Raw genomic sequence first — 54134 nt, 5'->3', positions numbered from 1 at the left:
GGCTGGTGCTGGGCCGGGGACCGCTGGCCGACGCGCTGCGGGCACTCGACATCGGAGAGCGCGCGCTGTGGAGCCAGGTCGTGCCGCAAGCGCAGGCGCTGCTGTACGGGCCGCGGCGGCTGGGGGGCTGAGCCGGGAGGCGCCGCCGGGCGCCCCGCTTGCCGCCGCGGCGCCATTCCCGCCCGTCGCGAAAGCCCAGCCATGAGCAGCACCCACGCCGGCCTGTTCCCCACCTTCTTCCTTTCCGGCTTCGAATGCTCGACCTTCCTGTGGAAGGACCAGGGCCGGCGCAACCTCGTGGCCGAGACGCAGCACGACCGCTTCGCGATGCAGGACTACGCCTTCCTGCGCAGCGTGGGCATCGCCGTGGCGCGCGAGGGCATCCCCTGGCCGCTGGTGGACCGCGGCGCCGAGGGCTTCGACTTCTCCGGCCTGGCGCCGGTGATCGAGGCCATGAACGCCGCGCAGATCCTGCCGGTGTGGGACCTGTGCCACTACGGCTATCCGGACGGGCTGGACCCGTTCATGCCGCAGTTCGTGCCGCGCTTCGCCGCCTACTGCCGCGCCGCGGCCGAGCACGTGGCGGCGCGCGTGCGCGGCCCGCACTTCTTCACGCCCATCAACGAGATCACGTTCTGGGGCTTCGCCGGCGGCGAGTGGGGCTGGATGGGTCCCTTCGGGCGTAGCCGCGAGGGCCGGTACGCGCTGCGCGACGCGCTGTGCGCGGCGGCCGTCGCCGGCGTCAGGGCGATCCGCGAGGTGCTGCCCGAAGCGCGCATGCTGCACGTCGAGCCGCTGATCCACGTGGTGCCGCCGCGGGACCGGCCCGACCTGGCCGAGGCGGCGCGGCGCGAGTGCGAGGACGACGCCTGCCACGCCTGGGACGTGCTCGCCGGGCGCCTGCGCCCGGAGCTCGGCGGCGCCCCGGAAGTGCTCGACGTGGTGGGCTGCAACTGCTACGCCTTCGGGCAGATGGAGTACCGCGAGCAGGGCCCGCACCAGGCGCTGGCGCCCGACGACGACCGCATCCGGCCGCTGTGCGAGCTGCTGCACGGCATCTGGCGCCGCTACGGCCGGCCCATGGTCATCTCGGAAACCAGCGGCCTGGGCCACGGGCGCGAGGACTGGCTGCGCGACGTGATGCAGGAGTCGCTGGCGGCCGTGGACCGGGGCATCGACCTGCACGGCGTGTGCCTCTTCCCCGGCGTGGACATGCCCGACTGGCACACCGGCGAGTGGCTGCACAACGGGCTGTGCGACCTGCAGCCGCAGGCCGACGGCAGCCTGCACCGCGTGCCCGATGCCGCCTGCGTCGAGGAGCTGCACCGCTGGCAGCGGCTGCTCAACCGCGTCACGGTGCTCGACGCGGACCCCTTCAGCGACCCGGTGGACCTCGACGACGTGGTGCGCGCGGCGCGGGCCATGAAGCCCAGGCCGGACCGGGACTGGGCCTGACGCGCCGTCCCGGGGCCGGGCGTCAGTGCGCGCCCGCGCCCGGCTGCGCCGGCGCCGCCGGCCGCGGCAGCTCCAGCAGCCGGAAGGCCGGCTGCTGCGGATAGTGGTGGCGCAGCAGCGGCATGGCCACGTTGAACACCGGCGTGCCGTTGACGGTCTTGCCCTCCGGCGAGCCGCGGTGCGCGTGGCCGTGGAAGACGGCGCTCACGGGATAGCGGATCAGCGGCTCCTCCAGCCGGCTCGTGCCCAGGAACGGGAAGATCTCCACCGGCTCGCCCTGCACCGTGCCCACGATGGGCGCGTAGTGCAGCAGCGCGATCCTGTCGGGCGTGCGCAGCTTGGCCAGCGCCGACTCCAGCTTCAGCGTCTCGTGCAGCGCCTCCTGCACGAAGCTCTTGATCGCCTGCTCGCCCCAGGGCCCGAGCGCGCCGCGGCCGTAGCCGCCGCAGAAGCCCTTGGTGCCGGCGATGCCCACGCCCATGATCTCCACGGCCTCGCCGTCGAGCACGCGCACGCCGGCGCCCTTGAGGATGCGCGCCACCTCCTCGGGCTGGCCGGACTCGTAGTCGTGGTTGCCCAGCACCGCCACCACCGGCACCGACACGTGCGCCAGCTCCTCGGCCAGCACCTTCGCCTCCTCGCTGGTGCCGTAGTCGGTGAGGTCGCCGCACAGCAGCAGCACGTCGGCGGCCTCGCAGGCCTGGGCGAAGAACGGGCGCAACTGGCCGGCGGAGTCCTTGGTGACGTGCAGGTCGCCCACGGCGGCGAAGCGCAGCACGCCGGCGTGGCCGTTGCCGCCGGTGGCCGCGGCACCCTGCGGCGCGGGTTGATGGGACGGACCCGCGGGCTGCGCGGACGCCTGGGATGGCTGCTGCTGCTGGTGTTGTGGTGGCTGGGATGCCGCGGAATGGCCGGGCTCGGATGGCAGGGACATGCCGGTGTCCTCCTTCGATGACGGAATGCATGCGGGGGCTGCGGCCGCGCGCGGCCGCAGCCCGGTGCCGGCCCGGAGCAAGGCACGGGCCTTGCCCGGTGCGCCCATGACATCGACCGCCCATTCGCCGCTGCCGCCGGCGGCCAGCGCCACCGCGCTCGACCCGCGGGCCGAGCCCTTCTACGTGCAGGTGCTGCAGGCCCTGGACGACGCCGGCATCCCGTTCCTGGTGGGCGGCGCCTTCGCGCTGGCCGGGCTCACGGGCGTGGAGCGGCCCACGAAGGACCTGGACCTGTTCCTGCGCCGCGCCGACTTCGACCGGCTCGGCCAGGTGCTCGCCGGCAGCGGGCTGCACACCGAGCTGACCTTCCCGCACTGGCTGGGCAAGGTCTACAGCGGGCCCTTCTTCATCGACCTCATCTTCGCCTCGGCCAACGGGCTCAACGCGGTGGACGACGGCTGGTTCGAGCGCGCGGGCAGCGACACCATCCTGGGCCGCACGGTGCGCACCATGTCGGCCGAGGACATGGTCTGGTCCAAGGCCTACATCATGGAGCGCGAGCGCTACGACGGCGCCGACGTGGCGCACGTGCTGCGCGCCTGCGCGCCCACGCTGGACTGGCCGCACCTGATGCAGCGCGCCGAGGCGCACTGGCGCGTGCTGCTGGCGCACCTGGTGCTCTTCGGCTTCATCTATCCCGACGAGCGCGACCGCGTCCCGGCGTGGGTGATGCACGAGCTGCTGCAGCGGCTGCAGGCCGAGCTGCTGACGCCGCCGCCGGCCTCGGGCCGTTGCCAGGGCACCCTGCTGTCGCGCGAGCAGTACCTGCCCGACCTGCAGCACGGCGCCGGCGACGCGCGGCTCCAGCCCGCCGGTACGATGAGCGAGGCGGAGATCGCGGCCTGGACGGCCGCCATCGACAGCCCGCCCGACAAGGACGCCCCGGATCAAGAACCGTCGAGGAAGGAACAAGCCCCATGAGCACGCGCATTCCCGCCACCCTGATCGCCGGCGACGGCATCGGCCCCGAGATCGTCGAGTCCGCCGTGGCGGTGCTCGATGCGCTGGGCTCGCCCTTCGAGTGGGACCGCCAGGTGGCCGGGGCCGCCGGCGTGCAGGCCGCGGGCGACCCGCTGCCGCAGGCCACGCTCGACAGCATCCGGCGCACGCGGCTGGCGCTGAAAGGGCCGCTGGAGACGCCCTCGGGTGGCGGCTGGCGCTCTTCCAACGTGCGGCTGCGCGAGGAGTTCCGGCTCTTCGCCAACGTGCGCCCGGCGCGCACCATCATCCCCGGCGGCCGTTACGACAACATCGACATCCTGCTCGTGCGCGAGAACCTCGAGGGCCTCTACATCGGCCACGAGCACTACGTGCAGATCGACGACGACCCGCACGCCGTGGCCATGGCCACCGGCATCAACACCCGCCAGGGCTGCCGCCACATCCTCGAATACGCCTTCGAGCACGCCATCGCGCTGGGCCGCAAGAAGGTCACCGTGGTGCACAAGGCCAACATCATGAAGGCGCTCACGGGCATCTTCCTGGAGACGGCGCAGCAGATGCACGCCGAGCGCTACGCCGGGCGCGTCGAGATGGACACCATGATCGTGGACGCCTGCGCCATGAAGCTGGTGCTCAACCCCTGGCAGTTCGACGTGCTCGTCACCACCAACCTGTTCGGCGACATCCTCTCCGACCTCACCGCCGGGCTGGTGGGCGGGCTGGGCATGGCGCCGGGCGCCAACATCGGTGCGGACGCAGCCATCTTCGAGGCCGTGCACGGCAGCGCGCCCGACATCGCGGGCAAGGGCCTGGCCAACCCGACGGCGCTGCTGCTGGCCGCGGCGCAGATGCTCGACCACGTCAAGCTGGGCGACAAGGCCACGCGGCTGCGCGAGGCCATCGACGACACGCTTAACCTCGACCAGGTGCGCACCGGCGACCTCGGCGGCCAGGCCGGCACCCAGGAGTACACGCGGGCGCTGGTGGCGCGGCTGAGCCGCAACGGCTGACGGCCGCACGGCCTTCGCTGCCCGGGCAGCGAAGGCCCGGCTCGTGGCGTGTCCGGCGCCAGCGCCGGCGCCGGCACGCGTGCGCGCCTGCCGCCGCGTCCCGGCGTGGATCCTCTCCTTTACAATCTGAAACATAACGTCTCGCCGATGGACCGGGCGACGACGCCATTCGGAGAAGGGGGAGGTCATGCAGAAACGGCTCAGGAGCGGCTTGGCCGCCGGCTTGCTCGCGGCATTGCTGGCGGCGTGCGGTGGCGGCGATGGCAGCGAAGGTACCCACGCGAACCAGGCGCCCGAAGTCGCCGCGATGGTCAGCGGCGACGTGACCGCGACCAGCTCGGCCCTGGTGGCTTCCCTCAACGGCACGGTGCGCTTGGACGGCTCGGCCAGCAGGGATCCGGACGGCAACGCGCTGACGTACCGCTGGACGTTGCGCAAGCAGCCCGCGGGCGGCAAGGCCCCGGCCTCTTCCACGCAGGCGCAGTTGGAGTGGACGCCGGACGTGGCCGGCACCTACGAATACGCGCTGCAGGTCAGCGACGGCCGCGCCAGCGCGACCCAGACGGTGGCGGTGCAGGTCACCAACCGCGCGCCCGTGCCCAGCGTGTCCGTGTCCGCCGCCTTCACCGCCTCGGCGGTCACGGCCGTCGCCACCAGCGCCACGGTGGGCGCCGCCGTCGTGCTGGATGCCGGCGGCAGCAAGGACCCGGACGGCCAGGCCGTCACGGTCAGCTTCACCCTGCTGAGCAAGCCCGCCGCCAGCACCGCCGCCCTGACCGTCACGGGCAAGACCGCCCGCTTCACGGCCGATGCCGTGGGGACCTACCAGGTCAAGGTCCGCGGCGTGGACCCCGTCGGCGCGGCCTTCGAGACGGTCTATCCCTTCAACGTCGCCAACCGCGCGCCCACCGCCGTGGTGGTCAGCTCCGTGGGCAACGTGACGGCCGAGGCCGGCAAGGCAACCGTGGCGGCCTCGGTGGGCTATGACGTGATGCTCAATGCCACCGCGTCCGACGCCGACGGCGACGCCCTCACCAAGACCTGGACGCTGACCAGCCGCCCGGGCGGCAGTACCGCCACGCTGGGCAGCTCCGCGGGCAACTCCACGCTGCTGCGCCCCGACCGCCTGGGTGATTACGTCGTCACCTTCACCGCCGCCGACGCCAAGGGCGCGCGCAGCGTCCACACCACGACGGTGCGCGTGAACAACCGCCGCCCCACGGTCAGCGTCGGCACCAACGCCACGCCGCAGTCCGTGCCGGGCGCGCCGGACAGGCTGCTGCCCGTGGGCACCACCGTCACGCTGCGCGGCGACGCCAGCTCGGATGCGGACGGCGACGCGCTCACCCATGCCTGGAGCATCGTGTCGCGCCCGGCCGGCAGCAAGGCGGCGCTGTCCTCCACCAGCGCCGTGTCGCCCACCTTCACGCCCGACGTGGAGGGCCGCTACCAGTTCCGGCTGCGCGTGACCGACCGCCTGGGCGCCTTCGCCGAGCAGACCGTGGCGCTGGACTTCGGCACGCATGCGCCCGTGGCCGTGGTCGAGCGCTCCAATCTCACGGTGCTCGCGGGCACGGCGGTGGCCCTGTCGGCCGCCTCCAGCTTCGATGACGACGACGATGCGCTCACCTACGCCTGGACGCTGGATGCCCAGCCCGCCGGCAGCACCGCCACCGTGGCCAGCGCGGCGGCGGCGGACGCGTCCTTCCAGCCCGACCTGGCCGGCACCTACGTGCTGTCCGTGCGGGTCAGCGACGGCCGCTCATCGAGCCGGGCCAGGGTCACCGTGCGCGCGCTGGCGCAGTTCCGCAATGCGGTGGCGCTGAACTTCGTGCCGGGGCTGGCGCGCTACAGCGTCGGCCTGGACCGGCTGGTGATGGCGCCCGCGTGGGGTGCGAACGTGCTGCGCATCGTCGATCCCTTCGCGGGCTCCGTTCGCTCGGTCGCGCTGCCCGCCGCCGTCAAGGCGCTGAGCCTGAGCCCGGACGGGTTGCTCGCCGGCGTGCTCTACGAGGGCCGCTTCAGCCTCGTGGACGTGGGCACCGCCGCCGTGATCAAGACCTTCGCCACCGGCGGCGCGCAGACCGATGCCTTCGTCACCAACGCCGGCATCGTGCACCTGATCGGTCAGACCGGCGGCCAGTGGGTCGAGGACCCGGTCGCAACCTTCAATGCCCGCACCGGCGCGCGCATCGTGCAAAAGGTGCCCTACGGCGGCGCAGGCTTCTACGGCACCCAGTACGGCGTGCTGGCCGATCGGCTCGACAAGGTGTTCTTCATGCCGCAGGGGTCGTCGCCCAGCGACATCAACTACTTCAGCTTCGTCCCGGCCACCCACCTCGTCACCACCACCGGCGACTCGCCCTACCACGGCGACTACGACATGCAGACGCCGCTGTACCTCGCCGGCGACCAGAGCCTGGTGTTCACCTCTGCCGGCACCTACTTCGACGCCGCGACGCTGCGCTACGCGGGCCGGCTGACCGGCGTGACGTCGATGCTGGGCTTCAGCCATTCGTCGGCCGCGGAGGAGGCGTTGGTGCTGCAGTTCACGCCCGGCTCGGACGTCTATCCCTACACGCCCAGCTATCCCGCCGCCTACATGCGCTTCACGGGCCCGCTGCTGTTCCAGGACGCCGACCTGGCGCTGCCGCTGATCAACGAGCAGCAGAGCTACGGCCTGCGGATCTTCCACAGCGCCGGCGGCGCCCACGTCATGGTGGTGCAGACGGGTTCGAACGTGCCGCTGAGCAGCCTGGCCCGGTACTACGTGGCGGTGCGCTGAGGCGGCCGGCGGCAGCTGGCGCCGGCGGCGCCCCTGCCGCGCCGCCGCGCCGCCATGCTCACCGCGCCCAGACCCGCCGCCAGCATCGCCCAGCCGCCCGGCTCGGGCACCGGCGCGGCCAGCTGCAGGTCGTCCAGGCCCCAGGAGTCGTCGGGGTGGGCGGCGCGCAGCACGAAGGCGTCGAAGCCCCAGTCGGCGCGCAGCCCGGCGAAGGAGTCGGGCAGCGTGCGCGGCGCCAGCCGCACGCTGGCCACGCGCTCGCCGTTCTTGTAGGCGTCGATCTCGAAGCCGCCCAGCGGCGCGTCGTCGGCGATGAAGGCGCCCACCGCGCGCACGCGCCGCTCCAGCGTGAACACCAGCGCGCCGGTGGCGAAGCGCCCGGACTCGTCCAGCGGGTTGCTCAGGAACTGCGTGCCCGAAGGCAGCGCGGCGCGGAACAGGGGGAAGGGCAGGCTCTGCGAGGACCCCACCGTGGCCTGCGTCGCGTCGCCGATGCCGGTGAGGGCCTCGATGCGCGTGATGCCCAGCGCGGGCAACCCGCCCGGCGTGGCGCCGGTGGCGAAGCCCTCGAAGGTCTCGACGCGCAGCGGCCCGGCGTCGGCGGCGAAGGCGGCCCGGCTGGTGTAGGCCGTGGCGGCGGCATGGGCGCCGGCGCAGGCCAGCGGCAGCAGCGCGGCCGTGGCGGCGGCGCGCAGGGCGGTACGGTTCATGGTGGGCTCCTGGCTGCGGGCCGGCGGCGCGCTGCGTCCAGGCAAAGCGGTCGCCCCGGCCCTGCCGCGCATCAGGCCTGCACGGCGCGTTCCAATCGAGCCCCCTGCCTGTAATTCCGGTGAACAAACCATGAGCCACGACGCCCCGCCATCCGCCGCCACTCCGCTGCCCGCCTGGCCGCCTTCGCCCGTCGAGCGGCTGCTGGCCGAGCAGGCCTGCCGCGACCTGGTGGCGCGCGCCGCGCAGGCCACCGACAGCCAGCGCCACGAGGACTTCGCCGCGCTGTTCACGCCGGACGGCGTGCTCACGCGCCCCGGCGGCGAGCCGCTGCGCGGGCGCGAGGCGATCGTGGCCTCCTACCGCATGCGCCCGGCCGCGCGCATCACGCGCCACCTGGTGACGGGCGGCGTCATCGAGCTGGAGTCGCCCACGCGGGCGCGCGGCCTGAGCGTGGTGCTGCTGTGGAGCGGCGACGCGGCCGACGCCGAGGGGCCCTTCGGCCGCCCGGCGCAGCGCCAGGCGCTGGGCGAGTTCGAGGACGAGTTCGCGCTCACGGCCGAGGGCTGGCGCATCGCGCGGCGCGAGGCGCGCTTCGTGCTGGTTGCGCCCTGAACGCCGGGCCCGGACCCACCCGCCCCGGGCGGGGGCGGATGCCCTTGTTGGTGGCTTGCGGCGCGGCAGCGCTCACCATCACCCTGTGCCGGCGAGCCCCGTCGCGGCCCGCTGCCGAGGTGACATGAGCGACCGTTCCGACTCCTTCCCGACGCCCGACGTGCCCGCGGGGCTGCGCGCGGTGTATGCCCTCTACGCCGCGCGGCTGTGCGCGCCGGGCGTGCGGCTGCGGCACTACGCCGGGCGCTGGCTGGCGCTGCACCGCGCGCGGGCGCTGGACGCGCGGGTGCTGCCGGTGATGGACGAGGAGCCCTCGGACAACCGGCTCACGGGCTTCAAGCGCTTCCAGCGCGAGGCGCTGGCGCTGGTGCCGCCGGGCACGGAGCTCGTCTTCGTGTCGCTGGAGCACGGCACCTGGCGCCCGCGCGGGCCCGACGCGCCGCTGCTGCAGATGCTGGCGATCCGGCTGGAGGTCTCGGGCTGCGCCGTGGGCCTGGCCGGGCACGTGGACCTCGACGACCACGGCCGCCCGCTGCGCATCGCGCCGGCCTTCGCGCTGATCGTGGACCTGCGGCTGCTGGAGTAGCGCCCGCGCCGCCCCGATCGGCGGCCCGGCTGCCCGGCTCCCCGGCACGAGGCATGCCGGGCAGGCGCCGGGCGGCACGCCGGCCACGACATGGCGGCATTACTGCACACGCGGCGCGGCGCGGCGCGGCGCCGAGCGCCGGCCCGGGCGGCGGATAGCATCGGGACGAGGCGCCTTGTGCCTCTTGCCCGTCACTTTCCTCCCGCTACCGTGTCGCAGCCGCCCGACGACGAATCCCACCCTCGCACCGAGCGTGCCTGCGCCCTGCTGGTCGGGCAGCCGTGCGCGGCCATGTCCACCGACCCCTCACGCGACCTGGAGGCCGTGGACATGGTGCAGGCGCTGGAGGACTTCGACGGCAACCATGCCAGCGTTTCCGGTCTCCTGCGCGATTTCCTGGGGGATCGGCGTGCCTGTTCGGGCCGCCTCCTCGGCCTTGAAGAAGCCGCCACGCGGCGGGTCGTGGCGGCGCTGCACGACGTGGCCAACACGCTCGATGCCGGCTGGTGCCGCCAGGCGGCCCTGGCCGTACGCAGCCGGGAGGAGGGGCTGCGCCGCGCCGATGCGGCCGTGCCCCTGGGACTGCTGGCCGAGGTCCAGGCCATCGTCGAGCAGGCTTTCGATGGTGTCGAGGCCGTGGTGCAGCAGCACTGCCCGCGCTGCCTGCTGGCCTGAGGCCCGGGCCACCTGCCCGGGTCAGGCGTCGGGCACGGGGCGCACCGGGGCGCCGGACAGGAGGTCGGCCTCGGCCTCGGCCAGCGCCAGCACCTGCGCATCGATGAAGCCGGCCAGCCGCTGCATCGGCAGGGGCTTGCGGTAGCACAGCGTGCGCGGGTCGAGTCCGCCGCGGGCCTGGATCTCATCCTCGGCCATGGCGGTGGTCACCAGGATGCGCAGCCGCGGCGTGTCGAAGCTGCGCCGCACGGCCTTGATCAGCTCGAAGCCGTCGAGCGGCTGCATCGCCAGGTCCGTGATCAGCAGATCCGGCAGGTGCCGTGCCATGGCCACCAGCGCATCCATGGCGTTGTCCACCACGGTCAGCTCCAGCGCCGTGCCCCAGTCACCCAGGAACTTCTCCATCGCCCGAGCGGTGCTGGCGTTGGGCTCGACCAGCAGCACCGACAGCGGCCGGCGTGCCGGCGCGGCCCGGCCCGAGCGCCCGCGCGTGAGCCGCAGGATCGACTCCACCGGGATGCGCCGGTGGCCGCCCTCCGTGCGCCAGGCCTGCAGCTCGCCGCGCTCGACCATCTTCTGCACCGTGGCCACGGACACCCGCAGCATCTCGGCGGCCTCCTTGGTGCCCACCACGTCGGCACCGCGCCGCGGCGCGGCAACGTCGCCTTCCTCGCCGTGAGGCGCATGAGAAGAAGCGGGGGCTTGCTCAACAGTCAAATTGATTCTCCGGTACAGCCCGAACGGCGCGGTGGGCGCGCGCGGCGCGCGGGGTGTGTCGGCGCAGGGGCAGGCGCCGGCGCAGGCGGTCAGGGGTCGGGGCGCGGCGCGCGCGCCCGGGTGTCAGGGCGTCAGGGCCTCATCAGCGTCCGGCCAGCGCGGCCTTCAGCTCGGCGGTGAGCCCTTGCCAGGCCGGGCCGGCGGGCGGGGCGGCGTCCGCGGCGTCCGTGGCGGCCATCCCGGGCGCGGCGGCCTGCAGCGCCAGCCGCAGCGCCTCCTGCGCGCCGGCCTCGACGCTGTCGATCAGCGCCACCGGCACCTCGGCCTGGATGCGCGCGGCCATGCCGGCGAGCCCGGCGCCGCCCAGGATCACGCAGTCCGCGCCGCTGTCGCGCGCGGCCTCGCGGCAGGCCCGCGCCAGCAGCGGCAGCGCCGCGGCCGGATCGGCGGCGAGCTGCGCGCCGCTGGGCGCCACGGTGGTCACGCCGGCCAGCGCCTCGCCGAAGCCCAGGCCCTGCGCCAGGCGGCGCAGCATCGGGCCCCAGGCCGTGCCGCCGGTGACGACGGCGAAGCGCCCGCGGGCCGAGGCCCGCGCGGCCTGCACGAAGGCGGCCTCGGCCAGCCCGGTCACGGGGCAGTCGCACAGCTCGCGCAGCGCGAACAGGCCGGGGTCGCCGAAGCAGCCCAGCAGCAGCGCGTCCGGCCGGGCGTGGCCGGCGGCGCGCCACGCCGCCCAGGCGTCCAGCGCCGCGTGGCCGGCCACGGCGCAGGCCGCCTCCGTCGCGATGTAGGCCGCGCCCAGGCGCGCGGTGGCGCCTTCGACCCGGGCCCGTTCGCCGAGCGTGGCGCGCGCGTGCGACACGACCAGGTCCGTGACCGGGGCCGAGGTGTTGGGATTGAGGACGAGCAGGCGGGGCGGGGCGGAAAGCGTCATGGACAAGCGAAGTCGGTGGCTCGAAGGGGCCGGCAATCAGCCTGCCGGGCTCGCGGCCGCGGCGCCGAAGATGCGCGTGAAATCCGGCGCCTGCGTGGCCGGGGGCTCGATGCGCAGCTGCTGCTCGACCTCCTCCAGGTGCCGCGTCATCAGCGCCGCGGCCGCCCCTTCGTCGCGCAGCCGGATCGCGGCCAGCAGCGCGCGGTGGTCGGCGCAGCCGCAGCCGGTGGTGGGGCCGTCGCCGGCGCCGTAGGTCATCAGCACCAGCGAGGTCCGCGACACCAGCTCGCGCAGCACGCGGCCCAGGGTGCGGTGCGCGGCGCCGTCGGCGATGCGCAGGTGGAACTCGCCCGAGAGCCGGATGGCGCGGCGGCGCTCGCCGGCGGCGCGCGCGGCCTCCTCCTGCGCCAGGCAGCTCGCCAGCGCCCCGAGGTGCCCGGCCGAGGCATGGCGCATGAAGCGCTGCACCAGCAGCGGCTCGACCATGCGGCGCACCTCGAACACCTCGCGCGCTTCGGCCGGGTCGGGCGTCGCCACCGAGGCGCCGCGGTGCGGCGCGAGCGTGACGATCTGCTCGTGCGCCAGCCGGATCAGCACCTGGCGGATGCGCGTGCGCGACACGCCGAAGGCCTGGCCCAGCTTGTCCTCGGCCAGCCGCGTGCCGGGCAGCAGCTGGTGGTCGAGGATGGCATCGACGATGCGGTCGTGGATCTGCGCGTCGCTCAGCGGCGCGTGCGTGGCGGCGCCGGCCATGCCCGGGTCAGCCATGGCGGCGTCCCGCGGCGGCGCGCTGGCGGCGCAGCAGCGCCAGGGCGCCCAGCGCCAGCGCGATCACGGCCAGCGACAGCAGCGTGGTGAGCGTGCCCAGCGCGTAGATGGCCGGGGTGGTGACGGTGGTGGTCAGCCCCTGCAGTTCCAGCGGCAGGGTGTTGACGTCGCCGATGGCCTGCGAGGTGCGCGCGATCTCGTCCCAGCTCAAGGTGAAGCCGAACAGCCCGACCCCCACCACGGAAGGCCCGATCAAGGGCAGCAGCACGTGTTTGAAACTTTGCCAGGGCGTGGCGCCCAGGTCGCGCGCGGCCTCCTCGTAGGCCGGGTTGAAGCGGTTGAACACCGCGAACATGATCAGCAGGCCGAAGGGCAGGGTCCAGGTCAGGTGCGCGCCCAGCGCCGAGGTGTAGAGGCCCATCAGCGTGGTGTAGCCCTCCAGCGCCGCTTCCAGCCCCCAGGCCGCGAGCAGCGCGCGCACGCCGTCGTCGAGCAGCCGGAACTGCAGCCCGATGCCCAGCGACACCACGATGGACGGCATGATCAGGCTGGCCACCGTCACGAAGAACAGGGCCGAGCCGCCGCGCAGCCGCTTGCGGAAGGCCAGGCCGGCGAGCACCGACAGCACCACGGTCAGCGCCATCACCACCGCGCCCAGCGCCAGCGAGCGGCGCAGCGCGGCCCACACGTCCACCGTGCCCAGGCCTTCGGCCAGCTGCGCGAACCAGTGCAGCGACCAGCCGCGCATCGGGAAGGTCAGGCCGCCCTGCGGGCCCTGGAAGCTCAGCACGAAGATGGTCAGCGTGGGCCCGTAGAGGAAGGCCACGAACAGCGTGAACAGGATCGCCAGCGGCCAGAAGCCGGGCGGGCGCCTCTCGTCGCGGCGGGCGGGGCGGGCGGATCGGAGTTTCAGGCTCGCCATGCTCACAGCTCCTTGCGGATGTCGACGACGCGGGTGAGGCCCCACACGATCATCAGCACCGTGGCCAGCAGGATCACGGCATTGGCCGCGGCCAGCGGGAACTGCAGGTAGGAGGTCTGCACCTGGATCACCTTGCCGACCGAGGCGATCTGCTGTCCGCCCATCACGCCCACGGTCACGAAGTCGCCCATGACGATGGTGACGACGAAGATCGAGCCGATGACGATGCCGCTGCGGCACAGCGGCACGATCACGCTCCACAGCGTCTGCCAGGCCGAGGCGCCGCAGTCGCGCGCGGCCTCCAGCAGCGAGCGGTCGATGCGCATCATGGAGTTGAAGATCGGCACCAGCATGAACATCGTGTAGAGGTGCACGAAGGCCAGCACGACCGAGAAGTCGGAGAACAGCAGCCACTCCAGCGGCTGCGAGATCAGGCCCGCGCCCATGAGCGTGTCGTTGACCAGCCCGTGGCGGCCCAGCAGCGGCACCCACGAGATCATGCGGATGACGTTGGAGGTCCAGAACGGGATGGTGCACAGCAGGAACAGCACCGTCTGCATGCCGGTGCTGCGCACGTGGAAGGCCAGGAAGTACGCGATGGCAAAGCCCAGCAGCAGCGTGATGCCCCAGGTCAGCAGGCAGAACTTCAGCGTGGACAGGTACGTGGCGAAGGTCACGCACAGGTTGCCGTCCGGGTTGACGGGGCAACCTTCGAAGATCTTGAGGTAGTTGTCGAAGGTGAAGCCGGGCAGCAGCTCGTACTCGTTGAAGTTCCAGAAGCTCACCATCGCCACCAGCGCCAGCGGCACGATGAAGAAGAGCAGGAACACGAGAGAGAACGGCGCGGCCTGCAGCCACGCCGGCGGGCCGGCGCGCAGGGCGCGCACCTTGGTTCTCCCAAGCGCACGTTGCTTCTGCCCGTGCTGCGCTGGCGCGGCCCCGGGCGAGCGCCTGCCCTTCGATACCTCAGGGCGAACGGGGAGGAGGGTGTCCGGGACGTTCATGGATTCGTTTCGGTGCCGCGCAGGTCGGCAAAGGATCCGTTCGCCCTGAGGTATCGAAGGGCGAAGCCGGAAGGCTGGCATGGAGGCCAGAAACTGCAGGCTCCATGAACCGTTCGGACTGATGCTTCGATACCTCAGCACAGGGTGCGCTACGCGCATCGAAGGCCGAACCCGGCAGGCTCGGATGCCCGCACCACGGTGCGGGCCGTCCACCCTTCGATACCTCAGGGCGAACGGAATACCTCATGGATGAACGAGCGAAGGTGTCAGCTCAGGCCGCCACGAACTCGTTCCACTTCTGGACCATGTAGGTGTTCTCGTCCATCACGGCGTTCCAGCAGGCGATGCCGCCCATGCGCTGCTCATAGCTGCCGCCGTCGCGCACGCTGCCGGCCTTGGCCAGCACCTCGCCGTTGGGGGCCTTGATGTCCTGCGCGGCGGGCTTGCCTTCCATCCAGTAGGTCCACTCGTAGGGCTGCATCTGGGCCTTGGCGGTCTCCAGCACGGCGCTGTAGTAGCCCTGGCGGTTGAGGTAGGCGCCGGCCCAGCCGTCGAGGAACCAGTTGATGAACTCGTAGGCCGCGTCGAGCTTGCGGCCCGACAGCGTGGCTGGCAGCCCGAAGCCCGCGGCCCAGGCGCGATACCCTTCCTTGAGCGGCTGGAAGGTGCACTCGATGCCCTTGGTGCGCACGGCGGTGACGGCGGGGCTCCACATCGACTGGATCACGACCTCGCCCGAGGCCATCAGGTTCACGCTCTCGTTGAAGTCCTTCCACAGCGAGCGGAACTGGCCGGCGCGCTTGGCCTCGATCAGCGTCTTGATGGTCAGGTCGATCTCGGCCTTGGTCATGTTGCCCTTGTCGGGGTACTTGTAGAGGCCCATGGCCTCCACCACCATCGCCGCGTCCATGATGCCGATGGAGGGGATGTTCAGGATCGCGGCCTTGCCCTTGAACTCCGGATTGAGCAGCTCGGCCCAGGAGTTGATCGGGCGCTTGATCAGGTCGGGGCGGATGCCCAGCGTGTCGGCGTTGTAGACCGTGGGGATCAGCGTCATGAACTGCGTGGGCGCGGTGGCGAAGGTCTTGGCCTTCTCGCCCGGCAGGTACATCACCTTCTTGGGCGCGGTGCCCTGGTCGCCCACCTTCTTGCCGGCGACCTCGCCCCTGGTGAACAGCGGCGTGATCTTGTCGGCGTTCTTGATGCGCCTGGCATCGATGCCCTTGAGGTTGCCCGTGGGGATGATTTTCTTGAGCGAGAAGTACTCGGTGTCGATCAGGTCGAAGGAGTTCGGGGCGGTGACGGCGCGCTTGGTCACGTCGTCGGTGGTCACGGCCACGTACTGGATGTCGATGCCCGTGTCGGCCTTGAACTTCTCGGCGATCTTCCTGTCCTGGTTCACCGCGGTGCCCAGGTAGCGCAGCACGACCTTCTCCTGCGCGAACACGGCCGGCGCCATGCCGGTGGCCAGGATGCCGGCCATGCCCTGCAGCAGGTTGCGGCGGCCCAGCGTGGCTTCAGGGACGAGGATGTGCTTGGACTTGCTGTCGGACATGGGAGAGCTCCTTCCTGGGGCTTTGTGGTGTGTCGAGGGGGGACGGGAAACGAAAGGGAAGCAAGCGGGCCGGACTTGCGCGGCGCTCAGGCCTGCAGCGCGTGCGCGTGCTCGGCGCGCCACGAGACGGTCGCGGCCTCGCCCGGCGCCCAGGGCGCGGCGTCGAAGGCGGCCTCGGGCAGCATCGCGGCGATCTCGCCGGCGGCGCTGGCCAGCGTGAGCAGCACGTAGGTGCCCTGGTACTCGACGGCCTGCACCGTGGCGGCCAGGCCGTCGCCCGCGGCGGCCGCGCCGCGCGACAGCAGCATGCGGTCGCTGCGCACGGCCACCCGGGCGTCGCCGGCGGGCAGCACGTTGTGGCCGCCCATGAAGCGCGCCACGAATTCGGTGCGCGGCGCGTTGAAGACCTCGTGCGGCGTGCCCTGCTGCTCGATGCGCCCGGCATTCATCACCACCACCTGGTCGGCCAGCGCCATGGCCTCTTCCTGCGAGTGCGTGACGTGCACGAAGCTGAAGCCCAGCTCCTTCTGCCAGCGCTTGAGTTCCGCGCGCATCTTCACGCGCAGGAACGGGTCCAGCGCCGACAGCGGCTCGTCCAGGAGCAGCACCTTGGGATTCGTGATGAGCGCCCGCGCCAGCGCCACGCGCTGCTGCTGGCCGCCGGAGAGCTCGCCGGGCTTGCGCTGCGCATAGGCGCCCATCGACACCAGCTCCAGCAGCTCGGCGGCACGGGCTCGGCGCGTGGCCGCATCGACGCCGCGCATCTTCAGCCCGAAGGCCACGTTGTCCAGCGCGCTCAGGTGCGGAAACAGGGCGTAGCTCTGGAACATCATCGCCGTGCCGCGCTGCGTGGCGTCGAGGTCGGTGATGTTGCGCGCGCCCAGCAGGATGTCGCCCTCGGTGGCCACCTCGTGGCCGGCGATCATGCGCAGCGTGGTGGTCTTGCCGCAGCCCGACGGCCCCAGCAGGCAGCAGTAGCTGCCGGCGGCCACCGCCAGGTCGATGGCGTCCACGGCCGGGGCGCCGGCGCCGTAGCGCTTGCACAGGGCCACCAGTTCGAGATGCGCGGATTCGGTGCTCATGCACCCGTCGTACGCAACGCCTGTGCCAGGCTGTATTCGCCCTGGGTGCAAGGTTGCATACGATCCGGCGCCTTCAACGTGTGCAGTTCGGCACCGTGGCGGGGCACTTCACCGCGCCGGCGCGCGCCGCGCTGGTGCGCCGCGGGAAGGCGGATCGACGGGACCGGGATCGCCGGCGTGGAGGCGCCGCCGCTCAGGCCCGCGGCGCCATGTCCTCCAGCCGCTTGTCGGCGCGCACTTCCTCCAGCGCCTGGGCGCTGATCCAGCCGGACTGCGCCGCGTGCAGCGCGGCGGCGGCGCTGTCGTCCACCAGCCGCATGGCGACGCCGGCGCGTTGCAGGTCGTCGGCGATGCGCTGCACGGCGGCGTGGCGCGCCGGGTCGGGGTCCACGCTGCGGATGTAGATGGCGCGCACGCGGCCCGGGTGCGTGCGCGCCGCCTCGGCGTAGATCTCCGGGTCCTGCTCGCCGCTGTCGCCCACCAGCAGGAAGGGCAGGGCCGGGTAGGCATCGAGCACCTGCTCGATGTGGCGCAGCTTGTGCGCCGCGTGGTTGGTGGGCGCGAACAGCAACTCGCTGCCGAAGTCCTTGAGCAGCAGCGGCCCCTCGGGAATGCCCTGCAGGCGCAGGAAGTCCAGCAGCGGCGTGTACAGGTTCCAGGGGCTGCTGGAGACGTAGAAGACGGGATTGCCCTCGCCGCCCGTGGCGCCCTGGTGCAGCGCGCGGTACAGCGCCGACACGCCTTCGAAGGGCTTCCTCGTGTAGGCGTTGGAGCGCAGCAGCAGCGTGAGCATGCGCAGCCGGTTGCGCACGTTGGACCAGATCACGGTGTCGTCGAGGTCGCTGACCACGCCGAAGCGGGCCGTGGCCGGCGGCACCAGCACGCGCGCCGTGGCGGTGGCCGCTTCGGCGTCGCGCGCCAGCGGCGCCAGCAGCTCCAGCGCCACCTCGTGCCAGCCCGGCGCCAGCGGCGCGGCGGTCTCGACGGTGAACTGGAAATGGCCCTCGTCGTTCGCCTGCGTCTGCGTCGCCAGCGCCCCCAGCTCGGCGCGCACGCGCGCCCGCGGCACCTCGTCGGAGGCCATGCGCCGGTAGACGGCGAGCAGGTTGCGCCAGGCCGGATCGGCCGCCTGCGGCGCGCGGTGCTCCACCCGGCGCAGCACCCGGCCGCCGAAATGCAGCCGCCGCGGCGTGCCGAAGCCGAGGTAGGGCACGATCTCCAGCGGCCCGGGCGGGCGCCAGCGGTGCAGGCGCACCAGGCGCCAGTCGTTGAGGCGGTCGGCACGCTCCACCCAGCGGCCGATGGCGGGACGCAGCTTCATGCCCCGGGGCGTGGCAATGGCCGTGCCCCGTCCCGCGCCATGAAAAAAAACCCGCCGCCGCGTACCGGAAGACGCGACGGCGGGCAGCCCGGGCGGCGGCGTCGCCCGGCATCGAGGAGGAAAAGGGGCTTTCCGTGGGGCGGGCGCGGCGCCGGCCTCAGCCCACCTGCACCTCGATGCGCCGCGGCTGGGCGTGGGCCTGCTTGGGGATGCGCAGGTTGAGCACGCCGTCGCGCAGCTGCGCCTGGATGGCGCCGGCGTCGAGTTCGCGGCTGAGCGTGAAGGCGCGGCGGTAGCGCGGCAGCCGCACTTCGGCATGCAGCGCTTCGAGCCCTTCGGGCGCGAAGGCCGCGACGGCGCCTTCGATCAGCAGCGTGTCGCCTTCCACCTTCAGTTCGAGCTGCTCGCGCGGCACGCCGGGCAGGTCGGCCAGCAGCGTGATGCCGGACTCGTCTTCGAGCACGTCCACGCGCGGCACCATGGCGCGCTCGTCCTGCGCCGCGCGGCGCGCACTCTGTTGCGGTTGGGCTTGCTGGGGCTGCTGTTGCACGTTGCTTCCGTTCTGGGCCTGGAGGTCGCGGGTGTCGGTCATGACGCTGTCTCCCGTGATCAATGATTGAGGGGGCAACCGGCCGGTGCGTGGCCGGGCTGCCGGATTACTGGACCTGGATGCGCTGCGGCTGCGCCTCGGCGCGGCGCGCGATGCTGACGTTGAGCACGCCGTCGCGGTAGCGCGCCTGCACACGGGCCGGGTCGATGTCGTCGGGCAGGCTGATGGCGCGCATGAAGCGGCCACTGCCGCGCTCGCGGCTGTAGACGCGCTGCCTGGCGCCGGCGCCGTCGTCGCCCTGCGGCAGCGCCGAGGCGCGCTCGCCGGCGATGGTCAGCACGCCGCGGTCGAGGTTGACCTCGATCCGGGCCGGGTCGAGCCCGGGCGCGAAGGCATAGATCTCGACGCTGCTGGGGGTGCGGCCGACGTTGACGGCCGGGAACGCGCCCGGCGCCACGGAGCGGATGCTCGAAGGCTGGCCCACCGGGCCGAACACGTCGTCGAGCTCGCGGCGCAGACGCTCGAAATCGCCGAACACGCCGCCGGGGAAGTTCAAAAGGGATCCGAACATGTGCTTGTCCTCCTGTGTCAGCGGCCCCGCGCATCGCCTGTCGAATCCGTCGCGCCGGGCCGGGATGAGCACCAGATAGGGCGCCCCGCGGCGGCTTCAAGAGCCTTTTTTCGACTCGCCGCGCGCGGCCGGGGCATCGGCGGCGGCCACGGCAAACCGGCCCTGGGCCGGCGTATTCGCGCCCCTGGGTTGCCCGCGCAACCGCTGCGCGGTGCCCGCGTGCCGCGCCATGCTTGACGCGGCGCAAGCCCGCCCCGCGTCGCCGGCGCGATCCTTGGCATCAGGCGCCGGATCGGGGCGCCGCAAGGTGGAATGCGCCATGAAGGCCCTGCTGCTCGCGCTGTCGATGCTGGTCGCCTGGGCGCCCGGCGTGGCGCTGGCGGCGTGGCCGGCGCCGTCCGGCGCGGAGCCCGCGTCGTCGCTGCAGGCGCCCTGGCACCTGGAGCCGGAAGGGGACGAGGCGGGCACCTGCTCCCCTTCTGCCGCAGCGGAGGCCACCGCGGCCTGCGCACCGGACGCCGTGCTCCCGGGCTTGGCCCGCACGCTCGACGAGGCCTGCCGGCAGGCCGTGGTGAGCCCGGCGGCGCTGCCGGCCTGCGTCTGGACGGGCGCCGTGGGGGCGTGGCAATCCGGGGAGCTCACCATCGCCGCCGACGCACCGGCGCCCGCGCACCGCTGGACCGACCACGTTCCGCTCGGGGTCGCGACCGTGCTGTTCATGGTGTTGCTGCGTGCGGGTGCCGGGTCCCCGGGGCGGCACCGCCGGCGCCGGCGCGTGTGGCCGTCCGTCATCAGGCGGCGGCGCCCCGGCGGCGTGCCGGCCACGGCTGGGTGCCTTTGCTCTACAGCGGTCGCCGGGTCGGCCCGGAGAGCGCCATGGGCACTTGAATGAGGGGAGTCAATCCCTCACTCTTGGTCACAAAATGTTTTTGGACTTGGAGGGAAAGGCTCTCTAGGCTTGCATGGCGTTACTAAAAGGTGGCCACCATGAGGCGTCCGCTGTCCGTGCTGATCTGGCTTGCCGCTGCCGCCCTGCAGCCGGCGGCGGCCGCCTGCGCGCCTGCGCAGGGCGCGGACGCGGACGTGGCGGAACGGCCGTTCGGCCAGGGCTGGAGCGGGCCCGGTGCCCCCGGCGAGGGCAGCGGCGATGATGCGCTGTTGTGGCATCACAACAGCCAGGAGATGCCCGAGGCGCTGCCCGCGGGGATTGTTTCCGGCCTGCCGCTGTCCGCCGGCCTTGCCGGCCTCATGACGGAGGAAAGCCTCGCCGCGGGCGCTGCGCCGCGGGATTGGCCCGGGCTGGACGGTATGGGCGCGGCACCGGACGCGCACCGCTACCCGGGCCCGGATGTGGTGGAGGTCATCGCGCGGCCGGACAGCCTGGCGGTGGAGCGCGAACTGCGGCTGCCCCGTCGTGCCTTGCAGGACTTCTGGCACCTGGGCGTGGCGGCGGAGGCGCCGGCCGTGGCCGCCGGCTCGGCCCCGGACCCGGTCGACAGCCTGACGCTGTCCTTCCTGGCGGCTGCCGCGTTGATCTCGATGTTCAACACCGGCCGGGCGGCGCGGCACCGGCTGCGCCGGGCGCGGCGCCGGGCCTGGGCACAACGGATCAGTCGGCCAGCGCCCACCATGCGGGCAGCAACGCTTTCACATCCGCTCGTGCGAAGCGGTCGTCGAGCAGGTGCAGCACGCCCCGGTCGTCGGGACCACGGATCACCCTTCCCGCTGCTTGAACCACTTTTTGGATTCCTGGGTACAGGTATGCGTGCTCGAAGCCCGCGTTGAAGCGCTGCTGCAGCAGGCGCCGGAACTGTTCGTTGACCGGGTTGACCTGCGGCAGGCCCAGCGTGGCGATGAAGGCGCCGACCAGGCGGTCGCCGGGCAGGTCGATGCCCTCGCCGAAGGCGCCGCCCAGCACCGCGAAGCCGATGCCGCGCCCGCCCGGCACGAAGCGCGCGACGAAGGCCGCCTGCTCGTCCTCGCTCATGCCGCGTGACTGCTGCCACGCCGGCACGTCCGGGCGCTCGGCGGCGAAGCGCTGCGCCGCCTGCTGCAGGTAGCCGTAGCTGCTGAAGAAGGCCAGGTAATGGCCGGGCTGCGCGTCGTACTGCGCGCCGATGATCTCCACGATGCGCGCCAGCGACGCCTCGCGGTGCTGCCAGCGCGTGGACAGCCCGGGCGCCACCCACACGCGCAGCTGCTCCGCGGCGAAGGGCGCCTGCACTTCGAGCCGCACGGTGCCTTCGGGCAGTCCCAGCAGCTGCTGGTGGTGGTGCGGCGGCTGCAGCGTGGCCGAGAACAGCGTGAGCGCGTGCGCCGCGGCCAGCCGCGGCCGCAGGTGCGGGGCCGGCACCACGTTGCGCAGGCACAGGCGCTGGTGCCGCCCTTGCGTGTGCAGGTCCAGCAGCGCGTGGGGGCCGAAGTCCGCCGCCAGCCGCACGAAATGCAGCGCGTCGAAGGCGAAGTCCAGCAGCGCCGGGTCCGGGCGGCCCGGGTCGTCGGCCAGCTGCTCCAGCACCGCCGAGGACGCCAGCTGCAGCGCTTCCACCAGGCGAGGCGGCAGGCCGCCGAGCACGCGGTAGGGCGGCGGCGTGTCCTGGGCGTCGTCGGGCAGCCGCACCGCCTCGCGCCAGCGCCGCTGCAGCCGCTCCAGTGCCCGCTTGACCTCGCCCGTGGCGCCGCGCCGCAGCGCGCGCCAGGCGGCCGGGTCGAGCTCGGCGGAATACATGCGCCGGGCCCGCTCCACGAGGTTGTGCGCCTCGTCCACCAGCAGCGCGGTCTTCCAGCCCTGCGCGGTGCTCAGGCCGTGCAGCAGGGCATGGCTGTCGAACCAGTGGTTGTAGTCGCCGACGAAGACGTCGGCCCAGGGCGCGAGCTCCAGGCCGAGGTGGTACGGACAGAGTTGATGCTGCGCCGCCAGCGCGCGCAGCGGCTCGCGCTCCCAGGACGGCAACGCCGTGGCCGCCAGCCGCGCCGCGGGCAGCCGGTCGAAGAAGCCCGCCGCCAGTGGGCAGGAGCCGCCGTGGCAGGCCTTGTCCGGGTGCTCGCAGCTCTTGTCGCGGGCGACGAGCTCCAGCACGCGCAGGGGAAAGCGCGGCGTGGCGCTGCCGGTGCCGGCTTCGGTGACGGACGCATCGGCGTCGGCCGGGGCCGGGGCCGGGGCCGGGGCCTCGGCCGGCGGCTGCGTGCGGTCGCGCAGCAGCGCCAGCACCTCCAGCGCCAGGGCGCGGCCCGAGGTCTTGGCGGTCAGGAAGGCGACGCGGTCGATGCGCTGTCCGGGCAGGGCCTTGAGCAGCGGGAACAGCGTGCCCAGCGTCTTGCCGATGCCCGTGGGCGCCTGCGCCAGCAGGCAGCGGCCGTCGCGCGCGGCGCGGTACACGGCCTCGGCCAGCGTGCGCTGCCCGGGGCGGAAGCCGGCGTGCGGGAAGGCCAGCGCCTGCAGCGCCGCGTCGCGCGCGGCGCGGTGCGACGCCTCCAGCCGCGCCCAGTGCTCGAAGGCGGCGCAGGCCGCGAGCAGCTCGCGCTCCAGCGCCTGCGCGCTGCAGCGGCGCGTGAACACGGTCTCCCGGCCGCTGGCGAGCTCCAGGTAGACCAGCGCCAGCTCGACTTCCGCGAGCCCCTGCTCCCGGCACAGCAGCGCGCCGTAGACCATGAGCTGCGCCCAGTGCAGCGCGCGCACCGAGGGCGGCTGGCGCTCCAGCCGGCCGCGGTAGGTTTTCACTTCCTCCAGCCGCTGCGCGGCCGGGTCCCAGCCGTCGGCGCGGCCGCGCACGCGCAGCTGGCCGACGTCGGCCTGCAGCGGCAGCTCGCGCCGGTAGCCGGCGCCGCGGCGCGAGGCCACCAGCGCGTGGCCCTCGATGCCTTCCTGCGCGGTCGGCCCGCCGCTCAAGCGCTGGTCGAGGTCGCCGCGGCGCAGCCCGAACTCGCACAGCGCGCGCACGGCGACGGTGTAGGCGGGCGTGGGCGGGGACTGTTCGGACATACAGCCGGGATTGTCGCCCGGTACGGCGGCGCCGCGCCGCAGGGCGGGGCGTTCAGGCGGCGCAGGGCAGCCAGAGGGTCACGCAGGTGCCCTGTCCCAGCTCGCTCGCGACATCCACCCGTCCGTCCTGCAGCTCGACGATGTCCTTGACCAGGCTCATGCCCAGGCCGGAGCCCGGGATGCTGCCGGAGCGGTCGGCGCGGTAGAAGCGGTCGAAGACCTGCGCCAGCTGGTCCGGCGACATGCCCAGGCCCTGGTCGCACACGCGCAGCCCGATGCAGGGCCGGCCGCGCACCTCGCCGGCCAGGGTGTCCACCTCGACCTCGCCGCCCTGCGGCGAGTACTTGTAGGCGTTGGACAGCACGTTGGTCAGCGCGCGGCGGCTCTTGGGCAGGTCCACGAACAGCTCGGCCGCGCCGTGCGCCGGATGGGCCTTCAGCCGGTGCGGGCCCTCGCGCTCGGCGAACAGCCCGACGACCGGCTGCACCACGTCGTCGACGCGGCAGCGCTCGCGCTCGATCTCCTTGGCGCCGCGGGCCTCGATGCGGGCCAGGTCCAGCAGCTCGTCGACGATGTCGATCAAGAGCGCGCCCTGGCGGTGGATGGTGCGCAGCATCTCGCGCTCGCGCTCGCCGAAGGTGCTGCGGTGCAGCAGCAGCTCGGCGAAGCCGAAGACGCTGGCCAGCGGCGTGCGCAGCTCGTGCGCGGCCGTGGCCAGGAATTCGCTCTTCATGCGGTCGAGCTCGGTTTCGCGCGTCACGTCGCGCAGGTAGAAGTTGCGCCCGCCGCGGCCGCCGTCGCGGCAGCCAAGCTCGATGACGGTGTGGCGCGGGCGCCCAAGCGTCAGCCGCGGCAGCTCGGCGGCCGCCGAGGCGCGGCGCAGCCAGGCCTGGCCGCGCTGCGGCGGCTCCAGCAGCGCGTCGAGGTGCGCGTCGAAGCGCTCCAGCGTCATCTGCGGCGTGTCCTCGCGCGCGAGCCCCAGCAGCGCCAGCGCCGCGGCGTTGACGTGCAGCAGCCGGCCCGCGTCGTCGAAGGAGAGCACGCCGTTGCGGCTGAGCTCCAGGATCGAGTCCAGCTGCTGCGTGCGCAGCTGCAGCCGCTGCGCCAGGCGCTCGCTGTCCACGGCCGACAGGCGCGTGGCGCGCGCCGCCAGCAGCAGCTCGCCGGCGGCGTCGTGCTTGGCGAAGTCGCCGAAGGACAGGCCGTGCTCGCGCATCTGCTCCAGCGACCCCAGCACCGGCGACACCAGCAGCAGCACGCTGCCGTTGTCCAGCACCTCGGCGTTGCCGCGCAGGGTCAGGCCGCCCGCGTGCGCGCGCAGCGTGCACAGCGCGCTGCCGTGGCGGCGCCAGTCGTCCACGCCGGCGGCGCTGCGCGGGCGCAGCACCTCGAAATGCTTGCCGAGCGCGTCGCCCGCGAGCAGGTCGGGCCGCGCCTTGGCCAGCGCGCTGCCCACGCTGCGCAGGCACAGCGACGAGTCCACCCACAGGTGAAAAGGGAAGGCGCGCCCGAAGCGGTCGCCATCGAGCACCGGAGCCCGCGCCGGCCGCGCGCTCATGCGGTGGACGTCGCGTCGAGGTGGCGCACCTGGAAGCACCCGGCCAGGCCCTGGCCGGTGGGCAGCTGCTCGATGGCGACCGACTGGCCGAAGCGCCGGGCCAGGCCCTTGAGCAGGCCCACCACCATCGGCGCCAGGCCCTCGCGCCCGGACACGTAGTGCACCCGGTACTCGCCGGGCGCCACGTCATGCACCTCGAAATGCGGCGGACGCAGCCCGGGAAAGATGGTCTCGATGCGGCCGTGCAACTCGTTGAGGTTGTCCAGGAACTGGCGCAGGTCGTCGCCGCAGGCGTGCATGAGCTCGCCGTAGCCTTCCTCGGCGGTGTAGAGCACCCAGTAGTTGCCGAAGGCTTCGAGCACCTGCTCGGCCGACTGGCCCAGCTCCTGGCTGACGGCGCCGACGAGCCGGTAGGTCACGCCGTCGTCGTACGGACACATGGCGACGAAGCCCTCCGCGCCGATGCCCGCGCGCTGGCACACGCGCTGCCAGGCCGCCTCGCCGCCGGTGGACACCACCAGCTGCTCGATGGCCCGATTGACCAGTCCGTACATCGCTCTGAATCCCTGCTGCAAAAGCCCGGAAAAATGCCACGGGTTGCGCCGGATCAAAGCGCCGATAAGCGGGTGTGGTACCGCCCATCTCGCGCGGCTCGGTCCGCGCGCCCGCCGCTCAGCCGGGGTGGGCGCGGCGGCGGCGTGCCAGCGGCAGCGCGCCCAGGCCCAGCGCGACCAGGGCCAGCGAGCCGGGTTCCGGCACGGCTGCGACCGTTGCCGGCTCGCCGATGAACGTGAACGTGAGGCCGTTCCAGGTGAAGCCCTGGGCGCTGCCATCGGAAGGCCAGGTGGGCTGCAGGCCCGGGCTGCCCAAGAGGACGCCCTGGTCGGCGACGGCGATCAGGCTGATCGCGTTGTAGCTGGCCGTGGGATCGGGGCCGGCAAGCTGGCCGGTCAGGGTGTACGCCGCAAAGCTGGAGATGGCGCCAGGGTCGGACGGGTATGCGAACAGCATGGTGTCGCTGCGGTCTGCGTCCACGCTCGGCGCGATCCAGTAGCCGGAGATTTCGTAGACGTCGTCGGGCAGCGTAACGGTGCCGACACGGCCCGGGCCGGCGTTGAGCGAGACACCGTAGACGAACAGGTCCAGATCGAAATCGCCGGCCGTGATCGTGACCCGGTCCGGATCGCTGTCGTCGATGGTCAGGAAGGCTGCCTGGGACGGTGCGGCCAGGACGGTGGCCAGCGCGGCGGCTGAAAGCAGCCGTGCTGCAAGACGTTTTTTCATGGTTCCCTCGATGTGTTGTCTGGGAGGCGTTTCCCGGGGGATCGCCGAGTGCCCGGCTGCAACCGCTCGCGAGGCCCGGACCGTGCATGCCGCAGTGGGCAATGACACATGTTCACCGGCTCGTGCCCCTTGACCTGGCGCAGCCCTGGCAAGGGTATCGGACATGCCATCGCGCGCAGGACCACCGGCTTGCGCGGATGTGCCGGCGCCGGTGCCGCCCATCCGGCCCGCCGGGTGCCCGCAAGGGCAGGCTGCACCGGCGTGTCGGCTTGGCGGCTGGGAAACAATCCGGGGCCAACGCCTTGCCCATGGAACCTTCCGCATCCCTCCTGAACCACGCCGAGGCCTCGCTGCGCCGCTATGCCGGCGAGTACCCGGCGCATGCGCACGGCCACGCGCAGGTGCTCGTGGGCCTGCGGGGCTGCCTGCAGCTGGAGCTCGACGGCCATGCCGCCTTCGTCGATGCCGCCAGCGCGCTGATCGTGCCGGCCGGCGTGACGCATGCCTTCCTGGCCGAGGCGCCGGCGCAGATGCTGGTGATCGACGCGCCGGCGGCGGCCGCCCTGGCGCGCGTGCGCCGCTTCGTGCCGCCGCCGCAGTGGAAGGCCCTGCCGCCCGAAGCGCTCGATGCCGGGGCCGTGATCGCCGCGCTGGCCGGCACCGCCACGCTGCTGGCGCGCCGACGCATCGACCTGGCGGCACTGGAGGCAGCCGTGGCGGCGGCGCCGGCCGGCGACTGGTCCACGCCGCGCCTGGCCGCGCTGTGCTGCCTGAGCCCGCAGCGCTTCCACGCGCGCTTTGCCGAGCTCACCGGGCTGGCGCCCGCGGCGTGGGTGCGCGCGCGCCGGCTCGACGCCGCCGAGCGGCTGCTGCGCGCGGGGCTGTCGCTGGAGGCGGCGGCGCTGCAGGTGGGCTACGCCACGGCCAGCGCGCTGGCGTTCGCGCTGCGGCGCGAGCGCGGCGTCGGCGCGCGCACGCTGCGCGCCGGCCGCTGAGGGCAACGCCGACGCCAGCGCCGGCGCGCAGGACGCGAGTTTCTCGACATTTGCAGCGCCGCCGGCGCCGCATCCTGCGCGCCATGAACACGCAACCCAAGCTCGGCGTCGCCCTGGTGCTGTGCGCCGCCGCCCTGTGGGGCACCACCGGCACCGCCCAATCCTTCGCCACCGGGGCCCTGAGCCCGCTGTGGTTCGGCGCACTGCGGCTGCTGGTGGCGGCCGCCTTCTTCGGCGCCTGCTTCGCCGCGCAGCGGCCCGGCCGCCACGCCGCTGCCGGCGAGCCCATGCCCTGGCCGGCGCTGCTGGGCGCGGGGCTGGCCATGGCGGCCTACAACCTGGCCTTCTTCGCCGGCGTGCGGCTGTGCGGCGTGGCGGTGGGCACGGCCATCGCGCTGGGCAGCGGGCCGGTGTGGGCGGGCGTGCTGCAGTCGCTGCTGGCGCGGCGCGTGCCGCCGGTGCCGTGGTGGCTGGGCACCGTGCTGGCCGTGGGCGGCGGCGCGCTCATGACGCTGGCCGGCGGCGCGGATGCCGGCGCCGGCGTGGCGCCGGCCGGCATCGCGCTGTGCCTGCTCGCGGGCCTGTCCTATGCGTCCTACACGCTGCTGAGCCAGCGCGTGCTGCGCGCCACCACGCCGGCGGGGCTGAACTTCCACGCCTTTGCCGTGGCGGCGGCGCTGGCGCTGCCGGCGGCGTGGTGGGGGTCAGGCGCGCCGGGCGGCGTCTCCGGCGTGCAGGCGGCGGACCTGCTGGCGGTGCTGTACGTCGGCGTGGTGACCTCCGGCGTGGCCTACCTGCTGTTCAGCCATGCGCTGCGCCACGTCGCCGCGGCCTCGGCGGTGACGCTGGCGCTGGCCGAGCCGGTGGTCGCGTTCGGGCTGGCGGTGACCGTGGTGGGCGAGCGGCCGTCGGCCTGGGCTGTCCTGGGGCTGGCGCTGGTGGTGGGGGGTGTGCTGGCCGTCGTGCGCGGCGAGCTCTCGGCCGGTGGGCGGCGCCGGGGCGATGCGGCAAGCTCCCGGACAGAACCGTCACCCGCCGGTTCCTGACCGATGCCGGCCGGGGCCCGCACTTGCCCGGAGATCCGCCATGAATGACCCCTTCGACCTGGACCGCTTCGTCGCCGCGCAAGACCCCGTGCTGGAGCAGGTGCGCGCCGAGCTCTCGGCCGGCGACAAGCGCACGCACTGGATGTGGTTCGTGTTCCCGCAGCTCAAGGCGCTGGGACGCAGCGCCACCGCGCTGCACTACGGCCTGTCGGGGCGCGACGAGGCGCTGGCGTACTGGCGGCATGCGCTGCTGGGGCCGCGCCTGCGCGAGTGCACGGCGCTCGTGCTGGGCGTGCCGCCGCCGCGCGGCGCGCACGCCATCTTCCATTCGCCCGACGACCTGAAATTCCGCTCCTGCATGACGCTGTTCGCGGCGGTGGCGCCGGAAGAGCCAATGTTCGGGCAGGCGCTGGAGCGGTTCTTCGACGGGCCCGACGCGCGCACGCTGGAGCTGCTGCGCTGAGGGGCCGGGCCCGCACGGCGTGTCAGCGCCTCACTTCGGCTGCGGCACGATGCGCAGGTAGGGCTTGGGCGCCTTCCAGCCCTCGGGGAACAGCGCCTTGGCGTCGGCGTCGCTGACCGAGGCGGCAATGATCACGTCCTGCCCCGGCTGCCAGTTCGCCGGCGTGGCGACCTTGTGCTTCGCGGTCAGCTGGATCGAGTCGAGCACGCGCAGGATCTCGTCGAAGTTGCGCCCGCTCGTCATCGGGTAGGTCATCGTCATCTTGATCTTCTTGTCCGGGCCGATGACGAACACCGAGCGCACCGTGGCGTTGGTGGCCGCCGTGCGGCCTTCGGACGTGCCGGGCTCCTCCGCGGGCAGCATGTTGTAGAGCTTGGCGACGTTGAGGTCGGTGTCGCCGATCATGGGGTAGTTGGGCTTGAAGCCCTGGGTCTCCTCGATGTCGGCGGCCCAGCGCTCGTGGGCATCGACCGGGTCGATGGACAGCCCGATGAGCTTGGCGCCGCGCTTGCGGAACTCCGGCTCGATCCGGGCCATGTAGCCCAGCTCCGTGGTGCACACCGGCGTGAAGTCCTTCGGGTGCGAGAACAGGATGGCCCAGTCGTCGCCGATCCACTCGTGGAAGCGGATCGGCCCGTGCGTGGTCTGGGCGCTGAAGTCCGGGGCGATGTCGTTGATGCGCAGGCTCATGGCTCTCCTCCTGGATGAGGCCGGGCGCGCGGCGCGGCGCGGCGGTTGCGGCGCGCAACGGGCCCGGCAAGTGTGGCGGGGACGGGAAAGCTAGCGCCGCCGGCACGGGCGGCGCAACGGAGCAAAACGCAGATTTACATGCGGCCAGCGCTCTTACGCACCCGCTTCACCGTCTTCTTCCTCGGCCGCGATCTGCCGCAGCGCCTGCTCCAGCACGTCGGGCGGCTGCGCGCCCTGGATCAGGTACTGCCCGTTGACGATCAGCGAGGGCACCGAGTGGATGCCTTCCTCCTGCCAGTGCCGCTCGGCGGCGCGCACCTCGTCGGCGTAGGCGCCGGCGTCCTCGATGACCCTGCGCGCGCCGGCCTCGTCCAGCCCGGCCTCCTTCGCGGCGGCCACCAGCACGGCCGGGTCGGAGGGGTTGCGGTCGTCGCCCTGGTAGGCCTGCAGCAGCGCGCGCTTGAGCTCCAGCTGCCGCCCTTCCAGCCCGGCCCAGTGCAGCAGGCGGTGCGCGTCGAAGGTGTTCCAGATGCGCGTGCGCGGGCCGAAGGCGAAGCCCACCTCGGCGCCGCGCTCGCGCAGGTAGGCGCGGGTCTCTTCGAGCTGCGCCGCCGTGCGGCCGTACTTGCGCGACAGGTGCTCGGTGCTGTCCTCGCCCTCGGGGCCCATGGCCGGGTTCAGCTCGAAGGGCTGCAGGCGAATCTGCGCCGGCACGTCCGGCAGCTTCGCGAGCGCCTGCTCCAGCGCGTGCAGGCCGACGGCGCACCAGGGGCAGGCGACGTCGGAGACGAAATCGATCTTCAGCATGCGGACTCCTGTGTGTTTGAAAGCGCTGGCGAAGGCGCCGGCGCGCGGCGCGGCTGCAGCACCACGGCCGCCTCGGTGCCCAGGGCGCGGGCGCGCAGCTGGCCGCAGCCGCCGTCCACGTCCTGCCCGGCCGAGTTGCGCAGCCGGGTGTAGATGCCGCGCCGGTTCAGCCAGCGCGCCATCTCCGCGGCGCGCTCGGCCGCAGGGCGCCGGTACGGCAGCTCGGGCACGCTGTTGTAGGGAATCAAATTCATCATCGCGCGCTTGCCCTTGAGCAGCCGCTCGATGCCGGCAAGCTCGGCGTCGGTGTCGTTGACGCCCTCGATCAGCGTCCACTGGAACTGGATCGGGTAGCCCGACAGGCGCGCGTAGCGTTCGGCCGCTTCCACCAGCTCGTCGGGCGTGAGCCGCGGCGCGCGCGGCAGCAGTTTCGCCCGCAGCGCCGCGTCGGTGCTGTGCAGCGACAGCGCCAGCGCCGGCTTCACGTGCATCGTGGGCAGCCGCTCGAAGGCGCGCTCGTCGCCGACGGTGGAGAAGACCAGCTCCTTGTGCCCGATGCCGCCTACGGTGCCGAGCAGCTCGATGGCTTCGAGCACGTTGTCGAGGTTGTGCGAGGGCTCGCCCATGCCCATGAACACCACCCGCTTCACCTCGCGCTGCAACCGTGCCAGGGCCACCTGCGCCACGATCTCGGCGCTGCCGACCTGGCGCAGCAGCCCGGACTTGCCCGTCATGCAGAACACGCAGCCCACGGCGCAGCCGACCTGCGTGGACACGCACACCCCGCCGCGCGGCAGCAGCACGCTCTCCACGGCCTGGCCGTCGTTGAGGCCGACCAGCAGCCGTACGGAGCCGTCGGCGCCGGGATGGGCGGAGCGCAGCGTGGCCAGGCCGTCAAGCTCGGCCTGCACTTCGGGCAGCGCGGCGCGGACTTCGGCGGGCAGCCAGTGCCCGGGGCGGCGAGCGGTGGTGGTGGCCAGCGGCAGCGCGCGCGTCCAGCAGCGCAGCAGGTGCTGCTCGTGGACGGGGCGCGCGCCCAGGGCGCGCAGGCGCTGGCGCAGGGGGTCGAGGCGCATGGGGAGAGAACTGCTTTGGAGTGGGTACGGCGGGCGCGGAGGCGGGAGTGTAGGCAAGCGGCGCGGGCCAGCCGGCGCCTGGGGCTTGCGGCGGGGCCCGCAAGACCGCGCATGGGCTCCTAGACCACCAGCCGCAGCACCGCGAATCCCAGGTGCGTCGATGCATGCGCCACGATGGCGCTTTCGAGGTGGTGGCGCCAGAACAGCCAGCCGTAGAGCATGCCGGCAAGCAGGTTCAGGCCCAGCGTGCGGACCAGCAGCGCCGGGGTGAGATCGGTGACCAGCGCCAGCGCGGGCAGGTGGCCGGCGGCGAACAGCAGGGCCGCGGCCACGATGCCGGTCCAGGCCGCCAGCGGCGCGGGAGAGGCCACGGCGCCGCCGTGCGCCGGCGCGCGCCGCCACCGCGCCAGCAGCGCGGCCACGAGCCACACCGCCAGGCTCATCACGCCCCAGCGCAGCATCACCTCCTCGGTGAGGCCCCCGTACAGCAGGCCCAGCGCCAGGGCGGTCAGCGCGGCCGCCTCGCCGGCGGCGACCTGCTGCGCGAGCAGCGCTGCCCCGGGCGCGCCCAGGCGCGGCAGCAGCACCCGGTCGGCGCCGTAGAGCAGCACGGCCAGCGCCAGGCCGGCCAGCGCGGCGTACAGCAGTTGCGTGCGCAGCCGGGCCGAGGCCGCCGGGTCGGCGTCCGCGCCGCCCGCGCGCTGCAGCCACACGCTGCGCAGCCCGGCACGGTGCGCCAGCGCGGCGCCGAGGGCTGCCATCAGCAGCAGCATCAGCAGCGGGTTCAGCATGGACAGCAGCGCCCGCGTGACCGGCGCCATCTCCTGCAGCGGCGGGGGCAGGGCCTCCACGGGCAGGCGGGTCCATTGCAGCGGCAGTACCAGCACGCCGGGCAGGCCCAGCAGCACGGCGCGCATCCAGCGGGTGCGAAAGCCCGGCGTCATGCCGTCGGTCGGGTGAGGCCGTGCGGCGCCGGTATCGGAGCGGTCGGTCATGTCGGTTTCCGGGTTGTTTCTGGCGGGAAGAGGCTGGATGTCGAGGCGCATGCCCGGGCGGCTGCGCGCTACATCAACGCCACCCCCTTCACCTGCGCGAACACCTCGTCGCCGGGCTTCAGCGCCAGCGCCTCGCAGCTGCGCCGCGTGATGCGCGCCAGCAGCCGCGTGCCGCCCAGGTGCGCCAGCCCCAGCTGCAGCAGCGCCGTGCTGCGGTCGGCCTGCACCTGCTCCACCACCGCGGGCAGCACGTTGACGATGCTGCTCTCCTGCGGCCGCACCCGCGCCAGGCTCACGTCGCGCGCCAGCACCCGCGCGCGCACCCGGGCGCCGAGGGCGGTGTTCGGCCCTTCGCCCACCCACAGCTCGCCGCCCGTGAAGCCGATGCGCACGAGGCCGTAGGCCTCGTCGCGCTCCAGCACCCGGGCGTCGATCACCACGCCGGCCTCGTCCGGCGCGCCGCCGCCGGCGCGGCCGGAGAGCGCCGGCAGGTCCGTGCGCGCCATCAGCTCGGCCAGCGGCCCGGCGGCGCGCACCCGGCCGGATTCGAGCAGCACCAGGTGGTCGGCCAGCCGCGCCACCTCGTCGAGCGCGTGCGTGACGTACAGGATCGGCAGCGCCAGCTCGCGCTGCAGCCGCTCCAGGTACGGCAGGATCTCGGCCTTGCGCGGCGCGTCCAGCGCGGCCAGCGGCTCGTCCATCAGCAGCATCTCGGGCGCGGTGGCCAGCGCCCGCGCGATGGCCACGCGCTGGCGCTCGCCGCCGGAGAGCGTGCCCACGCGCCGCTTCATCAGCGCGCCGATGCCCAGAAGCTCGATCACCGGCTCCAGCGCGAGGCGCTGCGCCACGGCGCCTGCACGCTTGCGCCCGTAGGCCAGGTTCCCTTGCACGTCCAGGTGCGCGAACAACGCCGACTCCTGGATCACGTAGCCCAGCGGCCGCCGGTGCGTGGGCACGAACACGCGCCGGTCGTCGTCCTGCCAGACCGCGTCGCCCAGCGCCACGCGCCCGGTGGCGCGCTCCAGCCCGGCGATGGCGCGCAGGCAGGTCGTCTTGCCGCAGCCCGACGGCCCGAACAGCGCCGTGACGCCGCGCCCGGGCAGCGTCAACGCCACGTCCAGCGTGAAATCGCGGCGGGCGAGTTGCAGCCGCGCCTCGATCACGCCCGGCTCCCGTCGCGCGGCGCGCGGTTGAGCAGGTACAGCGCCACCAGCACCACCAGCGCGAAGACCACCATGCCGGCGGCCAGGCGGTGCGCGTCGGCCAGCTCGCCGGCCTCGACGTGGTCGTACACCGCCATCGACAGCACCCGCGTCTGCCCGGGGATGTTGCCGCCGATCATCAGCACCACGCCGAACTCGCCCACCGTGTGCGCGAAGCCCAGCACGCTGGCCGTGAGCAGCCCGGGCCGTGCCAGCGGCAGCGCCACCGTGAAGAAGCGGTCTAGCGGCCCGGCGCGCAGCGTGGCCGCCGCCTCCAGCGTGCGCTCGGAAATCGCCTCGAAGGCCTGCTGCAGCGGCTGCACCACGAAGGGCAGCGAGTAGATGACGGACGCGACCACCAGCCCGCCAAAGGTGAAGGGCAGGCGCCGCCAGCCCAGAGCGTCCATGAGCTGCCCCAGCGGCCCGCCGGGCCCCATGAACAGCAGCAGGTAGAAGCCCAGCACGGTGGGCGGCAGCACCAGCGGCATGGCCACCAGCGCCGCCCAGAACGGCTTCAGCGGCGAGCGGGTGCGCGCCAGCGCCCAGGCCATCGGGGTGCCCACCAGCAGCAGCAGCAGCGTGCTCGTGGCCGCCAGCGCCGCCGTCAGCCGCACGGCGCTCCAGTCGGCCTCCGTCACGGCTTTACAGGCGCCTTCACGGGCGTGGCCGCGTCGCCGGGCAGGCGGTAGCCCCAGGCGCGGATCTCGGCTTTCGCCGGCTCGGTCTTGAGGTAGGCCAGCAGCGCCGCGGCGGCCGGGCGGCCCTGCCCGGGCTTGAGCAGCACCGCGTCCTGGCGGATCTCCGCGTGCAGGTTTCCCGGCACCTTCCACCACGAGCCCGTCGGCGCCTGTCCCGGCACCGACAGCTGCGACCAGGCGACGAAACCCAATTCGGCGTTGCCCGAGGCCACGAACTGGTGCGCCTGGGCGATGGACTCGGCCGTCACCAGCCGCGGCGCCACGCCGGCCTCCAGCCCGCGCGCGCGCAGCACTTCCATCGCGGCGCGGCCATAAGGGGCGGTCTTGGGATTGGCGATGGCCAGGTGCCTGAAGCGGTCCGACGCCAGCACGGCCCCCTCGGCATCCACCAGCCCGGGCCGCGCGCTCCAAAGGACCAGCTCGCCGATGGCATAGGTGAAACGGCTGCCCGGCACGGCATGGCCTTCGGCCTCCAGCCTGGCCGGCGTCTCGTCGTCGGCCGAGAGCAGCACCTCGAAAGGCGCGCCCGCGCCGATCTGCGCGTAGAGCTTGCCGGTGCTGGCCGCCGCCGCCTTGAGCTTGTGGCCGGTGCTGCGCGTGAAACCCTCGGCAATGCGCGCCAGCGGCGCGTTGAAGTTGGCCGCCACGGCCACCAGCACCTCGTCGGCCCGGGCAGCGGTGTGCCCGGCCAAGCCGGCCAGCGCCACCACCGCGCCGCCCAGCAGCGCGACCACGCCCTTCGGTTCCCGCATGACGTTCCCCCCCTGAAACAAGGCTCCATGATGCGGGAAAACACCCGGAACGCCGGGCAGTGATGGGGCCATGCGCCAGGGCGCCGGTACTCAGGTGCCCAACCAACCGTCCTGACATATGCGCAAACTGAATTTGCATAACCCGAATCAATCCTTGGAAGCGCATAAGCAGCTTTGAAAATGGCGCTTTCCGATCACAACGAATGAGTCGATAGACGTGAACCTGCAGCAGTTGCGCTCCGTGCGCGAAGCCGTGCGCCAGGGCTTCAACCTGACCACCGTGGCCGAGGTGCTGCATACCTCGCAGCCGGGCGTGAGCCGGCAGATCCGCGAGCTGGAGGAGGAGATCGGCATCGAGCTGTTCGTGCGCGCCGGCAAGCGCCTGACCGGGCTGACGCCACCGGGCGAGACGGTGCTGCCGATGATCGAGCGGCTGCTGCAGGAGGCGCACAACATCCGCTGCGCCGGCCAGGAGTTCGCGGCGCAGGGCAAGGGCACGCTGACCATCGCCGCCACGCACTCGCAGGCGCGCTACGCGCTGCCCGACGCGGTGCGCGACTTCAGCCGGCGCTACCCCCAGGTGGCGCTGCGGCTGAAGCAGGGCACGCCGCAGCAGGTGGCGGAGCTGCTGCTGTCGGGCGAGGCCGACATCGGCGTGGCCACCGAGGCGCTGGCCGGCTATGCCGACCTGGTGGCGCTGCCGTGCTACTCCTGGACCCACGCCGTGATCGTGCCGCCGGACCACCCGCTGGCGCACGATGCCGAAGCCGGCGCGGCGCTGACGCTGGAGCGGCTGGCGGCTTTCCCGATCGTCACCTACGAGCCCGGCTACACCGGGCGCAGCCACATCGACGAGGCCTTCGCGCGCCGGCAGCTCAACTTCGACGTGGTGCTCTCGGCCATGGACGCCGACGTGATCAAGACCTACGTCGAGCTGGGCATGGGCGTGGGCATCATCGCGGCCATTGCCTGCGACGAGGCGCGCGACACGGCGCTGAAGGTGGTCGATGCGCGGCACCTGTTCGCCGCCAACATGACGCGGCTGGCCGTGCGCCGCGGCAGCTTCCTGCGCGGCTTCGTCTTCGACTTCATCCAGACCTTCGCCCCGCCGCTCTCTCGCGAGCAGGTGCAGCGCGCCATGGCGGCGCTGCCGGGGGAGGATGCGGGGCTGTAGGACCGAGGGCGCCGCGTCAGTGCGCCGCCGTCGGCCAGGCGACATCCAGGCGCTGGGCCAGCCTTTGCAGGCCTGCGTCGCGGGTCCACAAGGAGGCGCCTGGCGTCAGCAGCGCCGATGCCAGCAGCGTCAGGTCCACCAGGCCGCAGCCCCGCCCGAACAGCTGCTCGCGCTCGATCAGCAACAGGACTTCCTGCAGGCTGGCCTGGGCCGGGGCCTGCTGCTGGGCCAGCCACTGCAGCGTGCGTTCACGCGCCGGCGGCGTGCCGCAGGCGATCTCGCCCAGGACCAGCGGATGGACCAGGACTCGGTCCGCCTGAAGCAATTGCGCCAGTGCCGGCTCGCCGTGCCGGAAGTGGTGCACCCACACCGACGTGTCCACCAGCACGTTCACGGCGCGGGACTCGGCTCGCGGCGGCGCGGCACGTCTTCCATGTCGAGCGCGCTGCCGCCCAGGGCGGCCAGGCGCTTGGCCGCCTGGACCCGCACGAAGGTCTTGACCGCTTCGCGGAACAGGTCGGCCTTGTCCATGGCCGGGTCCGCCAGCTCCAGCGCCCGGGCGTAGAGCTCGTCATCGATCGTCACCGTGGTCCGCATGGGCCGCCTCCTGCGCATCTGGCGTGATGCAAAACTGCATCAAAGATAGCATCGGGCGATCCGTGGTGACGGACCTGGTGGGGGAGCGGGCGCAGGCCGGCCTCAGCGCAGCGCCGCCGGCAGCGTCTCCTCGGCGTTGCGCAGCGCCTGGCCCGCGGCGCCGCGCAGCGTGGTGAGCTGGGCATTGAGCGCGGCCTTGAGGCCGGCGGGCATCGTCCTGTAGCGGTTGGTGAGCTGGAACGGGTCCAGGTTCATGTCGTAGAACTCGCCGTCGCCGTTCTCGTAGCGCGTGAAGGTGTGGTTCGACTGGATGCGCAGGCCGCGGTAGATGTGGTTCTTCCACACCTTGGGCGCGGCTTCGGCCGCGGCGGCTTGCGCGTCCTTGGGCTCCAGCAGGCTGGCCTCGGTCACCATCTCGGCGCCGGAGCCCTCGCTGCTGGTCGGGCCCTCCAGCAGGAAGACCTGGCGCCAGCGCGCCGGCGCCGCGCCGCTGAAGAGGGGCAGCAGCGAGCGCCCGTCCACGAAGTCGGGCGGCTGGATGCCGGCAATGGCGGCGAAGGTGGGCGCGTAATCGACGTTGCCGCTGAGCTGCGCCACCTTGCGCCCGGCCGGGATGCCCGGACCGCGCACGATCAGCGGCACGCGGATGTCCTCCTCGTAGGGCCAGCCCTTGCCGGCCTTGAGCCGGTGCTGGCCCTGGTGGAAGCCGTTGTCCGAGGTGAAGAAGATGTAGGTGTTGGCCAGCTCGCCCGTGTCCTGCAGCGTGCGCACCAGGCTGGCGACGAAGTCGTCCACGGCCATGATCGACTGGCGGCGCTTGCGGTAGAAGGTGTCGATGTCGGCGATGTCGGCGGCCGTCAGCGGCTTGACGAACTGTGCCCAGTGCGGCTTGTCGCTCATGTCGGCCTCGTTGAACGAGGGCGGGCGCGGCGCCCGGATGCCGGGCAGCCGGTCGAGGTAGCGCGGCGGCGCGATCGCCGGCCCGTGCGGCAGGTACGGCGCCAGGTACAGGAAGAACGGCTTATCCGGCGCGTCGGCCGCGGCCGAGCGCAGGAAGCTGTTGGCCTGGCCGAGCAGCACGTCGTTGATGTGGCTGGCCGGGTCGCTGCCGTAGCTCAGGGTGCGGCCGTTGAAGTTGACGCGGTAGCGGTACGAGTCGTAGGGCGTGCCGCCGTTGGGCACGAACCAGTGGTTCCAGCCCGGCGGGATGTAGCTCGGCCCGGTCTCGGTGCTTGGGTAGCCGTTGATGTACTTGCCGATCAGCGCGGTGCGGTAGCCCGCGCCCTGCAGCCAGGTCGCCACGGTCGAGTTCTCCAGCCCGTCGCGGTTGAACTTCAGGTAGCCGCCGTCGGGCCAGTGGCTGGTGAACATGCCGGTGTTGTGCGCGAACTGCCCGCGCAGCGTGGCCGCGCGCGAGGGACAGCACAGCGGCGTGCTGACGAGGTTGTTCTGGAACTCCACGCCCCGGTCGGTGAGCAGGTTCTTGAGCCGCGGCATGTTCTTGAGCAGCGCCAGGTCCATGTCATCGACCAGGATGAACAGGATGTTGGCGCGAGGCGCCTGCGGCTGCGCCGCCGCCAGGCCCGGCGCGGCCAGGCCCACCACCCAGGCCAGCGCCCATGCCGCCCCAAACCCCACGCTTCGCCATGACCGACCCAGGAACCTCATTGCATCTCCTTCTCGACTCATTGCCTGTGCAAGAGGGAGCGTCATCGCATCTCCACTGGGGCCACGCCGTGAACCGGGTGTGAAAGCGGTTCGCAGAAGCAACCACCCCCTGCGGGCGGGTGTGCCTGGGGACGCGCGGATGGCGGGAAGTGCCGGGCAGCGGGCACCCGGGTCGGCCGCGCGCGCTGCGCTCCGGCACGGCCGTCAAAGGGCGAGGCGCCACTCCTGCAGTGCCGCGCGGCCGGCACGTTCGTGCCGGGCCAGGCGCCGTGCTGCGCCGTCGACCCAGCGCTGCGCCAGCGGCCAGGGCCCCGAGCCGGCTTCGGCGTTGACATGCCCGGCGTCGCCCAGGTCGTGCGCCTCCAGGCCCCAGCGCATGGCCCAGGCCAGGGCGTTGGCCGCGCTCATCCTCCGGTCCGTGTCGCTGGCCACCCGCAGCCAGGGTTGCCAGTGGGCCGGGCCGCTGTCGCGCAGGCCCGGAACGATCAGCAGGCGCGGTGCGTCCGTCACAGCGCCGCGATCGCCACGTCGGTCGATTTCACCAGGGCGATGACTTCCTTGCCCGGCACGAGGCCGAGCTCCTGCACCGAGCGGCTGGTGACGACGGAGGTGACGATGAAGCCGCCGGCCGTCTCGATGTCCACCTCGGACACGACCGGCCCGGCGATGATCTCGCGCACCCGGCCGCGGAACTGGTTGCGCACGTTGATGGCGGTGATGGTCATGCGGCGAAGGCTCCTGGAGCAGGGTGGGCGCGCAGCGCGGACGGCGCGGGTTGCAGCAGCCGCTGCAGCACGCGGTCCTCGAAGGCGGCGAAGCCGGGGTCGGCGCGCGAGCGCGGGTGCGGCAGCGGCACGGCCTCGTCGAAGGCGATGCGGTGCTGCTCGATCAGCACCACGCGGTCGGCCAGCGCCACGGCTTCCGACACGTCGTGCGTCACCAGCAGCGCGGTGAAGCCGTGCTCGCGCCACAGCGCGTGGATGAGCTGCTGCATCTCGATGCGCGTGAGCGCGTCCAGCGCCCCCAGCGGCTCGTCGAGCAGCAGCAGCCGCGGCTCGTGCACCAGCGCGCGCGCCAGCGCCACGCGCTGGCGCTGCCCGCCCGAGAGCACGGCCGGCCACTCCATGGCCCGCTTCGCCAGGCCGACCTGCTCCAGCGCGCGCCGCGCGCGCTTGCGACCTTCGGGCAGCGGCAGGCCCAGCGCCACGTTGTCGAGCACGCTCTTCCAGGGCAGCAACCGCGCGTCCTGGAACATGATGCGCGTGCCCCGGCCGCCGTCGTCGCCGCGGATGCGCAGCAGCCCGGCGTCAGGCTGCTCCAGGCCGGCCACCTGGCGCAGCAGCGTGCTCTTGCCGCAGCCGCTGCGCCCGACGATGGCGACGAACTCGCCTGGCGCCAGCCGCAGCGACACGTCGCGCAGCACGGCCTGCCCGCCATAGGCCTTGCTCAGGTGCTCGACGCCGACTTCGGCGCCGCGCGGCGGCACCGGCCGCGGCCCGCCGCCGCCTTCTTGCGGCGGCAGGAAATCGGCGCGCGCCGCGACGCCGCCCAGCTTGAAGCTCTCGAAGGCCATCACGCGGCTCCCCCGTTCGGTTCGGAAATGATTCATTGCCCACTCACCGCGGCTGCGCCTGGTGCGCCGGATGCCAGCGCAACCACCAGCGCTCCAGGGCACGCGCGGCCAGGTCGGCGCCCTTGCCCAGCAGGGCGTAGAGCAGGATGCCCACCAGCACCACGTCGGTCTGCAGGAACTCGCGCGCGTTCATGGTCATGTAGCCGATGCCGGCCTGCGCTGACAGCGTCTCGGCCACGATCAGCAGCACCCACATCAGCCCCAGCGAGAAGCGCAGACCCACCAGGATCGACGGCAGCGCGCCGGGGAGGATGACGTGGCGGTACAGCGCCCAGCCCGTCAGCCCGTAGCTGCGCGCCATCTCGATGAGCCCGCGGTCCACGGCGCGGATGCCGTGGAAGGTGTTGAGGTAGATCGGGAAGAACACCGCCACCGCCACCAGGAACAGCTTGGCGCCCTCGCCGATGCCGAACCACAGGATCACCAGCGGGATGAGCGCCAGCGGCGGGATGTTGCGCAGCATCTGGAACGTGGTGTCGAGCAGCGTCTCGGCGCGCCGGAAGCTGCCCGTGAGCAGCCCGAACGCAAGGCCCAGGCTGCCGCCGATGGCCAGCCCGGCGAAGGCGCGCCCGGTGCTGACCGCGACGTGGCGCGCCAGCTCGCCCGACGCCGTGAGCGAGAAGAAGGCGGTGAGCACGGCCCAGGGCTCGGGCAGCACCCGGCTGGAGAGCCAGCCCGTGCGCGCGGCCAGCTCCCAGGCCAGCACGATCAGCGCGGGCAGCAGCCAGGGCAGCAACGCGCGCCAGGCCTCAGCTGGAGAGGCGGATTTGCGTGACATGGTGGTCCTTGACGTGAAGCGGCGGCAGCGGCGCGAGCTCGACGAGCTCCAGCCGGTTGCCGAAAGGGTCCTCGGTGCTGGCGCGGCCCGCGTCGGCCAGCGCCCAGGCATCCACCGGGTGCCCGCCGGCGCGCAGCCGCTGCAGCACCGGCGCCAGCTCGGCGAACCGCAGCGCCAGGTGCGCCTGCGGCGCCACGCCGGTGTAGCGGCCCTCGCGCAGGTCCAGCATGAAACCTTCGAGCACGAAGCGCAGCACGCACGGCTGCCCGGGCGAGGAAAGCCCGGCGACTTCGTGCAGCCCCAGCGCGTCGCGGTAGAAGCGGCGCGCCGCGTCACTGCCACCGGGCGGCATGGGCAGTTGCACGTGATCGAGCAGGGGGCGGGTCATGGCCAGCGCCTCCCTCAGCTCGCGGCCGCCTGGCGCGGCACGATGCCGTTGGCCACGATCTCGCCAAACGGCCCGGTGAGCGTGGGGGCCGCGAGCTTCTCGCGCAGCGACAGCGGCAGCAGCGGGAACACCAGCTCGGCGAAGCGGTGCGCCTCCTCCAGGTGCGGATAGCCGGAAAGGATGAAGAACTCCAGCCCCAGCGCCGCGTACTCCTGCAGGCGCTCGGCCACCTGCCGCGGGCTGCCCACCAGCGCGGTGCCGGCGCCCCCGCGCACCAGGCCCACGCCGGCCCAGAGATTGGGCGCGATCTCCAGGCCCCGGCGCACGTCGCGCTTGTCGAAATGCCCGCCGTGCAGCTCGGCCATGCGGCGCTGGCCCACGGAATCCATGCGCGCGAAACGTTGCTGCGCCGCCGCCACCGTCGCCTCGTCCAGATGCGACACCAGCTCGGCGGCGGCGCGCCACGCCTCCTCCTCCGTCTCCCTCACGATCACGTGCAGCCGGATGCCGAATTTCAACGTGCGTCCATGCCGGGCGGCACGGGCTCCCACGTCCGCCACCTTGGCCGCCACCGCTGCCGGCGGCTCGCCCCAGGTCAGGTAGGTATCGACCTGCTCTGCCGCGAGGTCGTGCGCCGCTTCCGAGGACCCGCCGAAGAACACCGGCGGATGGGGCCGCGACAGCGGCGGGTACAGCAGCTTGGCGCCCTGCACGCGCAGCCGCCGGCCCTCGAAGTCGAAGGACTGCCCGTCGTGCGAGCGGGCGATGATCTCGCGCCAGATGCGGATGAACTCGGCCGACTCCTCGTAGCGCGCCGCGTGGTCGAGGAACTGCCCGTCGCCGGCCAGCTCCTCGGCGTCGCCGCCGGTGACGAGGTTGACCAGCACGCGGCCGCCGGAGAGGCGGTCCAGCGTCGCGGCCATGCGCGCCGACTGCGCCGGCGCCACCAGTCCGGGCCGCAGCGCGACCAGGAACTTCAGCTGCCGCGTGGCATCGATCAGGCTGGCCGCGACGATCCAGGAGTCTTCGCAGGAACGCCCGGTGGGCAGCAGCACGCCCTCGTAGCCCAGGCTGTCGGCGGCGATCGCCACCTGCTTGAAATAGGCGAAATCGGCCTGGCGCGCGCCGGCGCTGGTGCCCAGGTAGCGCGAGTCGCCGTGGGTGGGGATGAACCAGAAGAGTCTCATGTCGTTCATGGCTGGGTAGAGAAGGTCATATGCCCTGCATGTCGTTCGCGGACCACGAATCCTGTTCGGGCTGAGCTTGTCGAAGCCTCCGTGCGGCCCGCATGTCGGCGCCTGCCCTTCGACAGGCTCAGGGCGAACGGGAGGGGGTGCCCGCCGATCAATTGCGGGTTGCATCAAGGCGTGGCGCGCGCGGGCAGCGCGTCGGCGATGCGGATGGGCTTCGGGATCAGCTTCAGGGCGTGGAAGGTGTCGGCGATGCGCTGCTGGCGCGCGGCGACGTCGGGCGTGAGCGGGGCCACGCCGTACTCGTAGCGCTGGATGCTGCGCGCAACCACCTCGCGGTCGAGCCCCTGCAGCGGCGCGATGATCGCGGCGGCCTCGTCCACGTGGCCCTTGAGCCAGCGCCCGCGCTCGACCAGGTCGTCGAAGAGTGCCTGGATCAGGCGCGGGTTGCGCTCGGTGAAGCCGCGCTCGGCCAGGTAGTAGGCGAAGTTGTCCACCACGCCGGTGCCGTCGGCGAGCACCCGCGCGCCGAGCTGCTTCTCGACGGCGGCCAGGAACGGGTCCCAGATCGCCCAGGCGTCCACCGCGCCGCGCTCGAAGGCGGCGCGCGCATCGGCCGGCGCCAGGAACACGGGCTGGATGTCGGCGTACTTCAGCCCGTGCTTCTCCAGCAGCTTCACCAGCAGGTAATGCACGTTGGAGCCCTTGTTGAGCGCCACCTTGCGCCCGCGCAGGTCCGCCACGCTCCGGATGGCGGAGTCCTTGGGCACCACCAGCGCCTCGGCCGTGGGCGCCGCCGGGTCGTAGCCGACATAGACGAAGTTCGCGCCCGCGGCCTGGGCGAAGATGGGCGGCGCCTCGCCGACGAAGCCCACGTCCACCGAGCCGACGTTGAGCCCTTCGAGCAGCTGCGGCCCGGCCGGGAACTCCACCCACTGCACGGTCGCGCCCAGCGGCGCCAGGCGCTTCTCCAGCGTGCCCTGCGCCTTCTGCAGCACGAACAGGCTGGCCGACTTCTGGTAGCCCACGCGCAGCGTCGTGGCCGGTTGCGCGCGCAGCCATTGCGGGTTGTAGGCCAGCACGGCGGCGGCCACGGCGCCGCGCCACAGGATGCGGCGGCGGTGCGGGGAGGTGAGGTCGGGCAGCATGGGGATTCCTTCGAGGAGTTCTGGGTCAGGGATGGACCGGTTGCATGCGCTGCACGATAGGCAGCGCCCGCGCACCGCGGAACGAAGGAGTGCGGCTAAGTTCATCCGCGATCCTCATATCCGGCGCCGGCGCTTCTTCAGCCCTGGCGCCGATACGCGCATGGAGCCGAAATTGCCACCGCCGTTTTGAAACAACGGCTACAGCAGCCTTTTTCGCGCTTGCTCATGCGCGGCGTGGATTTGGCGTGCGGAGTCCGGCTTTCCTACGATGGCTGCGCCAGCCCGGCCGCCTGCCATGAGCGGGCCGCATCGAGGCGGTCCCCACAGGAGTACCGGTTGACCGATCCCACCCTCACCGCCGTGCCGCCCGGCGCGGCCGGCCCGCTGTCCGACACCGAGATCAAGACCACCACCTGCTGCATGTGCGCCTGCCGCTGCGGCATCCGCGTGCACCTGCGCGACGGGCAGCCCCTCTACATCGACGGCAATCCGAACCAGCCCCTCAACCGGGGCGTGATCTGCGCCAAGGGAAGCGCCGGGCTGATGAAGCAGCACTCGCCCGCGCGGCTGACGCAGCCGCTGCGGCGCAAGCCCGGTGCCGAGCGCGGCGACGGCGCCTTCGAGACGATCTCGTGGGACGAGGCGCTGGCGCTGCTGGAGACGCGGCTGCGGCGCATCCGCTCTACCGACCCCAAGCAGTTCGCCTTCTTCACCGGGCGCGACCAGATGCAGGCGCTGACCGGGCTGTTCGCGCGCCAGTTCGGCACGCCTAACTACGCCGCGCACGGCGGGCTGTGCTCGGTGAACATGGCCGCGGGGATGATCTACAGCATCGGCGGCAGCTTCTGGGAATTCGGCGGGCCGGACCTGGAGCGCGCGAAGCTGTTCGTGATGATCGGCACCGCCGAGGACCACCACAGCAACCCGATGAAGATCGCGCTCGCGAAGTTCAAGCAGCGCGGCGGCCGCTTCATCGCCATCAACCCGGTGCGCAGCGGCTACGCCGCGATTGCCGACGAGTGGATCCCGATCCGCCCGGGCAGCGACGGCGCGCTGTTCATGGCGCTGCTGCACGAGCTGCTGCGCGCGGAGCTCATCGACCGGCTCTTCCTGCAGCGCTGCACCAACGCGCCGCAGCTGGTGCTGCTCGACGCCGGCGAGCGCGAGGGCCTGTTCGCCTTCGACCCCGCCGCCGGGCCGGCGCCCGATGGGCGCAACCCGCACAACAAGCTGGCCTGGGACCTGGCCTCGCAGTCCGCCGTGGCCGCGTATCCGCAGGATGCCGCGCAGGGCATCGGGCACGGGCGCGAGCTGGCGCTGGAAGGGCATTTCACCTTGCCCGACGGCACGCGCGTGGCGCCCTCGTTCCAGCTGCTGCGCGAGCGCGTGGCCGACACGACGGCCGAGTGGGCCGAGGGCATCACCGGCATACCGGCCGCGCGCATCCGGCGCCTGGCGCGCGAGCTGGGCGAGACCGCGCTGCATCACGACGACGCGCTGGACATTCCCTGGACCGACGCCTGGGGCACGCGCCACGAGCGCGTGCCGCTGCGGCCGGTGGCCTTTCACGCCATGCGCGGGCTGGCGGCGCATTCCAACGGCTTCCAGACGGTGCGGGCGCTGTCGGTGCTGATGAGCGTGCTGGGCACCATCGATGCGCCCGGCGGCTTCCGCCACAAGGCGCCGTACCCGCGCCACATCGTGCCCAACTACCGCGCCTTCAACGATCCGGACAAGCTCAGGCCCGACACGCCGCTGGACGCGCAGCCGCTGGGCTTTCCGGCCGCGCCGGAGGAGCTGGCGCTGCAGGCCGACGGCACGCCGCTGCGCATCGACCATGCCTTCTCCTGGACCTATCCGCTGGCCGTGCACGGGCTCATGCACAACGTCATCGCCAACGCCGCGCGCGGCGACCCGTACCGCATCGACACGCTGCTGATTTACATGGCCAACATGGCCTGGAACTCCAGCATGGACCCGCAGTCGGTGCGCGACGCGCTCAATGCGAAGGACGAGCACGGCGAGCACCGCATCCCCTTCGTCGTGGTCTGCGACGCGTTCCAGAGCGAGACCGTCGCCTATGCCGACCTGGTGCTGCCCGACACCACGTACCTGGAGCGGCATGACGCGATGAGCCTGCTGGACAGGCCCATCTCCGAGTTCGACGGGCCCATGGACTCGGTGCGCGTGCCGGTGCTGCCGCCGCTGGGGGACTGCCGGCCGTTCCAGGACGTGCTGGTGGAGCTGGCCTCGCGATTGCAATTCCCGGCCTTCACGCAGGCCGACGGCACGCGCAGGTTCGCCGGCTACGCCGACTTCATCACGCGCTACGAGCACCAGCCGGGCGTCGGCTTCCTCATGGGCTGGCGCGGCGAGCGCGGCGACGCGCTGCGCGGCGCACCGAACCCGGCGCAGTGGGAAGCCTATGCCGGCAATGACTGCGTGTTCCACCACCGCATGCCCGACGAGATGCTCTACCGGCGCAACTGGAACCGCGCCTACCTGGACTTCGCCAAGGCCATGGGCTGGCGCCAGCGCAACTGCCCGATCCAGCTGTGCCTGTACGCCGACACGCTGCAGACCTTCCGCCTTGCCGCGCAGGGCAAGCGGCCCGGGCGCCAGCCACCCGACCACCTGCGCGCGCGCGTGGCAACGTGGTTCGACCCGCTGCCCTTCTGGGCGCCGCCGCTGGAGGAGGGTTTAAGCGACGCGGGCGACTTCCCGCTGCATGCCGTGACGCAGCGGCCGATGGCGATGTACCACTCCTGGGACTCGCAGAACGCCTGGCTGCGCCAGCTGCACAGCCGCAACGCGCTGCATGCGCACCCGGCCACGGCGCGTGCCGCGGGCATTGCCGACGGCGACTGGTGCTGGGTCGAGAGCCGCTGGGGCCGCGTGCGCTGCCGGCTGCGCTGCAGCGAGGCGGTGGAGCCCGGCACGGTGTGGACCTGGAACGCCATCGGCAAGGCGCCCGGCGCGTGGCAGCTGCCCGAAGGCGCGCACGAGAGCCGGGAAGGTTTTCTCCTCAACCACCTGCTGGGCGCCTGGCTGTCCGAGGGGGAGCACCGCATCGCCAACGCCGACCCGGTCACGGGCCAGGCCGGCTGGTACGACGTGCGCGTGCGGCTGCGCCCCTGCGCGGATGCCGACGTGCCTGGCTGCAGTCCGCAGCCCGCGGCCGTGCCGGCGCCGCCGGGCGTGCTGGGCCTGCACGCGGCGCTGCGGCTGTTCACCGGGCGCTTCACGGCCGGGAGGCGGCCATGAGGCTCGGCCTGGCCCTGGAGGGCTGGTGGTCGTGGCTGTGCCGTGCCGGTGGCGGGGCGGCGCGGCCGGCCGCGCCGCCGGCGTCTTCCGTCGCGCCTGCCCCGGCTGCCGCGGCGCGCGAGGCCACGCTGGCCAGGCAGCTGGCGCTGGTCATCGACCTGGACGTGTGCGTGGGCTGTCAGGCCTGCGTGGTGTCGTGCAAGCAGTGGAACAGCGCCGGCGCCGGCGGCCTGCCGCCCGACCCCGGCGCCTGGGAGGCCGCGCCGCACGGCACCTTCTTCAACCGCGTGCAGACCTGGGAGTCCGGCACCTTTCCCGACACGCAGACGCTGCACCTGCCCAAGAGCTGCCTGCATTGCGAGGACCCGCCCTGCGTGCCGGTGTGCCCCACCGGCGCGAGCACCAAGCGCGCCGAGGACGGCATCGTGCTGGTGGACGCGGACAAATGCATCGGCTGCAAGTACTGCAGCTGGGCCTGCCCGTACGGGGCGCGCGAGTACGACGAGGAGCGCGGCGTGATGACCAAGTGCACGCTGTGCGTGGACCGCGTGCACGACGCGGCGCTGCCGCTGCAGGACCGGCAGCCCGCCTGCGTGAAAGCCTGCCCGACCGGGGCGCGGCTGTTCGGCGACGTGAAGGACCCGGACTCCGCGGTGTCGCGCGCCATCGCCGAGCGCGGTGGCTTCGCGCTGATGCCGGAGCAGGGCACGCGGCCGGCCAACCGCTACCTGCCGCGGCGCGGTGCCGGCATGGGCCCGGCCTCCGGCAATGAAGGGGGAGAGGCATGAACCCGTCGTGGTCGCTGATCGCCTTCACCGTGCTGGCCGGCGCGGCGCAGGGTGCCGCTTTCGCGCTGGCGCTGGCGGCGCTGGCCGGCATGGCGCCGGGCGCCGGCTTCGCCTTCTGGACCCTGCTGATCGCGCAGGCGCTGCTGGCGCTGGCGCTGGGCGCGGCTTTCCTGCACCTGGGCCGGCCCGCGCGCGCCTGGCGCGCCGCGGCGATGTGGCGCACGAGCTGGATGTCACGCGAGGTCATCGTGCTGCCGGCGCTGATGGCGGCGCTGGCGGGCTGGTCGCTGGCGCTGCGCCTGCAGGCGCCCGTGCCGCTGCAGCAGGGTCTCGCCGTCGCCTGCGTGCTGCTATGCGCGCTGCTGTGGCTGTGCACGGGGATGATCTACGCCTGCCTGCGCGCGGTGCAGGAGTGGGCGCACCCGCTGACGGTGCTGAACTTCGCGCTCATGGGCGCGGCCTCGGGCCTGGTGCTGGCCGGCGCGCTGGCGGCCGCCGCGGGCGAGGCGGCGTTCGCAGGGCTGCTGAAGCCGTGGGCGCTGGCGCTGACGCTGCTGGCCGGCGCCGGCCGCGTACTGGCGCTGTGGCGCGGCGCGCGGCTGGTGCCGCGCTCCACGGCGCAGTCGGCCACGGGGCTGCGCGGCGCCCGGGTGGCGCAGCTGTCCATGGGGTTCACGGGCAGCAGCCACAACACGCGCGAGTTCTTCCACCTCGCCCCGGCGCGCGTGGTGCATCGGCTGCCGCTGCTGTTCGTGCTGGCGGCCTTCGTGCTGCCGGCGCTGCTGCTGTCACCGGGCGCGGGCGAGGCCGGCGCGGCGCCGGCGTGGCTGGCGGCGCTGGCATTGCAGGGCGCGGGGCTGCTGGCCGAGCGCTGGCACTTCTTCGCGCAGGTGCGGCATCCGCAGAACCTGTACTACCAGGCCGTGGCCTGAGTGACGGGGCAGGGCCGCGGCGGCAGCCGCCGGGGTGCGTTCAGGACGATGCGCCCGCAACCCGGCTGAACTTGCGAGTGAAGGTGCGGTACGGAAAGCCCAGCGTCTTGGCCGCGCCCTCGTTCCAGCCGTCGAACCAGCTGCTGCCCTCGGGCGTTTCCCTGGCGTAAGGGCAGTTCTTGCGCAGCGCCTTGCCGGCTTTGAAGCCCTGCTTCCAGGCATGGCCGACCACCGCGAAGGCCGGGGCCGGTGGCCCGCTGCTCACATCGAATGACACCTCAAGCATGTTCGTCTCCCGGCTCGGTTGGAATTCGTCAGCTTTCCGCAAGGCTCGTGCCACCGTGGCGCTGCCCGGTGCCGGCCCGGGGGGCATGCAGGTTTGTGCGGATGGACACCCGCGGCCGCAGTACCGGCGCTGCTCAATCCTGGAGCAGTTGCGCCGGTGCGCTGGTACAGCGGCGGCAGTGCCTTTCGGAGCCGCGGCATCGGCGGGCGCACCGGCACTTCCGGACGGCGCCCGCAAGGAGCGGATGCCGTTCCAGCCGGTGGGCCGGCGCGCCGGTGCCGGCGCGGGCGGCGCCTGGCCCGGACGGGGGGAACGGTGGTTGCGGTGGTCAATCTTTATCGCTCCAATGGGGGATCAAGTCGTATCGATGAAAGGGAGGATCGATGTTCCCAACCCGAAGCGTCCGCAGTCCGGGCGGTGCCTTGGCGATGTGCCTGCTGGCGGGCACGGCCTGGGCGGCCGAACCCACGGCGGAGTCGGTGGAGCAGGCCGCCTCGAGGCTGGAGAGCCTGCAGCGCGAGATCACGTTGCAGGCGCAGCGGCTGGAGAGCCTGCGGCAGGCCATGGCGCAGGAGCAGCGCCGGCTCGACGAGGTGCGCCAGGCGCTGGGCCTGGAGGTGCTGGGCGCGCAGCGCGGCGGCAGCGGGCAGGGGGCCGGAGCGCAGCAGCCGGCGCAGGTGGCCCAGTCCGATGCCGGCGCGGCGCCCCAGCCCGTGGGCCAGGCGCCCAGCGGCGAGGCGCGGCCCGCGGCCCAGGTGGCGCAGATCTTCGAGCAGCCGGGCGTGCTCACGCCGCGCGGCAAGTTCGTGCTGGAGCCTTCGTTGCAGTACGCCTACTCCTCCAACAACCGCGTGGCGCTGGTGGGCTACACCATCATCCCGGCCATCACCATCGGCGTCATCGACGTGCGCGAGGTCAAGCGCAACACCTTCACCGCGGCGCTGACCGGGCGCTACGGGCTGACCAACCGGCTGGAGCTGGAGGCGCGCATCCCGTACTCGTACCGCTCGGACGACAGCATCAACACCGACGTCTCGGGCGGCAACCCCAACGAGCCGCCCGCCTTCAAGGGCGTCAGCGGCCGCGGCATCGGCGACATCGAGCTCACCGCGCGCTACCAGTTCAACGAAGGCGGCCTGGACAAGCCCTACTACATCGGCAGCTTGCGCTACAAGTCGCGCACCGGCCGCGACCCCTTCGAAGTGCGCTCGACCCTTGCCAACGCGCGCTTCGGCGGCTTCCAGGACGAGCTCCCCACGGGGTCGGGCTTCCAGGGCCTGCAGCCGGCGCTGACCGTGCTCTATCCCTCCGACCCGGCCGTGTTCTTCGGCACGATCAGTTACCTGCACAACTTCGGCAGGAGCGGCCTGACATACAACGCCGCCACGTCGGCACCACAGGAGCCCTTCGACGTGAAGCCTGGCGGCGTGTTCGGCTTCAATTTCGGCATGGGCCTGGCGCTCAACGAGAAGTCCTCGTTCAGCCTCGGCTACGACCACAGCTCGGTGGGCCGCACCAAGATCAATGGTGACGGCAGCCAGTCGGTGCGGGTGCAGCTCGGTACGCTGGTGCTGGGCTACTCCTACCGCCTGAGCCCGGAGCGCAGCCTCAACGTCTCGCTGGGCGTGGGCGCCACGCGCGACACGCCCGACATCACGCTCACGGTGCGCATGCCCATCACGTTCTGACGCTCGGGAACCTGAACGCCGCGGCCCGCACGGGGCCGCGGCGTTCTTGCTTGTGCGAAGCGTGCGGGAGGTCCGGCCCGCCTCAGCGCCGCAGCGAGTCGGTGATGGCGCTGCGCAGGTTGCGCTGCGCCTCGATGGAGCGCAGCACGCCCAGGCTGTTGACGGTGGCGTTGATGGTGGTCAGCGTCTGGATCTTCTGGCCGTTGAGCGTGTTCTGGATCACGGTGCCGATGGCGGCCGGGCCGAGGTTGCTCAGCACGGTGCTGCCCGCGCCGTTCTGGATCAGCGCGATGCTCTTGCCCAGCTCGGCCGGCGACAGCGCGGCGCCCTTGCCGGCGGACAGCGCGCCCAGCGCCGAGAGGTTCAGGCTGGTGGTGGTCACGAGGTTGCCGTTGACGTAGACGGCGCGCTCGATGCCGAAGGAGATCTGCAGCCCGTTCTCGCCGATGAAGCCGCCGCGCATCGTGTCGAGCAGGCTGTCGCTGACGGCTACCGCGATGGGCTGCTGCGGTGGCTGCTGCGGTGGCTGCTGCAACGGCTGCTGGGCGGATGCGCCCGTTGTGGCGGCGGCCGTGTCCACGGCGCTCGTGCCGGGCGCGGGTGCGGGCGCCGCCGCGGCGACGGGAGCCGCCTCGGCTCCGGTGGCCGGCACGGGGGGGGCCGCGGCGGCCTGCGGCGCGGGCGTGTCCGCCGCCGCCGCGGTGGCGGCCGGGGCGGCCCCGGCATCGGCATCGGCCGCAGGGATGGCGGCGAGCCGGGCCGCTTCGTCGTCGGCGGCGGCCGGTGCGAAGCCCAGGATGCGGCGCACCTGCAGCTCCAGCTTGGACATGACGCCCGTCGCGGCGGCCGCGGTGGAGATGGCCGGCGCGGGTTCGTGACGCGGACGCGGCAGGTCGAGCGAGGGCGGCTGGTCCAGTCCGAACGCGCGCAGCACGGCGTCGGTCATTTCCCTGCGCAGCTGCTCCATCGCCACCAGGTCGGCCTGCTGGGCCTGGCTGCCCAGGCCGATCGCGGCCAGGACCAGTGAACCGCTCAACAGCACGGATCGGGAGGGACGGCATTTCATGGGGAACTTCGGGGCCGGGTGTTCAGAAGTCGGACGGGCCGCGGCGCGGCAGCACGATGCCGGCGAGGCCGTCGCGCTGCACGCCCTGGCCCAGCGCCGCCGTGGGCGCGACGCGCCAGTCGTCGGGATGGTTGAAGCGCGCAAGCTCCTGGCGGTTGCTGATGATGAAGAGGATGCGGTTGGCCCACACCGCCTCGAAGGCCTTGCGCGGCATGGCGCGCGTGCCGCCCGACGGGTCGCCCAGCAGCACGCGGTCGTCCCTGAGGCCCTTGACCACGACGAAGTGGTTGTAGCCGTTCTCGTTGATCAGCACGATGCCCGGGATGCCCGACTGGCGCAGCGCCTCCAGCGGGGCCTGGTAGCCGTCGGCGGTGAAGCCGTGGTTGGCCAGGTAGCGCTTCATGTCCAGCAGCGAGAAGCCCTGCTGGCGGATCTTGGCCTGGTCGCCCTGGACGAACATCTCCTCGAACACCTTCTGCTCGGTGACGCGCATGCCGTAGTGGTAGCTCAGCAGCGTGGACAGCGCGGCCGAGCCGCAGCTGAAGTCGTACTGCTGGCGCACGGTGGCGCTGAAGCGGGCCTCGTGCAGGCTTTGCGCCGGCACCGAAAAGGCGCCGCCGACCTGCGTGGGCAGATCCACCGAGCCGGCCCGCGCGGACAGCGGGCCTCCCAGCGCCGCGGCGGCCAGCGCCAGCAGCGCCGACAGCGCCGCGGCGCCGCCGCCATGCCGGGTGAAGATGCGGTTGCAACTTCTCATTTCAGCTGCACGTTGACGATCGTGGCGTTCTGGATGAGCACGTTGTTGCCGGTGTTCTGCACGACCAGCGGCAGGCCCGAGGCGTTGGCGAAGGCGCCGTCGCTGATGGTGTTGCTGCCGGTGACAACGTTGACGGCCTGGTTGTCGGCCACGACGCCGTTGAGCTTCATGTCGTTGAGCACCTGCGTGCCGCCGCGCTGGGTGTCGAGCAGGGACGCCGCGACGGGCTTGAGGCCCAGCAGGCCCGTGGGAGCGGCGCTGGCCGCGGGCGGTGACGTCGCCGCCGCCGCCGGTGTCGGCGCGGCCGGTGCCGTGCCCTCGGCGGCCTGCGCCGCTGCGTTCCAGGGCAGCGCCGACAGCGCCGCGAGGGCCGCCAGGACCGCGGCGCAGCCGCGTCGTTGACGGATGGGCATGGGGTCTCCTCCGAAGTTGGCGTGAGGTGTGCCGTGAAGGGGTGCAGTGGGCCGCCGCCGCCGCGGCTTGCGGCGGCGGTGGCCCGCGCCCGGGTCAGCGACCCAGGCGCATGTTGGCCTGCACGTTCACGCTTTGCTGCACCAGGGCGCCGATGCCGGAGTTCTGGCTCAGCACCATGATCCCGGCAGCGTTCTGGGCGGTGCCGCTCATGGTGTTGGACAGGTTGAACACGCCGGCATTGACGGTGCCGCCCGAGGCCGCACCGCCCGTGCCGCCGGCGGCGCCGTTGCCCGCGGCCGCGGTGGCGGTGCCGCCGCTGCCCGCGCCGCCGGTGCCGTCGCCACCGCGTTCGCCATTGCCCCCGTTGCCGCCGCTGCCACCGGCCGCGCCGCTGCCGCCGGCGCCGCCGGCCGCGCCGTTGCCGGCGGTGCTGCTGCCGGAGGACGCGGTGGTGGTGGCCGAGCCGCTGCTGGAGTCGCCGCTGGTGGCCGCGCCGCCGGCCGCGCCGCCGCCGCCGGAGGTGCTGCCGCTCGAAGCGGTGGTGGTCACCGCGCCGCCGCCGGAGTTGCCGCTGGTGGCCGCGCCGCCGGAAGCGCCGCTGCCGCCGGAGCTGCTGCCGCTCGACGCGGTGGAAGTCACCGCGCCGCCGCCGGAGTTGCCGCTGGTGGCCGCGCCACCGGAAGCGCCGCTGCCGGCGGTGTTGGTGGCCGCGCCGCCGTTACCGGCCGTGGACGTGGTGCTGCCCGAGGTGGCCGTGCCGGTGGAGCTGCCCGCGCCGGCGGTGGCCGTGCCGGAGCCGGTGGTGCCCGCGCCGCCCGCGCTCGTGGAGGAGCCGGTGGTGTTGCCCGAACTCGCGGTGGAGGTGCCCGAGCCGGCGCCGCCGCTGCCCGTGCCCGTGCCCGTGGCACTGCCGGCGGTGCTGGTGCCGCTGCCCGCGCCGCCCGTGCTCGACGCATGCCCGGTGCCGTTGGCATTGCCCGCGGTGGCGGTGCCGGTGCCCGCGCCGGCCGTGCCGGAAGCCGTGCCGCTGCCCGAGGCGTTGCCGCCGCTGCCCGTGCCGCTGCCCGCGCCGGCGGTGTTGGTGGAGCCGGACGTGCTGTCGCCGATGCCGCGGCCAGCGCCGCTGCCGCCACCGCCGCCCGCCGTGGCGCTGTTGGAGGCCGACGCGGTGCCGGCGCCGCCCGTGCCCGTGACGGTGGAGCTGCCGCCCGCGGGCGTGGCGCTGGCCGTCGAGCTCGTGCGGCCGCCGGTGCCGGTGCCGGTGGCTGCGCCGCCCGTGCTGCCCTGGCTGGCGGTCGAGGTGCTGCCGCCGCCCGTGCCGGTGCCGGTCGAGCCGCCACCCGTGGCGGTGTTGGTGGCCGTGCCCGCGCCGCCGCTGCCGCTGCCGGTGGAGGTGGCCGCGCCGCCGCTGCTGGTCTGCGTCGCGCCGGAGCCACCGCCGCTGGCGGTGCTCGTCAGCCCGGCGTCGCCGCCGCGCGCGGAGGTGGTCTGTGTGGCGCTGCCGCCGGTGGCCGTGGCCGCGCCGCCGTTGGCGCCGGAGGCCGCGCCGGTGCCGCCGCCCGCGCCGCCGGCGCCCGCCGTGCTGGTGCTGGTGCCGCCGGTGGATCGGCCGGTGCCGCC

General features: G+C 73.1%; 56 protein-coding genes and 1 pseudogene (1 of these 57 running past the window's edge). 18 read left to right on the top strand and 39 right to left on the bottom strand.

Annotated elements, in window-relative coordinates; translation table 11 throughout:
• Both FJ694_RS18125 and FJ694_RS18120 read left to right on the top strand, forming a co-directional pair.
• A protein-coding gene (locus tag FJ694_RS18125) for an acetoacetate decarboxylase family protein (protein WP_157268655.1) crosses the window boundary here: on the top strand, positions 1 to 131 show its 3' end. Its footprint begins 628 nt before the window's first position; only the last 131 of its 759 coding nucleotides appear in the window; the start codon falls outside the window, past its left edge; the stop codon is at positions 129 to 131.
• 70 nt (positions 132 to 201) lie between these two features.
• The gene (locus FJ694_RS18120; RefSeq protein WP_157268654.1) at positions 202 to 1455 is read left to right on the top strand and encodes a glycoside hydrolase family 1 protein; all 1254 of its coding nucleotides are present in this window, start codon (positions 202 to 204) and stop codon (positions 1453 to 1455) included.
• A gap of 22 nt (positions 1456 to 1477) precedes the next feature.
• On the opposite strand, the gene FJ694_RS18115 is transcribed toward FJ694_RS18120, so the two are convergent.
• The gene (locus FJ694_RS18115; protein ID WP_157268653.1) at positions 1478 to 2389 is read right to left on the bottom strand and encodes a metallophosphoesterase family protein; all 912 of its coding nucleotides are present in this window, start codon (positions 2387 to 2389) and stop codon (positions 1478 to 1480) included.
• A 106-nt stretch (positions 2390 to 2495) separates the two neighbouring features.
• On the opposite strand from FJ694_RS18115, the gene FJ694_RS18110 reads away from it, so the two are divergent.
• From FJ694_RS18110 to FJ694_RS18100, 3 genes are all read left to right on the top strand, one after another.
• Positions 2496 to 3371: a nucleotidyltransferase family protein gene (locus FJ694_RS18110; protein ID WP_157268652.1), complete on the top strand. Its 876-nt coding sequence runs from the start codon at positions 2496 to 2498 to the stop codon at positions 3369 to 3371.
• Positions 3368 to 4402 (top strand): isocitrate/isopropylmalate family dehydrogenase, encoded by a 1035-nt coding sequence (locus FJ694_RS18105; protein ID WP_157268651.1) that lies wholly within the window; start codon positions 3368 to 3370, stop codon positions 4400 to 4402. Before FJ694_RS18110 ends, FJ694_RS18105 begins: the two co-directional genes overlap by 4 nt.
• Positions 4403 to 4589: 187 nt before the next feature.
• Entirely contained in the window at positions 4590 to 7187 is a 2598-nt protein-coding gene (locus FJ694_RS18100) for a PKD domain-containing protein (protein ID WP_157268650.1), read from the top strand.
• On the opposite strand, the gene FJ694_RS18095 is transcribed toward FJ694_RS18100, so the two are convergent.
• Positions 7169 to 7897: a PEP-CTERM sorting domain-containing protein gene (locus FJ694_RS18095; RefSeq protein ID WP_157268649.1), complete on the bottom strand. Its 729-nt coding sequence runs from the start codon at positions 7895 to 7897 to the stop codon at positions 7169 to 7171. The two genes, FJ694_RS18100 and FJ694_RS18095, sit on opposite strands and share 19 nt — an antisense overlap.
• 130 nt (positions 7898 to 8027) lie before the next feature.
• Between FJ694_RS18095 and FJ694_RS18090 the strand changes: the two genes are divergently transcribed.
• The 3 genes from FJ694_RS18090 to FJ694_RS18080 all read left to right on the top strand — a co-directional run bounded on the left by FJ694_RS18090 (position 8028) and on the right by FJ694_RS18080 (position 9771).
• Complete coding sequence (locus FJ694_RS18090; RefSeq protein WP_157268648.1) at positions 8028 to 8510, top strand: nuclear transport factor 2 family protein; 483 nt, start codon at positions 8028 to 8030, stop codon at positions 8508 to 8510.
• Positions 8511 to 8634: 124 nt separating this feature from the next.
• Positions 8635 to 9096: a hypothetical protein gene (locus tag FJ694_RS18085; RefSeq protein ID WP_157268647.1), complete on the top strand. Its 462-nt coding sequence runs from the start codon at positions 8635 to 8637 to the stop codon at positions 9094 to 9096.
• 291 nt (positions 9097 to 9387) lie between these two features.
• Positions 9388 to 9771: a hypothetical protein gene (locus FJ694_RS18080; protein ID WP_157268646.1), complete on the top strand. Its 384-nt coding sequence runs from the start codon at positions 9388 to 9390 to the stop codon at positions 9769 to 9771.
• Positions 9772 to 9792: 21 nt separating this feature from the next.
• Here the strand turns inward: FJ694_RS18080 and FJ694_RS18075 are convergent, their stop codons facing one another.
• The 11 genes from FJ694_RS18075 to FJ694_RS18025 all read right to left on the bottom strand — a co-directional run bounded on the left by FJ694_RS18075 (position 9793) and on the right by FJ694_RS18025 (position 19516).
• On the bottom strand, positions 9793 to 10488 hold the full coding sequence (locus tag FJ694_RS18075; RefSeq protein WP_157268645.1) for a helix-turn-helix domain-containing protein: 696 nt from the start codon (positions 10486 to 10488) through the stop codon (positions 9793 to 9795).
• 142 nt (positions 10489 to 10630) lie between these two features.
• Positions 10631 to 11422: an aspartate/glutamate racemase family protein gene (locus FJ694_RS18070; protein WP_157268644.1), complete on the bottom strand. Its 792-nt coding sequence runs from the start codon at positions 11420 to 11422 to the stop codon at positions 10631 to 10633.
• A 36-nt stretch (positions 11423 to 11458) separates the two neighbouring features.
• Complete coding sequence (locus FJ694_RS18065; protein WP_232540092.1) at positions 11459 to 12190, bottom strand: GntR family transcriptional regulator; 732 nt, start codon at positions 12188 to 12190, stop codon at positions 11459 to 11461.
• Complete coding sequence (locus FJ694_RS18060) at positions 12183 to 13112, bottom strand: ABC transporter permease (protein WP_157268643.1); 930 nt, start codon at positions 13110 to 13112, stop codon at positions 12183 to 12185. Before FJ694_RS18060 ends, FJ694_RS18065 begins: the two co-directional genes overlap by 8 nt.
• Positions 13113 to 13114: 2 nt before the next feature.
• A complete protein-coding gene (locus FJ694_RS18055) occupies positions 13115 to 13999 on the bottom strand; it encodes an ABC transporter permease (protein ID WP_198320887.1) in 885 nt (294 codons plus the stop codon).
• A gap of 388 nt (positions 14000 to 14387) precedes the next feature.
• A complete protein-coding gene (locus FJ694_RS18050) occupies positions 14388 to 15671 on the bottom strand; it encodes an ABC transporter substrate-binding protein (protein WP_157268641.1) in 1284 nt (427 codons plus the stop codon).
• Between the two features lie 86 nt (positions 15672 to 15757).
• Positions 15758 to 16753 (bottom strand): ABC transporter ATP-binding protein, encoded by a 996-nt coding sequence (locus FJ694_RS18045; RefSeq protein WP_157268640.1) that lies wholly within the window; start codon positions 16751 to 16753, stop codon positions 15758 to 15760.
• A 193-nt stretch (positions 16754 to 16946) separates the two neighbouring features.
• A complete protein-coding gene (locus tag FJ694_RS18040; protein WP_157268639.1) occupies positions 16947 to 18074 on the bottom strand; it encodes an App1 family protein phosphatidate phosphatase in 1128 nt (375 codons plus the stop codon).
• A gap of 157 nt (positions 18075 to 18231) precedes the next feature.
• On the bottom strand, positions 18232 to 18666 hold the full coding sequence (locus tag FJ694_RS18035; protein ID WP_157268638.1) for an Hsp20/alpha crystallin family protein: 435 nt from the start codon (positions 18664 to 18666) through the stop codon (positions 18232 to 18234).
• 64 nt (positions 18667 to 18730) lie between these two features.
• Positions 18731 to 19195 carry an Hsp20/alpha crystallin family protein gene (locus FJ694_RS18030; protein WP_157268637.1) on the bottom strand — a complete coding sequence of 155 codons (465 nt, stop codon included), beginning with the start codon at positions 19193 to 19195 and terminating at the stop codon, positions 18731 to 18733.
• Between the two features lie 96 nt (positions 19196 to 19291).
• Complete coding sequence (locus FJ694_RS18025) at positions 19292 to 19516, bottom strand: hypothetical protein (RefSeq protein ID WP_157268636.1); 225 nt, start codon at positions 19514 to 19516, stop codon at positions 19292 to 19294.
• On the opposite strand from FJ694_RS18025, the gene FJ694_RS18020 reads away from it, so the two are divergent.
• Positions 19515 to 20087 carry a hypothetical protein gene (locus FJ694_RS18020; RefSeq protein ID WP_157268635.1) on the top strand — a complete coding sequence of 191 codons (573 nt, stop codon included), beginning with the start codon at positions 19515 to 19517 and terminating at the stop codon, positions 20085 to 20087. The two genes, FJ694_RS18025 and FJ694_RS18020, sit on opposite strands and share 2 nt — an antisense overlap.
• Positions 20088 to 20804: 717 nt before the next feature.
• On the opposite strand, the gene FJ694_RS18015 is transcribed toward FJ694_RS18020, so the two are convergent.
• The 4 genes from FJ694_RS18015 to FJ694_RS18000 all read right to left on the bottom strand — a co-directional run bounded on the left by FJ694_RS18015 (position 20805) and on the right by FJ694_RS18000 (position 26019).
• A complete protein-coding gene (locus FJ694_RS18015) occupies positions 20805 to 23177 on the bottom strand; it encodes an ATP-dependent DNA helicase (protein WP_157268634.1) in 2373 nt (790 codons plus the stop codon).
• A 52-nt stretch (positions 23178 to 23229) separates the two neighbouring features.
• Positions 23230 to 24735: an ATP-binding protein gene (locus FJ694_RS18010; protein ID WP_157268633.1), complete on the bottom strand. Its 1506-nt coding sequence runs from the start codon at positions 24733 to 24735 to the stop codon at positions 23230 to 23232.
• Positions 24732 to 25289, bottom strand: coding sequence for a heme NO-binding domain-containing protein (locus tag FJ694_RS18005; protein WP_157268632.1), 558 nt, complete (start codon positions 25287 to 25289; stop codon positions 24732 to 24734). The genes FJ694_RS18010 and FJ694_RS18005 overlap by 4 nt, the downstream gene beginning before the upstream one ends.
• Before the next feature lie 118 nt (positions 25290 to 25407).
• Positions 25408 to 26019 (bottom strand): PEP-CTERM sorting domain-containing protein, encoded by a 612-nt coding sequence (locus FJ694_RS18000; protein ID WP_157268631.1) that lies wholly within the window; start codon positions 26017 to 26019, stop codon positions 25408 to 25410.
• A gap of 308 nt (positions 26020 to 26327) precedes the next feature.
• On the opposite strand from FJ694_RS18000, the gene FJ694_RS17995 reads away from it, so the two are divergent.
• From FJ694_RS17995 to FJ694_RS17985, 3 genes are all read left to right on the top strand, one after another.
• On the top strand, positions 26328 to 27014 hold the full coding sequence (locus tag FJ694_RS17995; RefSeq protein ID WP_157268630.1) for a helix-turn-helix transcriptional regulator: 687 nt from the start codon (positions 26328 to 26330) through the stop codon (positions 27012 to 27014).
• An 83-nt stretch (positions 27015 to 27097) separates the two neighbouring features.
• Positions 27098 to 28060, top strand: a complete 963-nt coding sequence (locus tag FJ694_RS17990; protein WP_157268629.1) for a DMT family transporter — start codon at positions 27098 to 27100, stop codon at positions 28058 to 28060.
• Between the two features lie 40 nt (positions 28061 to 28100).
• The gene (locus tag FJ694_RS17985; protein ID WP_157268628.1) at positions 28101 to 28523 is read left to right on the top strand and encodes a DUF1810 domain-containing protein; all 423 of its coding nucleotides are present in this window, start codon (positions 28101 to 28103) and stop codon (positions 28521 to 28523) included.
• Between the two features lie 30 nt (positions 28524 to 28553).
• Here the strand turns inward: FJ694_RS17985 and FJ694_RS17980 are convergent, their stop codons facing one another.
• From FJ694_RS17980 to modA, 7 genes are all read right to left on the bottom strand, one after another.
• Positions 28554 to 29213: a peroxiredoxin gene (locus FJ694_RS17980; RefSeq protein WP_157268627.1), complete on the bottom strand. Its 660-nt coding sequence runs from the start codon at positions 29211 to 29213 to the stop codon at positions 28554 to 28556.
• A gap of 153 nt (positions 29214 to 29366) precedes the next feature.
• Positions 29367 to 30020, bottom strand: a complete 654-nt coding sequence (locus tag FJ694_RS17975) for a DsbA family oxidoreductase (protein WP_157268626.1) — start codon at positions 30018 to 30020, stop codon at positions 29367 to 29369.
• Complete coding sequence (locus tag FJ694_RS17970; RefSeq protein ID WP_157268625.1) at positions 30014 to 31096, bottom strand: RNA methyltransferase; 1083 nt, start codon at positions 31094 to 31096, stop codon at positions 30014 to 30016. Before FJ694_RS17970 ends, FJ694_RS17975 begins: the two co-directional genes overlap by 7 nt.
• A 119-nt stretch (positions 31097 to 31215) precedes the next feature.
• A complete protein-coding gene (locus tag FJ694_RS17965) occupies positions 31216 to 32091 on the bottom strand; it encodes a CPBP family glutamic-type intramembrane protease (protein WP_157268624.1) in 876 nt (291 codons plus the stop codon).
• A 68-nt stretch (positions 32092 to 32159) separates the two neighbouring features.
• Positions 32160 to 33254, bottom strand: a complete 1095-nt coding sequence (gene modC, locus FJ694_RS17960; RefSeq protein WP_157268623.1) for a molybdenum ABC transporter ATP-binding protein — start codon at positions 33252 to 33254, stop codon at positions 32160 to 32162.
• Positions 33251 to 33931, bottom strand: a complete 681-nt coding sequence (gene modB, locus FJ694_RS17955; protein ID WP_157268622.1) for a molybdate ABC transporter permease subunit — start codon at positions 33929 to 33931, stop codon at positions 33251 to 33253. Before modB ends, modC begins: the two co-directional genes overlap by 4 nt.
• Positions 33928 to 34743 carry a molybdate ABC transporter substrate-binding protein gene (gene modA, locus FJ694_RS17950; protein WP_157268621.1) on the bottom strand — a complete coding sequence of 272 codons (816 nt, stop codon included), beginning with the start codon at positions 34741 to 34743 and terminating at the stop codon, positions 33928 to 33930. The genes modB and modA overlap by 4 nt, the downstream gene beginning before the upstream one ends.
• Positions 34744 to 34960: 217 nt before the next feature.
• Here modA and FJ694_RS17945 point away from each other — a divergent pair, with 217 nt between their 5' ends.
• The gene (locus FJ694_RS17945; RefSeq protein WP_157268620.1) at positions 34961 to 35917 is read left to right on the top strand and encodes a CysB family HTH-type transcriptional regulator; all 957 of its coding nucleotides are present in this window, start codon (positions 34961 to 34963) and stop codon (positions 35915 to 35917) included.
• A 16-nt stretch (positions 35918 to 35933) separates the two neighbouring features.
• Here FJ694_RS17945 and FJ694_RS17940 read toward each other — a convergent pair whose 3' ends face one another.
• The 10 genes from FJ694_RS17940 to FJ694_RS17895 form a co-directional block, all read right to left on the bottom strand.
• Positions 35934 to 36311 carry a type II toxin-antitoxin system VapC family toxin gene (locus FJ694_RS17940; RefSeq protein ID WP_157268619.1) on the bottom strand — a complete coding sequence of 126 codons (378 nt, stop codon included), beginning with the start codon at positions 36309 to 36311 and terminating at the stop codon, positions 35934 to 35936.
• Positions 36308 to 36514: a type II toxin-antitoxin system VapB family antitoxin gene (locus FJ694_RS17935; protein WP_157268618.1), complete on the bottom strand. Its 207-nt coding sequence runs from the start codon at positions 36512 to 36514 to the stop codon at positions 36308 to 36310. The genes FJ694_RS17940 and FJ694_RS17935 overlap by 4 nt, the downstream gene beginning before the upstream one ends.
• Before the next feature lie 102 nt (positions 36515 to 36616).
• Positions 36617 to 38182, bottom strand: coding sequence for a sulfatase family protein (locus FJ694_RS17930; RefSeq protein ID WP_157268617.1), 1566 nt, complete (start codon positions 38180 to 38182; stop codon positions 36617 to 36619).
• A 204-nt stretch (positions 38183 to 38386) separates the two neighbouring features.
• Positions 38387 to 38692, bottom strand: a complete 306-nt coding sequence (locus tag FJ694_RS17925; RefSeq protein WP_157268616.1) for an alpha/beta hydrolase — start codon at positions 38690 to 38692, stop codon at positions 38387 to 38389.
• Entirely contained in the window at positions 38689 to 38907 is a 219-nt protein-coding gene (locus FJ694_RS17920; protein WP_157268615.1) for a TOBE domain-containing protein, read from the bottom strand. Before FJ694_RS17920 ends, FJ694_RS17925 begins: the two co-directional genes overlap by 4 nt.
• A complete protein-coding gene (locus FJ694_RS17915; protein ID WP_232540091.1) occupies positions 38904 to 39755 on the bottom strand; it encodes an ATP-binding cassette domain-containing protein in 852 nt (283 codons plus the stop codon). The genes FJ694_RS17920 and FJ694_RS17915 overlap by 4 nt, the downstream gene beginning before the upstream one ends.
• Positions 39756 to 39798: 43 nt before the next feature.
• Positions 39799 to 40593, bottom strand: a complete 795-nt coding sequence (gene ssuC, locus FJ694_RS17910; protein ID WP_157268613.1) for an aliphatic sulfonate ABC transporter permease SsuC — start codon at positions 40591 to 40593, stop codon at positions 39799 to 39801.
• Complete coding sequence (locus FJ694_RS17905) at positions 40565 to 40981, bottom strand: VOC family protein (RefSeq protein ID WP_157268612.1); 417 nt, start codon at positions 40979 to 40981, stop codon at positions 40565 to 40567. The genes ssuC and FJ694_RS17905 overlap by 29 nt, the downstream gene beginning before the upstream one ends.
• 14 nt (positions 40982 to 40995) lie before the next feature.
• Entirely contained in the window at positions 40996 to 42168 is a 1173-nt protein-coding gene (gene ssuD / locus FJ694_RS17900) for an FMNH2-dependent alkanesulfonate monooxygenase (RefSeq protein ID WP_157268670.1), read from the bottom strand.
• A gap of 173 nt (positions 42169 to 42341) precedes the next feature.
• Positions 42342 to 43319, bottom strand: coding sequence for a sulfonate ABC transporter substrate-binding protein (locus tag FJ694_RS17895; RefSeq protein WP_157268611.1), 978 nt, complete (start codon positions 43317 to 43319; stop codon positions 42342 to 42344).
• Between the two features lie 336 nt (positions 43320 to 43655).
• Here FJ694_RS17895 and FJ694_RS17890 point away from each other — a divergent pair, with 336 nt between their 5' ends.
• From FJ694_RS17890 to FJ694_RS17880, 3 genes are read left to right on the top strand one after another with little or no spacing between them, the layout of a single operon-like run.
• Positions 43656 to 46583, top strand: a complete 2928-nt coding sequence (locus FJ694_RS17890; protein WP_310735050.1) for a molybdopterin oxidoreductase family protein — start codon at positions 43656 to 43658, stop codon at positions 46581 to 46583.
• On the top strand, positions 46580 to 47371 hold the full coding sequence (locus tag FJ694_RS17885; RefSeq protein ID WP_157268609.1) for a 4Fe-4S dicluster domain-containing protein: 792 nt from the start codon (positions 46580 to 46582) through the stop codon (positions 47369 to 47371). Before FJ694_RS17890 ends, FJ694_RS17885 begins: the two co-directional genes overlap by 4 nt.
• Positions 47368 to 48303, top strand: a complete 936-nt coding sequence (locus FJ694_RS17880) for a DmsC/YnfH family molybdoenzyme membrane anchor subunit (protein ID WP_157268608.1) — start codon at positions 47368 to 47370, stop codon at positions 48301 to 48303. Before FJ694_RS17885 ends, FJ694_RS17880 begins: the two co-directional genes overlap by 4 nt.
• Before the next feature lie 40 nt (positions 48304 to 48343).
• On the opposite strand, the gene FJ694_RS17875 is transcribed toward FJ694_RS17880, so the two are convergent.
• Entirely contained in the window at positions 48344 to 48589 is a 246-nt protein-coding gene (locus FJ694_RS17875; protein WP_157268607.1) for a hypothetical protein, read from the bottom strand.
• 428 nt (positions 48590 to 49017) lie between these two features.
• Here FJ694_RS17875 and FJ694_RS17870 point away from each other — a divergent pair, with 428 nt between their 5' ends.
• Positions 49018 to 50277, top strand: coding sequence for a DUF3187 family protein (locus tag FJ694_RS17870; RefSeq protein WP_232540090.1), 1260 nt, complete (start codon positions 49018 to 49020; stop codon positions 50275 to 50277).
• Positions 50278 to 50359: 82 nt separating this feature from the next.
• Here the strand turns inward: FJ694_RS17870 and FJ694_RS17865 are convergent, their stop codons facing one another.
• From FJ694_RS17865 to FJ694_RS17850, 4 genes are all read right to left on the bottom strand, one after another.
• Positions 50360 to 51313, bottom strand: a complete 954-nt coding sequence (locus FJ694_RS17865; RefSeq protein WP_157268605.1) for a hypothetical protein — start codon at positions 51311 to 51313, stop codon at positions 50360 to 50362.
• A 52-nt stretch (positions 51314 to 51365) separates the two neighbouring features.
• Positions 51366 to 52100 (bottom strand): C39 family peptidase, encoded by a 735-nt coding sequence (locus FJ694_RS17860; protein WP_157268604.1) that lies wholly within the window; start codon positions 52098 to 52100, stop codon positions 51366 to 51368.
• Complete coding sequence (locus tag FJ694_RS17855) at positions 52097 to 52513, bottom strand: hypothetical protein (RefSeq protein WP_157268603.1); 417 nt, start codon at positions 52511 to 52513, stop codon at positions 52097 to 52099. Before FJ694_RS17855 ends, FJ694_RS17860 begins: the two co-directional genes overlap by 4 nt.
• Positions 52514 to 52607: 94 nt before the next feature.
• A complete protein-coding gene (locus FJ694_RS17850; protein ID WP_157268602.1) occupies positions 52608 to 53063 on the bottom strand; it encodes a hypothetical protein in 456 nt (151 codons plus the stop codon).
• Between FJ694_RS17850 and FJ694_RS17845 the strand changes: the two are divergent.
• A pseudogene (locus FJ694_RS17845) lies at positions 53035 to 54134 on the top strand (hypothetical protein); the annotation flags it as partial. The gene FJ694_RS17850 and the pseudogene FJ694_RS17845 overlap by 29 nt on opposite strands.

The organism is Azohydromonas aeria, from assembly GCF_009760915.1.
Taxonomy (GTDB): domain Bacteria; phylum Pseudomonadota; class Gammaproteobacteria; order Burkholderiales; family Burkholderiaceae_C; genus Azohydromonas; species Azohydromonas aeria.
The sequence above is the reverse complement of the archived record's forward strand: the minus strand, read 5'-3'. Positions and strand labels throughout refer to the sequence as shown.

Coding starts and splice junctions, on each gene's coding strand:
- FJ694_RS18120 (WP_157268654.1), top strand. CDS start 202: ATGAGCAGCACCCACGCCGGCCTGTTCCCCACCTTCTTCCTTTCCGGC.
- FJ694_RS18115 (WP_157268653.1), bottom strand. CDS start 2,389: ATGTCCCTGCCATCCGAGCCCGGCCATTCCGCGGCATCCCAGCCACCA.
- FJ694_RS18110 (WP_157268652.1), top strand. CDS start 2,496: ATGACATCGACCGCCCATTCGCCGCTGCCGCCGGCGGCCAGCGCCACC.
- FJ694_RS18105 (WP_157268651.1), top strand. CDS start 3,368: ATGAGCACGCGCATTCCCGCCACCCTGATCGCCGGCGACGGCATCGGC.
- FJ694_RS18100 (WP_157268650.1), top strand. CDS start 4,590: ATGCAGAAACGGCTCAGGAGCGGCTTGGCCGCCGGCTTGCTCGCGGCA.
- FJ694_RS18095 (WP_157268649.1), bottom strand. CDS start 7,897: ATGAACCGTACCGCCCTGCGCGCCGCCGCCACGGCCGCGCTGCTGCCG.
- FJ694_RS18090 (WP_157268648.1), top strand. CDS start 8,028: ATGAGCCACGACGCCCCGCCATCCGCCGCCACTCCGCTGCCCGCCTGG.
- FJ694_RS18085 (WP_157268647.1), top strand. CDS start 8,635: ATGAGCGACCGTTCCGACTCCTTCCCGACGCCCGACGTGCCCGCGGGG.
- FJ694_RS18080 (WP_157268646.1), top strand. CDS start 9,388: ATGTCCACCGACCCCTCACGCGACCTGGAGGCCGTGGACATGGTGCAG.
- FJ694_RS18070 (WP_157268644.1), bottom strand. CDS start 11,422: ATGACGCTTTCCGCCCCGCCCCGCCTGCTCGTCCTCAATCCCAACACC.
- FJ694_RS18065 (WP_232540092.1), bottom strand. CDS start 12,190: ATGGCTGACCCGGGCATGGCCGGCGCCGCCACGCACGCGCCGCTGAGC.
- FJ694_RS18060 (WP_157268643.1), bottom strand. CDS start 13,112: ATGGCGAGCCTGAAACTCCGATCCGCCCGCCCCGCCCGCCGCGACGAG.
- FJ694_RS18050 (WP_157268641.1), bottom strand. CDS start 15,671: ATGTCCGACAGCAAGTCCAAGCACATCCTCGTCCCTGAAGCCACGCTG.
- FJ694_RS18045 (WP_157268640.1), bottom strand. CDS start 16,753: ATGAGCACCGAATCCGCGCATCTCGAACTGGTGGCCCTGTGCAAGCGC.
- FJ694_RS18040 (WP_157268639.1), bottom strand. CDS start 18,074: ATGAAGCTGCGTCCCGCCATCGGCCGCTGGGTGGAGCGTGCCGACCGC.
- FJ694_RS18035 (WP_157268638.1), bottom strand. CDS start 18,666: ATGACCGACACCCGCGACCTCCAGGCCCAGAACGGAAGCAACGTGCAA.
- FJ694_RS18030 (WP_157268637.1), bottom strand. CDS start 19,195: ATGTTCGGATCCCTTTTGAACTTCCCCGGCGGCGTGTTCGGCGATTTC.
- FJ694_RS18020 (WP_157268635.1), top strand. CDS start 19,515: ATGAAGGCCCTGCTGCTCGCGCTGTCGATGCTGGTCGCCTGGGCGCCC.
- FJ694_RS18025 (WP_157268636.1), bottom strand. CDS start 19,516: ATGGCGCATTCCACCTTGCGGCGCCCCGATCCGGCGCCTGATGCCAAG.
- FJ694_RS18015 (WP_157268634.1), bottom strand. CDS start 23,177: ATGTCCGAACAGTCCCCGCCCACGCCCGCCTACACCGTCGCCGTGCGC.
- FJ694_RS18010 (WP_157268633.1), bottom strand. CDS start 24,735: ATGAGCGCGCGGCCGGCGCGGGCTCCGGTGCTCGATGGCGACCGCTTC.
- FJ694_RS18005 (WP_157268632.1), bottom strand. CDS start 25,289: ATGTACGGACTGGTCAATCGGGCCATCGAGCAGCTGGTGGTGTCCACC.
- FJ694_RS18000 (WP_157268631.1), bottom strand. CDS start 26,019: ATGAAAAAACGTCTTGCAGCACGGCTGCTTTCAGCCGCCGCGCTGGCC.
- FJ694_RS17995 (WP_157268630.1), top strand. CDS start 26,328: ATGGAACCTTCCGCATCCCTCCTGAACCACGCCGAGGCCTCGCTGCGC.
- FJ694_RS17990 (WP_157268629.1), top strand. CDS start 27,098: ATGAACACGCAACCCAAGCTCGGCGTCGCCCTGGTGCTGTGCGCCGCC.
- FJ694_RS17985 (WP_157268628.1), top strand. CDS start 28,101: ATGAATGACCCCTTCGACCTGGACCGCTTCGTCGCCGCGCAAGACCCC.
- FJ694_RS17980 (WP_157268627.1), bottom strand. CDS start 29,213: ATGAGCCTGCGCATCAACGACATCGCCCCGGACTTCAGCGCCCAGACC.
- FJ694_RS17975 (WP_157268626.1), bottom strand. CDS start 30,020: ATGCTGAAGATCGATTTCGTCTCCGACGTCGCCTGCCCCTGGTGCGCC.
- FJ694_RS17970 (WP_157268625.1), bottom strand. CDS start 31,096: ATGCGCCTCGACCCCCTGCGCCAGCGCCTGCGCGCCCTGGGCGCGCGC.
- FJ694_RS17965 (WP_157268624.1), bottom strand. CDS start 32,091: ATGACCGACCGCTCCGATACCGGCGCCGCACGGCCTCACCCGACCGAC.
- modA (WP_157268621.1), bottom strand. CDS start 34,743: ATGCGGGAACCGAAGGGCGTGGTCGCGCTGCTGGGCGGCGCGGTGGTG.
- FJ694_RS17935 (WP_157268618.1), bottom strand. CDS start 36,514: ATGCGGACCACGGTGACGATCGATGACGAGCTCTACGCCCGGGCGCTG.
- FJ694_RS17930 (WP_157268617.1), bottom strand. CDS start 38,182: ATGAGGTTCCTGGGTCGGTCATGGCGAAGCGTGGGGTTTGGGGCGGCA.
- FJ694_RS17920 (WP_157268615.1), bottom strand. CDS start 38,907: ATGACCATCACCGCCATCAACGTGCGCAACCAGTTCCGCGGCCGGGTG.
- FJ694_RS17915 (WP_232540091.1), bottom strand. CDS start 39,755: ATGGCCTTCGAGAGCTTCAAGCTGGGCGGCGTCGCGGCGCGCGCCGAT.
- ssuC (WP_157268613.1), bottom strand. CDS start 40,593: ATGTCACGCAAATCCGCCTCTCCAGCTGAGGCCTGGCGCGCGTTGCTG.
- FJ694_RS17905 (WP_157268612.1), bottom strand. CDS start 40,981: ATGACCCGCCCCCTGCTCGATCACGTGCAACTGCCCATGCCGCCCGGT.
- ssuD (WP_157268670.1), bottom strand. CDS start 42,168: ATGAGACTCTTCTGGTTCATCCCCACCCACGGCGACTCGCGCTACCTG.
- FJ694_RS17895 (WP_157268611.1), bottom strand. CDS start 43,319: ATGCTGCCCGACCTCACCTCCCCGCACCGCCGCCGCATCCTGTGGCGC.
- FJ694_RS17885 (WP_157268609.1), top strand. CDS start 46,580: ATGAGGCTCGGCCTGGCCCTGGAGGGCTGGTGGTCGTGGCTGTGCCGT.
- FJ694_RS17880 (WP_157268608.1), top strand. CDS start 47,368: ATGAACCCGTCGTGGTCGCTGATCGCCTTCACCGTGCTGGCCGGCGCG.
- FJ694_RS17875 (WP_157268607.1), bottom strand. CDS start 48,589: ATGCTTGAGGTGTCATTCGATGTGAGCAGCGGGCCACCGGCCCCGGCC.
- FJ694_RS17870 (WP_232540090.1), top strand. CDS start 49,018: ATGTGCCTGCTGGCGGGCACGGCCTGGGCGGCCGAACCCACGGCGGAG.
- FJ694_RS17860 (WP_157268604.1), bottom strand. CDS start 52,100: ATGAGAAGTTGCAACCGCATCTTCACCCGGCATGGCGGCGGCGCCGCG.
- FJ694_RS17855 (WP_157268603.1), bottom strand. CDS start 52,513: ATGCCCATCCGTCAACGACGCGGCTGCGCCGCGGTCCTGGCGGCCCTC.